The sequence below is a fragment of the Pseudomonas sp. H3_E07 genome (assembly GCF_054668895.1).
The window spans coordinates 4,423,836-4,481,015 of sequence record NZ_CP162795.1 but is presented as its reverse complement, the minus strand read 5'-3'; the positions used below and the strand labels follow the sequence as shown (position 1 = coordinate 4,481,015).

At 60.0% G+C, this 57,180-nt stretch carries 52 protein-coding genes and 1 riboswitch (1 of these 53 cut by a window edge); of the genes, 19 read left to right on the top strand and 33 right to left on the bottom strand.

The annotated features are described in order from the left end of the window. Nucleotides 1–155: 155 nt before the first annotated feature. The 3 genes from AB4O08_RS20590 (at nt 156) to AB4O08_RS20580 (ending at nt 2,576) form a co-directional block, all read left to right on the top strand. Nucleotides 156–380, top strand: coding sequence for a hypothetical protein (locus tag AB4O08_RS20590; RefSeq protein WP_010208698.1), 225 nt, complete (start codon nt 156–158; stop codon nt 378–380). Between the two features lie 277 nt (nt 381–657). Then, on the top strand, nt 658–1,140 hold the full coding sequence (locus AB4O08_RS20585) for a hypothetical protein (RefSeq protein WP_021490856.1): 483 nt from the start codon (nt 658–660) through the stop codon (nt 1,138–1,140). A gap of 146 nt (nt 1,141–1,286) precedes the next feature. Further along, nucleotides 1,287–2,576, top strand: coding sequence for an OmpP1/FadL family transporter (locus AB4O08_RS20580; RefSeq protein ID WP_010208696.1), 1,290 nt, complete (start codon nt 1,287–1,289; stop codon nt 2,574–2,576). Nucleotides 2,577–2,641: 65 nt separating this feature from the next. On the opposite strand, the gene AB4O08_RS20575 is transcribed toward AB4O08_RS20580, so the two are convergent. The 16 genes from AB4O08_RS20575 to hda form a co-directional block, all read right to left on the bottom strand. Continuing rightward, nucleotides 2,642–3,193 (bottom strand): glutathione peroxidase, encoded by a 552-nt coding sequence (locus AB4O08_RS20575; RefSeq protein ID WP_010208695.1) that lies wholly within the window; start codon nt 3,191–3,193, stop codon nt 2,642–2,644. Between the two features lie 165 nt (nt 3,194–3,358). Beyond that, nucleotides 3,359–4,558 carry an MFS transporter gene (locus AB4O08_RS20570; RefSeq protein ID WP_162098522.1) on the bottom strand — a complete coding sequence of 400 codons (1,200 nt, stop codon included), beginning with the start codon at nt 4,556–4,558 and terminating at the stop codon, nt 3,359–3,361. Between the two features lie 64 nt (nt 4,559–4,622). After that, nucleotides 4,623–5,027, bottom strand: coding sequence for a MarR family winged helix-turn-helix transcriptional regulator (locus tag AB4O08_RS20565; protein WP_010208689.1), 405 nt, complete (start codon nt 5,025–5,027; stop codon nt 4,623–4,625). 42 nt (nt 5,028–5,069) lie between these two features. Beyond that, nucleotides 5,070–5,798 (bottom strand): adenosylcobinamide-GDP ribazoletransferase, encoded by a 729-nt coding sequence (locus AB4O08_RS20560; protein WP_042571873.1) that lies wholly within the window; start codon nt 5,796–5,798, stop codon nt 5,070–5,072. 2 nt (nt 5,799–5,800) lie between these two features. Beyond that, the gene (gene cobC, locus AB4O08_RS20555) at nt 5,801–6,376 is read right to left on the bottom strand and encodes an alpha-ribazole phosphatase family protein (protein ID WP_010208686.1); all 576 of its coding nucleotides are present in this window, start codon (nt 6,374–6,376) and stop codon (nt 5,801–5,803) included. Beyond that, a complete protein-coding gene (gene cobT / locus AB4O08_RS20550; protein ID WP_460114314.1) occupies nt 6,373–7,428 on the bottom strand; it encodes a nicotinate-nucleotide--dimethylbenzimidazole phosphoribosyltransferase in 1,056 nt (351 codons plus the stop codon). Before cobT ends, cobC begins: the two co-directional genes overlap by 4 nt. Continuing rightward, nucleotides 7,425–7,946 (bottom strand): bifunctional adenosylcobinamide kinase/adenosylcobinamide-phosphate guanylyltransferase, encoded by a 522-nt coding sequence (cobU, locus tag AB4O08_RS20545; protein ID WP_010208684.1) that lies wholly within the window; start codon nt 7,944–7,946, stop codon nt 7,425–7,427. The genes cobT and cobU overlap by 4 nt, the downstream gene beginning before the upstream one ends. 91 nt (nt 7,947–8,037) lie before the next feature. Then, nucleotides 8,038–9,489 carry a cobyric acid synthase gene (locus tag AB4O08_RS20540; protein WP_045791772.1) on the bottom strand — a complete coding sequence of 484 codons (1,452 nt, stop codon included), beginning with the start codon at nt 9,487–9,489 and terminating at the stop codon, nt 8,038–8,040. Then, a complete protein-coding gene (gene cobD / locus AB4O08_RS20535; protein ID WP_010208682.1) occupies nt 9,486–10,475 on the bottom strand; it encodes a threonine-phosphate decarboxylase CobD in 990 nt (329 codons plus the stop codon). The genes AB4O08_RS20540 and cobD overlap by 4 nt, the downstream gene beginning before the upstream one ends. Continuing rightward, the gene (gene cbiB, locus AB4O08_RS20530) at nt 10,468–11,376 is read right to left on the bottom strand and encodes an adenosylcobinamide-phosphate synthase CbiB (RefSeq protein ID WP_021490863.1); all 909 of its coding nucleotides are present in this window, start codon (nt 11,374–11,376) and stop codon (nt 10,468–10,470) included. Before cbiB ends, cobD begins: the two co-directional genes overlap by 8 nt. Further along, a complete protein-coding gene (bluB, locus tag AB4O08_RS20525) occupies nt 11,373–12,023 on the bottom strand; it encodes a 5,6-dimethylbenzimidazole synthase (RefSeq protein ID WP_183702719.1) in 651 nt (216 codons plus the stop codon). Before bluB ends, cbiB begins: the two co-directional genes overlap by 4 nt. Beyond that, nucleotides 12,020–13,351: a cobyrinate a,c-diamide synthase gene (locus AB4O08_RS20520; RefSeq protein ID WP_198581089.1), complete on the bottom strand. Its 1,332-nt coding sequence runs from the start codon at nt 13,349–13,351 to the stop codon at nt 12,020–12,022. Before AB4O08_RS20520 ends, bluB begins: the two co-directional genes overlap by 4 nt. Further along, on the bottom strand, nt 13,348–13,959 hold the full coding sequence (gene cobO, locus AB4O08_RS20515; protein ID WP_010208674.1) for a cob(I)yrinic acid a,c-diamide adenosyltransferase: 612 nt from the start codon (nt 13,957–13,959) through the stop codon (nt 13,348–13,350). Before cobO ends, AB4O08_RS20520 begins: the two co-directional genes overlap by 4 nt. Before the next feature lie 79 nt (nt 13,960–14,038). Then, nucleotides 14,039–14,289: riboswitch (cobalamin riboswitch) on the bottom strand. 97 nt (nt 14,290–14,386) lie between these two features. After that, nucleotides 14,387–14,926, bottom strand: coding sequence for a C40 family peptidase (locus AB4O08_RS20510; protein ID WP_010208673.1), 540 nt, complete (start codon nt 14,924–14,926; stop codon nt 14,387–14,389). A 144-nt stretch (nt 14,927–15,070) separates the two neighbouring features. Continuing rightward, entirely contained in the window at nt 15,071–15,700 is a 630-nt protein-coding gene (locus tag AB4O08_RS20505; RefSeq protein ID WP_460114313.1) for a C40 family peptidase, read from the bottom strand. Nucleotides 15,701–15,913: 213 nt separating this feature from the next. Further along, nucleotides 15,914–16,618 (bottom strand): DnaA regulatory inactivator Hda, encoded by a 705-nt coding sequence (hda, locus tag AB4O08_RS20500; protein WP_010208669.1) that lies wholly within the window; start codon nt 16,616–16,618, stop codon nt 15,914–15,916. A 147-nt stretch (nt 16,619–16,765) separates the two neighbouring features. Between hda and AB4O08_RS20495 the strand changes: the two genes are divergently transcribed. From AB4O08_RS20495 to AB4O08_RS20480, 4 genes are read left to right on the top strand one after another with little or no spacing between them, the layout of a single operon-like run. Beyond that, nucleotides 16,766–18,001, top strand: a complete 1,236-nt coding sequence (locus tag AB4O08_RS20495; RefSeq protein WP_010208668.1) for a DegT/DnrJ/EryC1/StrS family aminotransferase — start codon at nt 16,766–16,768, stop codon at nt 17,999–18,001. Continuing rightward, nucleotides 17,998–19,143: an ATP-grasp domain-containing protein gene (locus AB4O08_RS20490; protein ID WP_010208667.1), complete on the top strand. Its 1,146-nt coding sequence runs from the start codon at nt 17,998–18,000 to the stop codon at nt 19,141–19,143. The genes AB4O08_RS20495 and AB4O08_RS20490 overlap by 4 nt, the downstream gene beginning before the upstream one ends. Next, on the top strand, nt 19,140–19,931 hold the full coding sequence (locus AB4O08_RS20485) for a class I SAM-dependent methyltransferase (RefSeq protein ID WP_010208665.1): 792 nt from the start codon (nt 19,140–19,142) through the stop codon (nt 19,929–19,931). Before AB4O08_RS20490 ends, AB4O08_RS20485 begins: the two co-directional genes overlap by 4 nt. A 2-nt stretch (nt 19,932–19,933) precedes the next feature. Then, nucleotides 19,934–24,271, top strand: a complete 4,338-nt coding sequence (locus AB4O08_RS20480) for a glycosyltransferase (RefSeq protein WP_074900381.1) — start codon at nt 19,934–19,936, stop codon at nt 24,269–24,271. Between the two features lie 105 nt (nt 24,272–24,376). On the opposite strand, the gene AB4O08_RS20475 is transcribed toward AB4O08_RS20480, so the two are convergent. Next, the gene (locus AB4O08_RS20475) at nt 24,377–25,450 is read right to left on the bottom strand and encodes an AI-2E family transporter (RefSeq protein WP_010208663.1); all 1,074 of its coding nucleotides are present in this window, start codon (nt 25,448–25,450) and stop codon (nt 24,377–24,379) included. Between the two features lie 31 nt (nt 25,451–25,481). Continuing rightward, the gene (locus AB4O08_RS20470; RefSeq protein WP_010208662.1) at nt 25,482–26,522 is read right to left on the bottom strand and encodes a DUF2066 domain-containing protein; all 1,041 of its coding nucleotides are present in this window, start codon (nt 26,520–26,522) and stop codon (nt 25,482–25,484) included. Nucleotides 26,523–26,877: 355 nt separating this feature from the next. Between AB4O08_RS20470 and purM the strand changes: the two genes are divergently transcribed. The 4 genes from purM to AB4O08_RS20450 all read left to right on the top strand — a co-directional run bounded on the left by purM (nt 26,878) and on the right by AB4O08_RS20450 (nt 29,874). Continuing rightward, nucleotides 26,878–27,936, top strand: a complete 1,059-nt coding sequence (gene purM / locus AB4O08_RS20465; protein ID WP_010208661.1) for a phosphoribosylformylglycinamidine cyclo-ligase — start codon at nt 26,878–26,880, stop codon at nt 27,934–27,936. Further along, nucleotides 27,936–28,586, top strand: a complete 651-nt coding sequence (gene purN, locus AB4O08_RS20460) for a phosphoribosylglycinamide formyltransferase (RefSeq protein WP_042571878.1) — start codon at nt 27,936–27,938, stop codon at nt 28,584–28,586. Before purM ends, purN begins: the two co-directional genes overlap by 1 nt. 8 nt (nt 28,587–28,594) lie before the next feature. Continuing rightward, entirely contained in the window at nt 28,595–29,308 is a 714-nt protein-coding gene (locus tag AB4O08_RS20455) for a DUF3108 domain-containing protein (protein WP_010208658.1), read from the top strand. 377 nt (nt 29,309–29,685) lie between these two features. Continuing rightward, nucleotides 29,686–29,874: a hypothetical protein gene (locus AB4O08_RS20450; protein WP_010208657.1), complete on the top strand. Its 189-nt coding sequence runs from the start codon at nt 29,686–29,688 to the stop codon at nt 29,872–29,874. 141 nt (nt 29,875–30,015) lie between these two features. Here AB4O08_RS20450 and AB4O08_RS20445 read toward each other — a convergent pair whose 3' ends face one another. The 8 genes from AB4O08_RS20445 to AB4O08_RS20410 form a co-directional block, all read right to left on the bottom strand. Further along, nucleotides 30,016–30,561 carry a DUF2058 domain-containing protein gene (locus AB4O08_RS20445; RefSeq protein WP_021490865.1) on the bottom strand — a complete coding sequence of 182 codons (546 nt, stop codon included), beginning with the start codon at nt 30,559–30,561 and terminating at the stop codon, nt 30,016–30,018. A gap of 25 nt (nt 30,562–30,586) precedes the next feature. Further along, nucleotides 30,587–31,420: a nucleoside triphosphate pyrophosphohydrolase gene (mazG, locus tag AB4O08_RS20440; RefSeq protein ID WP_010208655.1), complete on the bottom strand. Its 834-nt coding sequence runs from the start codon at nt 31,418–31,420 to the stop codon at nt 30,587–30,589. Nucleotides 31,421–31,572: 152 nt separating this feature from the next. After that, nucleotides 31,573–33,816, bottom strand: coding sequence for a GTP diphosphokinase (relA, locus tag AB4O08_RS20435; protein ID WP_021490867.1), 2,244 nt, complete (start codon nt 33,814–33,816; stop codon nt 31,573–31,575). A 119-nt stretch (nt 33,817–33,935) separates the two neighbouring features. Continuing rightward, nucleotides 33,936–35,288: a 23S rRNA (uracil(1939)-C(5))-methyltransferase RlmD gene (gene rlmD / locus AB4O08_RS20430; protein WP_047540381.1), complete on the bottom strand. Its 1,353-nt coding sequence runs from the start codon at nt 35,286–35,288 to the stop codon at nt 33,936–33,938. After that, nucleotides 35,288–36,190: a cysteine synthase CysM gene (cysM, locus tag AB4O08_RS20425; RefSeq protein ID WP_021490869.1), complete on the bottom strand. Its 903-nt coding sequence runs from the start codon at nt 36,188–36,190 to the stop codon at nt 35,288–35,290. Before cysM ends, rlmD begins: the two co-directional genes overlap by 1 nt. 107 nt (nt 36,191–36,297) lie before the next feature. Continuing rightward, on the bottom strand, nt 36,298–42,192 hold the full coding sequence (locus AB4O08_RS20420; protein ID WP_198831689.1) for an NEL-type E3 ubiquitin ligase domain-containing protein: 5,895 nt from the start codon (nt 42,190–42,192) through the stop codon (nt 36,298–36,300). A 73-nt stretch (nt 42,193–42,265) separates the two neighbouring features. After that, nucleotides 42,266–42,856, bottom strand: coding sequence for a tRNA-uridine aminocarboxypropyltransferase (locus AB4O08_RS20415; RefSeq protein ID WP_021490871.1), 591 nt, complete (start codon nt 42,854–42,856; stop codon nt 42,266–42,268). 7 nt (nt 42,857–42,863) lie between these two features. Then, nucleotides 42,864–43,757 (bottom strand): LysR family transcriptional regulator, encoded by an 894-nt coding sequence (locus AB4O08_RS20410; protein ID WP_021490872.1) that lies wholly within the window; start codon nt 43,755–43,757, stop codon nt 42,864–42,866. Nucleotides 43,758–43,906: 149 nt separating this feature from the next. Here AB4O08_RS20410 and speB point away from each other — a divergent pair, with 149 nt between their 5' ends. From speB to AB4O08_RS20390, 4 genes are read left to right on the top strand one after another with little or no spacing between them, the layout of a single operon-like run. Next, entirely contained in the window at nt 43,907–44,857 is a 951-nt protein-coding gene (gene speB / locus AB4O08_RS20405) for an agmatinase (RefSeq protein WP_021490873.1), read from the top strand. Continuing rightward, nucleotides 44,857–45,279 carry a YybH family protein gene (locus AB4O08_RS20400; protein ID WP_460114312.1) on the top strand — a complete coding sequence of 141 codons (423 nt, stop codon included), beginning with the start codon at nt 44,857–44,859 and terminating at the stop codon, nt 45,277–45,279. Before speB ends, AB4O08_RS20400 begins: the two co-directional genes overlap by 1 nt. A 21-nt stretch (nt 45,280–45,300) precedes the next feature. Then, nucleotides 45,301–46,812 (top strand): purine-cytosine permease family protein, encoded by a 1,512-nt coding sequence (locus AB4O08_RS20395; RefSeq protein ID WP_021490874.1) that lies wholly within the window; start codon nt 45,301–45,303, stop codon nt 46,810–46,812. 34 nt (nt 46,813–46,846) lie between these two features. Continuing rightward, on the top strand, nt 46,847–48,229 hold the full coding sequence (locus AB4O08_RS20390) for a sodium:solute symporter family protein (protein ID WP_252959281.1): 1,383 nt from the start codon (nt 46,847–46,849) through the stop codon (nt 48,227–48,229). Between the two features lie 278 nt (nt 48,230–48,507). Here AB4O08_RS20390 and AB4O08_RS20385 read toward each other — a convergent pair whose 3' ends face one another. Beyond that, the gene (locus AB4O08_RS20385) at nt 48,508–48,630 is read right to left on the bottom strand and encodes a PA1414 family protein (protein ID WP_003193089.1); all 123 of its coding nucleotides are present in this window, start codon (nt 48,628–48,630) and stop codon (nt 48,508–48,510) included. Nucleotides 48,631–48,772: 142 nt separating this feature from the next. After that, nucleotides 48,773–49,666, bottom strand: coding sequence for a putrescine utilization regulator PtrR (gene ptrR / locus AB4O08_RS20380; RefSeq protein ID WP_042571883.1), 894 nt, complete (start codon nt 49,664–49,666; stop codon nt 48,773–48,775). 103 nt (nt 49,667–49,769) lie between these two features. Here ptrR and AB4O08_RS20375 point away from each other — a divergent pair, with 103 nt between their 5' ends. Beyond that, nucleotides 49,770–50,978 (top strand): MFS transporter, encoded by a 1,209-nt coding sequence (locus AB4O08_RS20375; RefSeq protein WP_460114311.1) that lies wholly within the window; start codon nt 49,770–49,772, stop codon nt 50,976–50,978. On the opposite strand, the gene AB4O08_RS20370 is transcribed toward AB4O08_RS20375, so the two are convergent. The 3 genes from AB4O08_RS20370 to AB4O08_RS20360 form a co-directional block, all read right to left on the bottom strand. After that, on the bottom strand, nt 50,890–52,332 hold the full coding sequence (locus AB4O08_RS20370; RefSeq protein WP_460114310.1) for an NCS1 family nucleobase:cation symporter-1: 1,443 nt from the start codon (nt 52,330–52,332) through the stop codon (nt 50,890–50,892). The genes AB4O08_RS20375 and AB4O08_RS20370 overlap by 89 nt on opposite strands. A gap of 198 nt (nt 52,333–52,530) precedes the next feature. Then, nucleotides 52,531–52,929: a DUF2177 family protein gene (locus AB4O08_RS20365; protein ID WP_021490878.1), complete on the bottom strand. Its 399-nt coding sequence runs from the start codon at nt 52,927–52,929 to the stop codon at nt 52,531–52,533. Nucleotides 52,930–53,054: 125 nt separating this feature from the next. Then, on the bottom strand, nt 53,055–53,891 hold the full coding sequence (locus tag AB4O08_RS20360; protein ID WP_460114872.1) for a CvfB family protein: 837 nt from the start codon (nt 53,889–53,891) through the stop codon (nt 53,055–53,057). 322 nt (nt 53,892–54,213) lie between these two features. Between AB4O08_RS20360 and AB4O08_RS20355 the strand changes: the two genes are divergently transcribed. From AB4O08_RS20355 to AB4O08_RS20345, 3 genes are all read left to right on the top strand, one after another. Next, the gene (locus tag AB4O08_RS20355) at nt 54,214–54,393 is read left to right on the top strand and encodes a hypothetical protein (protein WP_003193095.1); all 180 of its coding nucleotides are present in this window, start codon (nt 54,214–54,216) and stop codon (nt 54,391–54,393) included. A gap of 207 nt (nt 54,394–54,600) precedes the next feature. Beyond that, complete coding sequence (locus AB4O08_RS20350; RefSeq protein WP_010208632.1) at nt 54,601–55,323, top strand: TorF family putative porin; 723 nt, start codon at nt 54,601–54,603, stop codon at nt 55,321–55,323. A 65-nt stretch (nt 55,324–55,388) separates the two neighbouring features. Further along, on the top strand, nt 55,389–56,255 hold the full coding sequence (locus AB4O08_RS20345) for a DUF6279 family lipoprotein (protein WP_198831693.1): 867 nt from the start codon (nt 55,389–55,391) through the stop codon (nt 56,253–56,255). Here the strand turns inward: AB4O08_RS20345 and copD are convergent. Together copD and copC are read right to left on the bottom strand one after the other, a co-directional pair. Next, on the bottom strand, nt 56,252–57,106 hold the full coding sequence (copD, locus tag AB4O08_RS20340) for a copper homeostasis membrane protein CopD (protein WP_198831694.1): 855 nt from the start codon (nt 57,104–57,106) through the stop codon (nt 56,252–56,254). The genes AB4O08_RS20345 and copD overlap by 4 nt on opposite strands. Continuing rightward, on the bottom strand, nt 57,103–57,180 hold the 3' portion of the coding sequence (copC, locus tag AB4O08_RS20335; RefSeq protein ID WP_010208629.1) for a copper homeostasis periplasmic binding protein CopC. The gene runs 309 nt beyond the window's last position; the window shows 78 of its 387 coding nt (coding positions 310–387); the start codon falls outside the window, past its right edge; it ends in the stop codon at nt 57,103–57,105. Before copC ends, copD begins: the two co-directional genes overlap by 4 nt.

Genomic DNA, 57,180 nt, shown 5'->3' with positions numbered 1-57,180 from the left:
ACCTGCCAGCCCAAGCGCGCCTAAATTATTAGCGCTTCAAACTGGCTGCTTTGTTCCAGTCGGGTTCTTCGTTTGATCAATGGTGATCAACGTTACTGGAACGTTTTAACGTTGCACGGTTCTTAATCCGTGTCATTTGTAGGAACACCAATAATATGAACGCTCAAATCCATACTCAGGATGCCATTCGCACCCTCACCAACGCTTTTGCTCCAATGAACTGCCTGATCATGGCCGCTCGCAAAGGCTGCTTCAGCTTCACCCTGGTCAACGAACACGGCATCGCTCGTCACAGCGAACGCCTGTACCCCGATCAATACTCCAGCGCAGAACCGCTGCAGGCCGTGATCGAGCGTACCCGTCAGGCATTGATTGCCTGATCGACCCGCGTCGCTGAAACACAAAAACCCTGTTTAAAAAACAGGGTTTTTTATTGCCCGGAATTTACCTATTGGGCCGTTGCACTCAGTTCAAATAGATATAACCGTTATAACTAAATGAATAAGATGTTTTAAAAACAGTCCTTTACATCACAAATATGACACTACACTTCAACTCAAGCGGCATGATCCGCTTCCGACGAGCCTGAGATCCGATCCACTGCTGCCAAGCCCCCCTCTCAGGCCTCGTCGACCACTTTCACGGATTGAGGCTTGTATGGGTATCGCTGCCAGCGAATTGTCTCGATATGTGATCCGGCCGACCTTGATGTACCTCGGCCGCCATCACCCGACGGCGGAGTCTCTCCTGCTGGGCATTGCCGCCAGCCAGTCGGAACTCGGTTCCGCCTTGCACGACCGGCGCGGCCACGGCCTGTACAGCATCACCGAACCACGCCATCGTGCCCTGTGGGACAACTATCTGGCGCTAGACCCCGAGCGCGCCAGCCTGGTACGCGGACTCGCGAGCCAGCATGCGTTCCTCAGCGCACCGCAACTGGAGCTCACCGTAAACTTGCGTTATGCCACCGCCATCGCCTGGCTGTTGGTGGAACAACACACTCCTACACTGCCTCCACCCGGTGATGTCTTGGCCATGGCACGTATCTGGAAAGAAATTTTTCACCCACAAGGACGGCTGCGCGATTTCACTCAAGCCTGGCACACCTGTGTTTCACCCATGAATCACGTGGTTTGCTGACCGGGCAATTTGCAAGATTCGTCAAAAACCCTGGATTTTGGTCGGATTGTCCTACAAAACCGCTCTATCTCCTGCATTACAGCCTATAGCGCGATCTTAATTTTATTGTTACTTTCCGCAGCGGTGATCACCACGGAGTTCTAATAATGAAAAAAGTAATGCTCAAGACCACACTTAGCCTCGCCGTTGCCATGGCCTCTTCTCATATTTTCGCAAGTGGCTTTGCCCTTAACGAACAAGACGTCGCCGGGATGGGTACGGGTTTCGCAGGCCGCTCTTCTTCTGCCGAAAACGCCAGCACCGTTTATGGTAACCCTGCCGGTATGGCTCGCCTTGAAGGCCAGCAAGTCACTGGCGGTGTTGCGGCGATTGATGCCTCAAGCAACATCAAGGATGTCAGCGGCCGCTCCAGCGGCACGAACAAAGGCGATATGGTGCCTTTCACTGCCGTTCCTTTCGGTTTCTACACCAATAAACTCAACGATCAATGGGCTGTCGGTTTCGGCGTCTATGCTCCGTTTGGCCTTGTGACCGATTACGAAAGTGGCTTCCAAGGCAAAGCCTTTGGCAGCAAAAGCGAAGTGACCGTCATCACTTTCCAGCCGACGGTCAGCTACGCCTTCAACGATCGGGTTTCCATTGGTTTTGGTCCGACCATCAACCGTATCGCTGGTACGCTTGAGTCCGATATCAACCTGCCAGTCGCGGGTACCGGCTCCAACAACATCAAGATCAAGGGTGATGACACCGCCGTCGGCTTCAATGCCGGCCTGCTGGTTCAAGCTACTGACACAACGCGAGTGGGCCTGACCTACCACTCGAAAGTGAAGTACAAGCTCGAAGGCCATACCGAAGTGACCAAAGGCACCAACGTTCCAGCTTCGCTGTTGAACAATGGCCGCTACGACGCGTCGCTGAAGATCGACACACCTGAATCCTGGGACCTGTCGGTTACTCAAGATATGAGCGACGCGTGGAAACTCTACGCAGGCGCTACCTGGACCCGCTGGAGCCGCCTGAAAGACATCACCGTCAACAACGAAGGTGTATCGGCCGCAGCCGGTAGCGGTGTGTTGGCTCCGCAAATTGTCGGCACCATCAAAGAAGACCAGAATTGGCACGACACTTGGGCCTATGCCGTGGGTACCTCGTATCGTGTCACCAAACAAGTGGTGCTGCGTACCGGCCTGACCTTCGACCAGTCGCCGACCAACAACACCGACCGTTCGCCGCGTATCCCAACCGGTGACCGGACTATCTTCAGTCTCGGCCTTGGTTACGATGTAATGCCGAATATGACCGTGGACCTGGCTTACTCCTACCTCAAGGAAGAACCAGTCAAGGTCGCTCGTGCCAACGCATTGGGCCAGTCCTACAATGCTAAGTACGAAAACAGCGCCAACGGTTTTGGCCTGGGCGTAACGTACAAGTTCTGATCTGACGCCGTATAAAAAAGCCCCGCCCTCCTGCAAAGGAAGCGGGGCTTTTTAATGGGCGATTGTCAGGGTTTGGAGGCCAACGCCTCTTCCACCGCCTTGATCAAATCCGGGCTGTCCGGTTTGGTGAGGCTGGAAAAATTGGCAATCACCTTGCCCTGCCTATCCACCACATACTTGTAGAAATTCCACTTCGGCGGCGCGTCGGTCTGCTGCGCCAATACCTTGAACAGGTGCACCGCATCCGGCCCCTTGACCTTTTGTGGCTCGGTCATGGTGAAGGTCACGCCGTAATTCACGTAGCAGACCTTGGCGGTTTCTTCGCCGGTCTTGGCTTCCTGCTTGAAGTCATCCGACGGCACGCCGATCACTTCCAGCCCTTCGCCCTTGTAGCGTTGATACAAAGCTTCGAGGCCTTTGAATTGTGGGGCGAACCCACAAAAGCTGGCGGTGTTGACGATGACCAGCGGCTTGCCCGCAAAGCGCTGGCACAGGTCGATGGACTCTTTGGCGCGCAGCTTGGGCAATTGGCCTTCCAACAGCGGCGGGCAACTGGCGGCCAGGGCAGCACTGCCAATGGCCATCAGGACGGGTACAGCGAGCCAACGCATCTGCATGTTATGTGTCCTTTGAAGAGACCTGACTAAAAGCAGCCAGACCGGAAACTTAACAGATCGACATGCCCAGTTGCATCAACGCCAGCCCGCCACGCTGCCAGCCCCACCAGGCCAACACCACCAGGACCAGCCCCGCAACCAGTATCACACCGTGTGCCAGTCTGCTCATGCCGCCTCCATCTGTGCCTGCAATCGCGCCACCGGGCGCTCACGTACCGGCCAATTCAGGGCTGCGGCGAGCAGGCTCAGCAGGATCGCCACCTGCCAGATCAAATCGTAGTTGCCGGTTCGATCATAGACCACCCCGCCCAACCAGCCGCCCAGAAACGAACCGAGTTGGTGGAACAAAAACACTATCCCGCCAAGCATGGAGAGGTTTCGCACACCAAACAATGTCGCGACGGTGCCGTTGGTCAGCGGTACGGTGGACAGCCACAGGAAGCCCATCGCCATGCCAAACAGGTAAGCCGTGACTTCAGTGACCGGCGCCCACAGGAACAGCACGATCACCACCGCGCGCAGCAGGTACAACCCCGTCAGCAAACGCGGTTTGGACATGCGCCCGCCGAGCCAGCCGGCGGTGTAGGTACCGAAGATGTTGAACAGGCCGATCAACGCCAGCACCGTGGTACCGACGGTGGCCGGCAAATGCTGGTCCACCAGATAAGCCGGCAAATGCACGCCGATAAACACCACCTGGAAACCGCAGACGAAAAAGCCGAAGGCCAACAACCAGAAGCCGGAATGGGAGCAGGCTTCCTTCAAGGCTTCGCGCAAGGTTTGTTGGCCCGCCAGCACCGGCAATGGCCTGTCTTTGAGCATCGCCACCAGCGGCAGAATCAGCGCCACCATCAGGCCCAGCGCCAGCAATGCAGCAGACCAGCCCAACCAACTGATCAAACCCAAGGTGCCCGGCACCATGGCGAACTGACCGAACGAACCGGCAGCACTCGCAATCCCCATGGCCATGCTGCGTTTTTCCGGCGCCACGGCCCGACCAACCACACCAAGAATCACCGAGAACGAGGTGCCGGACAGACCGATACCAATCAGCAAGCCGGCGCTGAGGGACAACGACCACGCCGAATCGGACATGCCCATCAACACCAGGCCCGCCGCGTACAGGATGCCACCAACAAACACCGCTCTAGTGGCGCCAAAACGGTCAGCCAAAGCGCCGGTGAACGGCTGTGCCAGGCCCCAGATCAGGTTCTGCAAGGCGATGGCAAAGGCGAAAGTTTCACGGCCCCAGCCAAATTCGCTGCTCATCGGTGCCAGGAACAGGCCAAAACCGTGCCGCACACCCAACGACAACGCCAGAATCAGCGCACTCCCTACAAGAATCCAACCACTGGTGCGCCACATTGAGGTCATTTCTTATTCTCCGCTCGCGGGTATATACCCGCTTGTATTCGAACAAATCCCGCGCTCAGGCGAGTTCGTCCAGCAAGGCCAACAAGGTTTCGCGTTTTTCCGCGCCGAGCTGATCGATCAATTTTTGCTGCGCCGCTTCCCAGGCGGGTAATGCGGCGGCAAGTCGTGCTTCACCGTCCTCGGTCAACATCACCAGGCGGTTGCGCAGGTCATCGCCTTCCACCAGTTTCACCAGGCCCTCACCTTCCAGCACCCGCAGGTTCCGCCCCAAGGTGCTGCGATCCAGGCCCATGGCTTCCGCTAGGCTGGAAATACTCGGCTGATCGAGGCGCTGCAGGTTACACAGCAAAGAATACTGGGCGACGTTGATCCCGAAGCCATCAAGGGCGCCGTCGTAATGCCTGCTGACGCCACGGGCGGCACGTCGCAGGTTGGTGCACAAACATTGGGAGGCAAGCATAGAAGGTGTATATACCCGCGATTTATGAAATGCAAGAAAGTGTTACAGCGCCAGGCCGACCAGAACCACGACTTCCAGCAGTTCCAGCAAAGCGCCTGCAGTATCGCCCGTGGTGCCGCCCAGCCGATTGACCATCAGTTGGCGCAGCCCTATGAAGCAGATCGCAGCAAGTAGTACAGCCAGCCCGCCACTGAAGCCGCCAATGAGGATGCAGGCTAAACCACTGAGGATCAGTACCTGTTGGCCGACGATCCTCGGTAAATGATCCGACAATGCCTGGCCCAATCCGCCGGCACGTACATAGCGCGTGGTAAGAAACAGCGCCAGCATCGATGCGCGGCCAATCAACGGCGCCAGGATCAGTGCTGCGCCGTTAGGTTGCTCGATCAGGGCCACCAACGCAGTGAATTTGAGCAGCAGCACCATCCCCAGGGTGACCACGGCAATCGGGCCGCTGCGGGGGTCCTTCATGATCGTCAGCGTGCGTTCGCGGTCGCCAAAACCGCCGAGCCAGGCGTCGGCGCTGTCCGCCAAACCGTCCAGGTGCAGGCCACCACTGAGCAATACCCAGGCCGTCAGCAACAATGCGGCATGCAGCAACAACGGCGCGCCCATCAATACCGAGTTCAGGCCCCACAACAACACACCGAACAACAGACCGACGACCGGATAAAACAGCAGTGAACGCCCCAATTCCTGAGGCTGCGGCATACCCGGCAAGCGAATCGGCAGGCTGCTGAGAAATTGCAGGGCGATCCAGAATGGCAGCATGTCTACCCCACTTCCGTCAGTGTGCCGCCAGCATTGACGTGCAGACTGAACAGCCCGCCATGGCCCACTTCGACGTTCAACAGTTGCTCCCTCGGCAAACCACGCGCTTGCGCCAGTAACAGACGCATCACACCGCCATGACTGATCAACAACACACGCTCACCGGCATAGGCCTGATGCAAGCGCGCGACAGCGCCCAGAACCCGGTCGGAAAAGGCGCTGACAGGTTCGCCCTCCGGTGGTGTAAAGCGGTAGGGATCAGCCCAGAACAACCCCAGCCCTTCGGCGTCGGTCTCCATCAAGGCTGCCGCACTCTGCCCCTCCCAGGCACCGAAGTGCAGCTCTTGCAGATCCTTTTCCAGGGCCACCGGCACATGGAGCTGAGCCCCCAGTTCCTCGGCAAACCGCGCGCACCGTTGCAGCGGTGAACTGACCAGACGGTCCCACGACCCCTGCGCCACCACGGCTGCGCGCATTTGCGCCCAACCCTTGGCGGTGAGTGCATCGTCCAGACTGCCGCGCAGGCCGCCGCCCAACTCGGTCTCGCCGTGACGCAGCAGGTCCAGGCGCAAGGTCATACCGGGCGGTCTGCCACGGCGGCTTCGGCGAAAGTCGCCATCTGACCGTGCAGCGCACATGCCAGGCGCAACAAGGGAGCCGCCAGTGCCGCGCCGCTGCCTTCGCCCAGGCGCAGGCCCAATTCCAGCAGCGGCTTCGCGTCGAGGCTTTGCAGCACATGGCGATGACCTGGTTCAGCACCGCGATGGCCGAACACCAGCCACTCATGGCATGCCGGGTTCAAGCGCGTCGCAACCAGCGCTGCGACAGTGCAGATAAAACCATCCACCAGCACCACGATGCCTTCCTGCGCACAGGCCAGGTACGCGCCCACCAGTGCGGCAATCTCAAAGCCGCCGAGATTGAACAGCGTTTGCAACGCATCACCACGCTGGCCGGCATGTAACGCCAGGGCGCGTTCGATCACGGCCACCTTGTGGCTGACCCCCTGAGCATTCAACCCAGTGCCAGGCCCCGTGAGGTCACTGACCTGACAGTCCAGCAAGGCACACGCCAGCGCACTGGCGGCGGTGGTGTTGCCGATGCCCATCTCGCCACCGATAAACAGTTGTGCCCCGCTTGCCAATGCTCGCCGCGCACTGTCGCGGCCGGCTTGCAGGGCGAGCCCCCCTTGGGCCTCGGTCATTGCCGGGCCATTGACGAAGTTGGCGGTGCCCGCACCGATGTTCAGGTGGCGCACACCTGGCAGGTCCAGGGACGGCGTGACCGTGCCAAGGTCGACCACTTCCAACTGTGCCTCCAACTGTCGCGCCAAGACGCTGATGGCCGCGCCACCGCTGACAAAGTTGTGCAGCATCTGCCCAGTGACTTCCTGAGGAAACGCCGACACGCTCTCCGCTACCACGCCATGGTCACCCGCGAAGATGGCGATCCACACGTGGTCCACCAACGGTTTGACCTGGCCCTGCAAGCCGGCCAATTGCACCGCCAGGGCCTCCAACTGCCCGAGGGAGCCCGACGGTTTGGTCAATTGCTGCTGGCGCGCCAGGGCGTGTTCGTATGCGTGCGCGTCAATCGCCTTACAGGGGTTGAGCCACCAGGTGTCAGTCATAACGCAGTACCTTTCAACGTCAGGGGCAGGCCGGCAACTGTCAGGACAACACGCTGACAGCGCTCGGCCAAGGCTTGATGCAGCCAACCGGCTTCATCCACATAGCGGCGAGTCAATTCGCCCAGCGGCACGACACCCAGACCGGTCTCGTTGCTGACAAAAATGATTTCACCCGGCAGCACGGCCAGGGTTTCCAGCAACTGATCGCGCTCAGCCACCAGGCGATTCGAGTCTTCCAGCATCAGCAGATTGGTCAGCCACAGAGTCAGGCAATCCACCAGCAGACACTGCGCGGGCGCGGCATTTTCGCGCAGCACGCGCGCCAATTCGACAGGTTCTTCGATCAGCCCCCAGTGATCGGGACGACGCTGGCGATGCAGGGCGACGCGTTCATTCATCTCGCCATCCAGCGGTTGGCTGGTGGCGATGTAAGTGACGGGCAAGCCGCTGTCGCTGGCGAGCTTTTCGGCAAGACGGCTTTTGCCGGAACGGGCGCCACCGAGGATCAGTTGCAGCATGGGACAGCACCTTGGGTTGGCTGAAAAGGCTCGGCCTTAAGGCCACTATCGCGGGCAAGCCAGCGCCCACATCGGGACCGCGTACTCACCGTCAGACCCCGCACAGCTTGCGCAATAAATCGGTGTCCAAGTGATTCTCCACCAGGTCCGCCAGGCGCTCGATATCGCGCTCGCGCAACGCGTGGTAATCCACTGCCTGCACATCCTGCAGACCGGCCCAGCGCAGCAAGGCGCTGCAGGCCGCCGGGCTTTCGAACAAGCCATGCAGGTAGGTGCCGAGAATTTGCCCGTCGGCACTTTGCGCGCCATCCGTGCGACCGTCATCCAGCAACACGGCAGCGTTCGACAAAGCGTCGCCAGACGTCACGCCCGCATGAATCTCATAGCCGCAGACTTCGGCATCCTCCAGCAACAGCCGCCCGCGCACGTTGCGCAACTGCTTCTCTTCTTCAAGCGTAGTGCTGAACGCCAGCAGCCCAAGCCCATCGCTGGAGCCGGCAGGCCCTTCCAGGCCCAGCGGGTCATGCACCTGCTCGCCGAGCATCTGCAGGCCGCCGCAAATGCCGAGCACCTTGCCGCCATAGCGCAAGTGCCGCGCCACGGCGGTGTCCCAGCCGTTGGTGCGCAAATAGGACAGGTCGCTGCGTACGCTTTTCGAGCCGGGGAGGATGATCAAGTCGGCGGCGGGGATTGGCTGGCCTGGCCCGATGAATTGCAGATCCACTTGAGGATGCAGGCGCAGCGGGTCGAAATCCGTGTGGTTGCTGATGCGCGGCAACACCGGCACTACCACCTTGAGTACCTGGGCCACCTTGTCGGTCTGGCGCCTGTCGATGCCGTCTTCGGCTTCCAGGTGCAGGTCCATCACGTAAGGCAACACGCCCACCACCGGTTTGCCGGTGCGCGCTTCCAGCCAATCCAGACCGGGTTGCAACAGCGCGATGTCACCGCGAAAACGGTTAATGATAAAGCCCTTGACCCGTGCCTGCTCCGTGGGCGATAGCAATTCCAAGGTCCCGACCAAATGGGCAAACACCCCGCCGCGATTGATGTCGGCGATCAGCAAAACCGGGCAATCCACCGCTTCGGCGAAGCCCATGTTGGCGATGTCATTGGCGCGCAGGTTGATCTCCGCCGGGGAGCCCGCGCCTTCCACCATTACCACGGGGTAAGCCTGGCTCAACCGGGCGTGGGAAGCCAGCACCGCTTGCATCGCGATGGATTTGTAGTCGTGGTAGGCCACAGCGTTCATGGTGGTGACGGCGCGACCGTGGATGATCACTTGGGAGCCGGTGTCACTGTTAGGCTTGAGCAACACCGGGTTCATGTCGGTGTGCGGCGCCAGGTTGGCGGCCTGGGCCTGCACAGCCTGGGCGCGGCCGATTTCGCCGCCTTCTGCGGTCACGGCGCTGTTGAGCGCCATGTTCTGCGGCTTGAACGGCACCACCGCCACGCCCTGACGGACCAGCCAGCGGCACAGCGCCGTCACCAAGGTGCTTTTGCCGGCGTCGGAGGTGGTGCCTTGCACCATCAGCGTGCTCATGTAGCGTCCTTAAAGGCGACCAAGGCTTCGTCCAGCCGTAGCCAGTCAGCCTCGGTGTCGGGCAGGCCGAAACGCAGACTGCTGTCGTGGACAAACAGCCGTAGCAGGATGCCGCGCTGGGCCATGAATTCGTGCATGCGTTCGGCGTGAGGCGTGATCAGCCATTGAAACAACGCGCAGCCACCCTGGGGGGGAAAGCCGTGGCGCTCCAGCAAGGCGAACAAACGCTGGCCTGCCTCGATGCAACGCACGCGTTGGAACGCCTGACCGGTGGTGTCGCGCAGACATATCTGACCCAACACCCGCGTCGGTCCGCTGACGGCCCAGGGGCCGACCTGTTCAGCCAGCAACTTGAGCAGCTTGCGCTCGGCCAATACAAAGCCCAGCCGCACCCCGGCCAGACCGAAGAATTTGCCGAACGAGCGCAACACGATCAGGCCGACCTGATGGGCGTGGCCCGCCAGGCTGAATTGAGGGGTGACATCCATGAACGCTTCGTCTACCACCAGCCAGCCGCCCCGCTGGGCCAGCCGCGAATGCCAGTCCAGCAAGCGTTGTGGGGCCAGGTTCAGGCCGGTGGGGTTGTTGGGGTTGACCACCACCAGTACGTCGAGCCCCTCCAAGAAGAAGTCGACTTCCTGCTCTTGCACTTCGCGCACCACGTAGCCGGCGCGGCGCCAGGCTTCGGCGTGTTCGGCATAGCACGGTGACAACACGCCGACTTTGCCAGCGCGGCGCAGGCGTGGCAGCAACTGGATGGCCGCCTGGGAGCCGGGCACCGGCAACAGGTGTGCAGCGCCATAGTATTCGCTGGCGGCCTGCTCCAGGCCGTCGTCGGTTTCCGGCAGGCGCGCCCAGGCCCGCAGCGGGATCTCGGGAATCGGCCAGGGCCAGGGCGCGAGGCCGCTGGACAGGTCGAGCCAATCGGCCTCAGCTATCCCGTACTGAATCGACGCCCTGCGCAACCGGCCACCGTGCTCAAGCATAGAATTGCGCCCCCGCGCATAGAATCAGCAGCCACAACCATACGCCGCGCTGCACCAGTTGCCAGCCCCGGTCGATGGAATCGGCATCTGCCGCCGGGCCTTCGCCCAGTTGCGGACGCTGGTGCACTTCACCGTGATAGATGGCGGCGCCGCCCAACTCCACGCCCAGGGCGCCGGCACCGGCAGCCATCACCGGGCCAGCGTTCGGGCTGTCCCAGGTCGGGCCTTGGGTGCGCCAGCATTTGAGCGCCAGACGAGTCTTACCCAGTACCGCGTAGGTCAACGCCACCAGGCGTGCAGGAATGTAGTTCAGCACGTCGTCAATCTTTGCCGCCGCCCAGCCGAAGCGTTCAAAACGTTCGTTGCGATAGCCCCACATGGCATCAAGGGTGTTGCTCAGGCGATAAAGCACCACGCCCGGCACCCCCGCGAGCACAAACCAGAACAGCGCGGCGAAGACCGCATCGCTGCCGTTCTCCAGCACCGACTCAGTGGCCGCGCGGGCGACTTCGGTGCTGTCCAGTTCACTGGTCTGACGGCTTACGAGGTAGCTCACGCGCTGGCGCGCTTCGTCCAGGTCATCGCTGCGCAAGGCCTGGGCCACCGGGATCACATGCTCGCCAAGGCTGCGCATGCCAAGCGCGCAGTACAACGCCAGGATCTCCAATACCCAGCCGATGTACGGCGCCCAGGATAAAGCCGTAGCCAGCAGAGTCAGCGGCACCACGGCGATAACCCACGCGGTCACGCCATGACTGCGCCAGCCGCGACCACCGGTATTGAAACGTTGCTCGATACGCCCGGCGAAATTGCCGAACGCCACCAGCGGATGCCAGCGTCTGGGTTCGCCCAGCAGCGCATCCAGCGCGACTGCAGCGACACACAGCAAGGCCACACTCATTGATTCACTCCCCACCCATTCTCATACAACATGTCACTCAGCGGCCGAGGCTCGGTCCAGCCTTCGAGTTGCAACATCGGGGCCGGGTAGAACTCGGCCACCGGCCCCAGGCACAGCACGGCCAAAGGTTTCGCGCCGGGTGGCAAACCCAGCAGATCAGCCAGGGCCTGGGGCTCGAACAGCGAGACCCAGCCCATGCCCAGCCCTTCGACACGGGCCGCCAGCCAAAGATTCTGAATAGCACAGGACAGTGACGCCATGTCCATTTCAGGCAACGTGCGCCGCCCAAAAATGTGCCGCTCACGGTCATCCATCAACGCCGCCACCAGCACTTCGGCGCAGTCGTGAATGCCTTCGACCTTGAGCTTCATGAACTCATCGGAGCGTTCACCCAGGGCTTCGGCGGTGCGTATGCGTTCTTCTTCCACCAGTTGTTGAATCTGCCCACGCAACGGACGGTCGCTGATGCGGATAAAACGCCAGGGCTGCATCAGGCCGACACTGGGTGCCTGGTGCGCGGCCTGGAGCAGACGATGGAGCAATTCCGGGGCGACAGTGCCGCCGCTGAAGTGGCGCATGTCGCGACGTTCAGCGATGGCGCGGTAGACCGCCTGGCGGTCGGCCTCGGGGAAGGCGTTGTCGGTCATGGCCTCATCGCCGGCAAGCCGGCGCCTACAGGATCGGGCGCGAACAATGCGGCCACCGCCTGGGGATTCGAGGGGAAGTAAAAGTGTACGTAGGAAGCCGTCATCCGCCCCTGCCGATAAACCGCCTCGGCACCGCGTCCGCCATTGGGGCTAAGGCCACGGGCAATCGGCTGCCATTCGGTGGTGGTCAGGGAGTGGTGATAGGTATGGCCGCGCAGCGTGCCTTCGGGCAATTCGACATTTTGCAGCGCCAAGGCCGCGAGTTTCTTCTGCATCACCGCATCGCCTTGCAGCAGGCCCACCAGTTCGGCGCGAACACCCTCGACATCGGTCAGCGAGTCCAGCAGGTAGAGCATGCCGCCGCATTCGGCGAGCAGCGGTTTGCCGGCGGCATGATGAGCGCGGATGGCGTCAAGCATCGAGGTGTTTTCCGCCAGCGCCTGGTGGTGCAATTCCGGATAACCACCGGGCAGATAGAGGCTGTCGACATCAGGCAATTCGCGATCATGGATCGGCGAGAAAAACTCCAGTTCAGCGCCCATTGCCCGCAGCAGGTCGAGGCTGGCGCCATAGGTAAACGCGAAGGCTTCGTCGCGGGCCACGGCGATGCGCACACCGTTGAGCAATGGCGGGGTTTCGATCACTTCCGGTGCGGCAAAGGTCACTGGCGGCGGCAAAGCCACTTCGCAACTGCTGCCCAGCGCTTGGGCGGCTGCATCGAGACGCACATCGAGGTCGTTCAGTTCGCTCGCCTGTACCAGGCCTAAGTGACGGCTAGGCAGTTCGATACCGGTCTCGCGGGATAACGCGCCGTACCAGCGCAGGCCTTCGGTGAGGCTGCCTTCGAGCAATTGTGCGTGACGCAAGGTGCCAACGCGATTGGCCAGCACTCCGGCAAACGGCAGATCCGGCTGATAACGTGCCAGGCCCAGGGCCAACGCGCCGAAGGTCTGGGCCATCGCCGTACCGTCAATCACGCCCAAGACAGGCACGCCGAAGTGTCGCGCCAGGTCGGCGCTGGACGGTGTGCCGTCGAACAGGCCCATCACGCCTTCGATCAGGATCAGGTCCGCCTCCCCCGCCGCTTCCCATAGCAAGCGACGACTTTCCTGCTCGCCCACCATCCACATGTCCAATTGATACACCGGCGCACCGCTGGCGCGTTCGTGGATCATCGGATCGAGGAAGTCCGGGCCGCATTTGAACACGCGTACCCTGCGCCCCAGGTTGCGGTGCAATCGGGCAAGCGCGGCGGTGACGGTGGTTTTGCCCTGGCCGGACGCCGGTGCGGCAATCAAGACGGCCGGGCAATGACGGGGCTGATTCAAAGTTCGACGCCCTTCTGTGCCTTGATACCGGCTTGGAATGCGTGTTTGAGCATGCCCATTTCGGTGACGGTGTCGCCCATTTCGATCAGTTCAGGCTTGGCACCGCGGCCGGTGACCACCACGTGTTGCATCGGCGGGCGGGCTTGCAGGTCGCTGAGCACCTGGTCCAGGTCGAGATAGCCGTGCTTGAGAGCGATGTTCAGTTCGTCGAGTACGACAAGACCGATAGACGGGTCCTGCAGCAACTCGCGGGAAACCGCCCAGGCGGCTTCTGCGGCGGCGATGTCACGCTGGCGGTCCTGGGTTTCCCAGGTGAAGCCTTCGCCCATGACATGAAAGCGCACTTGCTCGGGGAAACGGCGGAAGAACAATTCCTCACCGGTACTGTTGCGCCCCTTGATGAACTGCACCACACCGCACTGCATGCCGTGCCCCATGGCTCGGGCCAGCATGCCGAACGCGGAGCTGCTCTTGCCTTTGCCGTTGCCGGTCAGCACTAGCAACAGGCCGCACTCGTTCGGGGAGTTGGCGATGCGTTCATCGATCACGGCTTTTTTGCGCAGCATGCGCGCCAGGTGGCGTTCGTCGCGGTCGGGGGAATCGGTCATGGCAGCTCTCCGTTGGGGCTGGACAAAAACGGCGGGCAGGAAAAAGAAAAAACAGACAGCCAAGCATCGCCCACCGTGATGCTGTTGGATGTTGCAGGCCGGTCTCCGGGCTCATGAGTGGCGCGCGTCTTATAGAAGCGCAGACCGACGCTGCGCCTTCCCATATCGCGAGCGATACAGTGGCAAAAGGCAGCGTCTTGACTCATTTACCGTTGCGGGGGCAGCGCCGGGATCGCGGCGTCACTGTGTACAAGTGCGCTCACTCACCGGCTTCCCTGTTTCACTCCGTCGACCCATGGGTCACAGAGCACCTGGAACAAGCGGCGAAGGGTAGTAGTTTGAGGGGCGAGCTGCAAGCTTCAAGCTGATCGCCGCAAGCAGGCATCGCACCGCTTGCAGCTTCACGCGTGAAACCTGCCGCTGCTTTCTAAGGATTACGCGCCAGATTGCCTGGCAACACGCGCTTGGCGCTCAGGTAGGCATTCTGCCAATACGCCTTGGACAAGGTGTCCAACTTCACCGTACCACCGGTTTGCGGTGCATGCACAAAACGGCCTTCACCGACGTAGATCCCGGCGTGGCTGACCTGTGAACCGCCGCCCGTGGCAAAGAACAACAGGTCGCCCGTCTGCAGATTCTGCTCGCTGACATCTTGCGCACGCATCACGATCAATTCGCGAGTGGTACGCGGCAGGGAGATGCCGGCAGCGTCGCGGAAGACAAAACCGATCAGGCCACTGCAATCAAACCCGGAGTCCGGTGTGTTGCCGCCCCACCGATAAGGCGTGCCGACCAGGCCCAGGGCACGGAAGAGGACGTCTTCGGCCGCAGGCGAGAAATTCTGGCTGGAATAGTTGAACACCGGCTTGGGCTTCACCGCTACGGGAGCGGGCGGCGGTGGACGACTTGCGCAGGCGCTGAGCAGCGCGGCGCAAAGAATGAGGATCAGGCGGGCCGAGGTCGACATGGGCAGAACAATCCTGGTCTGGATGCGGCTTTCGCTGCCGAACGCTGAAAACCAGAACGCGCAAGCAAAGCTCGCGCGAACGGATTACAACAATGTCCAGGGATTCTAGCGCTTACACGTCAAACTTCAAGTATCACTTTAAGTTTACTTGCTAGCGGTAACTGTCGTCGGGGCCATGGCGAGTGCGCGCTTGGCTTCGATGAAGGTTTTGCTCCAGTAGCTGTCGCCCAGGTTGTCGACTCGAACACCGCCACTGCGACGGCTGCTGGAGTGGATAAACTGGTTGTCGCCCAAGTAGATACCGGCATGACTCACACGACCACGCCCTGCCGTACTGAAGAAAAGCAGATCACCGGGCTTGAGGTTGTTGCGCGCGACCAACGGTGCATCCACGTTGATCATTTCACGGGTGGAGCGTGGCAGGTTCATGCCCGCTTCTTCACGAAACAGATAGCCGATGAAACCGCTGCAGTCGAAACCGGCTTCAGAAGTGCCGCCGAAACGGTAACGGGTACCGATCAGGGACATGCCGCGTTCGAGGATGCTGTCGGCCAGAACGGGAAGCTGGTAAGGCTTGCTACCGGAGAAGTTGGTCAGCTCTTTTTCAGTTGCCAGCTCTTCTTCATAAACAGAAGCAGACTGTGCAGCAACGAATTTTGCCTGATTTTGAACATGTGGTTTTTGCTGTTCTGCCACCTGTTGAGGGTGGGAGGCGCAACCAAACAACAGGGTAACGAGTGCGAGGGGCACGAGGGGTGCGAAGCGATTTAGCATGGGCACGACCGTGGCTGATATGTAAAGAAGACGAGACTATGCCCTCTATCACATCGATTTGCAAATTCAATCGTGATCTATGTGACTTCTTGTTTGGACCATGACATCTAAGCCCTTAACACCCCGTACCTGCCTTTTGCGTAGCCACATCGGCTCAAGCGCAGGTTTTCTGGCGCCTGGAATTTGCCGAACGCGGCAAAAACAAAGGGCTGTCTACCAGCCGAGGGTTTCTTTCAAGAAGGGAATGGTCAGCTTGCGCTGGGCCTGCAAGGAGGCCTGATCGAGCTGTTCGAGCAAATCGAACAATGCGCTCATGCTGCGTGTACCGCGAGTGAGAATAAAATGCCCCACTTCATCGGTGAGGTGCAGGCCACGACGGGAAGCACGCAGTTGCAAGGCACGCAATTTGTCTTCGTCGGAGAGCGGGCGCATCTGGAAGATCAGCGCCAAGGTCATCCGCGACTTGAGGTCGGCCAGCTTGATCGGCAATTCCCGTGGCGAGGTAGACGCGGCAATCAGCAGGCGCCGACCACTGTCACGCAAACGGTTGAACAAGTGAAAGAGCGCCTCTTCCCATTCCGCCTTGCCGGCGATCGCTTGCAGATCGTCCAGGCACACCAGCTCGTACTGCTCAAGATGGTCGAAAATGCCGATACCGCGATCCATCAACTCAGCCAGGGGCAGGTAAACCGCCGGCTCGCCCATTTGCTCGAAACGCAGGCACGCGGCCTGCAACAGGTGGGTACGCCCTACGCCGTGCTTGCCCCACAAATAGATCAGGCTTTCGGTCCACCCGGCGTCGGCTTCGCAGAGCCGCTCGACATAGCCGAGTGCAGCGGCATTGGCGCCTGGGTAGTAGTTGATAAAGGTGGCGTCGTCACGCAGACGCACACCCAAGGGCAGCTGAATCGGTTTCATGCTGACTGAACGGCTCCAAACGAACCGTTAGTGGCCTCTGTGTAAAGTTTGCAAAGTTTATACCCGTGACGCCGGGCGCACAATGCAACAGACCCCAAGCAAAATCAAAGGTTTGCGTTAACTTGTTGGTTTTATGCAAATTGTTCGATGCCGCAGAACCGCGAACCCACCAAGCCGACCCTTTACCAAATTGGTATGTTTCCTGCTTCGCCTCGTCATATTGCCAAGAACGACATTTCATTGACGGTTGTGCGTACCATGAAAAACATCATCAAGCTGCTCGTTCCGGAAATGCCCAAAGTCGAGCAGATTCTTGCGTACTGGAAGCAAATCGATGAAAACCGCTGGTACACCAACTTCGGCCCGCTGGTCAATGAGCTAGAGGGCCGGCTATCGCGCTCTTTCAGTCGCGAGCCCGCGCAAGTCCATGTTGTGTCTATGGCGAATGGTACGTGTGCGCTGCAAATTGCATTGGAAGCCCTGAAGCTTCGCAAGAGCGGCCGCGTATTGGTACCCGGATTGACGTTCGTTGCCACGGCTACCGCAATCATCCGGGCCGGACTCACGCCGCTTATCAGCGACGTCGATCCTGACAATTGGTTGCTGACCCCCGCCATAGCACGCGCAGTGCTGGCCGAAGTGCCCTTCGATGCAGTGATGCCGGTGTCCACGTACGGTTGCGCTCAAGATGTCGCTGGCTGGGATCTTTTTAGTGCCGAAACCGGAATTCCGGTGGTCGTCGATGCCGCAGGCGCCTGGGGTAACCAGCAGATTGGACTGACGACCAAAGTCGCCTTCAGCCTGCACGCCACCAAATCCCTAGGGGGAGGTGAAGGTGGTTTCGTGGCTTCGCGCCACCACGCCTACGCCCAAAGCATGCGAGCATTAAGTAACTTCGGCATCGATGCACAGAGTGGAGGCCTGGTCTTCGAGGCCGGCGAGAACGGCAAGATGAGCGAATACCACGCCGCCGTCGCACTGGCCGCGATGGACAATTGGCCAACTGTCGCAGAAGCACGACGCAATTTGCATCAACGCTACGTAGAACGCCTAAATGAAAAAATCCCTGCACTGAAACTCCAGTCCAAGCCCGTCGATGGCGTGTACAGCCTGATGCCCGTAATGCTGCCCGCGGGGTTACGCGGTGTAGATATTCAGTTGCGCCTGCTGGGCAAAGACATCGAAACCCGGCGCTGGTACTGCCCTCCGCTGCATGGCCACCCCGCTTTCCAAGCCTATACGGCTGGCCCGCTGCCAGTGGTTGACCAATTAGCGGAGCGTTTGCTGGGATTGCCGTTTCATCTTTCACTCAGCGATCAATGCGTGGATAGAGTCATAGAATGCCTGGCCGAATTGCTCGCTGAACAACTGGCTGCGCGATGACGATGACACCCGCTGAAAAGCCTTTGGTGATCATATTCACCGGGGCCAACGAGCGCGCGGTCGGCGCTTTTTGTCGCTCCCTTCAGCGCGACCGCATCGACTTCGTCTTAATCACACGCAACACTCAAGATGCGCTATATCGCACACGCCTTCGCCGCTACCTGTTTGCACAACGCACTCAGGATGCCCTTGATGAAAATGAATTCAAGCGCCTACTGCTCGACATCAAGGCCAGCCACCCCACACGCCCGCTGACCATCGCCCCGAGCGCCGAGTCGATAAACCGTCTGCTGATGGGCATGCAAGACTGGTTATCCCTGGAAGGCATCCAGGGTATATCTGTCAGCCCGGCTATTTACCATCTGTTTTCCGATAAGGAAAAACTCTTGGCGGCGGCAAAAGTCGTCGGCCTGAAAATACCCGCGCAAATCGAGCAATTGTCTGAAGGCCAGTTGCCCTTTGTGCTCAAGCCCAGGGTCGAAAGCGGCCCCCATGGCCAGCGCCTTTACCCGCTGCTGGTGCGTAGTGCTGCCGAGTATGCTGAACATGCACGCCACTACGATGCCGCACGCTACCTCATTCAACGCTATATAGACGGACAAAGTTTTTACTATCTCTATTTCCGCAACGACGCGGGTGTCGTCGCGCTCTATCAACGCAACATCGCCCAGCAGGCGGCAGGCAAATCGATGGTTGCCGCCGAGCTGGTGCGCTGCCCCGATACAAATACCGACCAGCGCCTGCGGGCATTGCTTGAACAGCATCACTATTGCGGCTTCATCATGTTTGAGGTGATGGAAAGCGCCGGCCAACACTTCATCATCGAGGCAAACCCACGCCTTTGGGGGCCGATGCAACTGGCGCTTGAAAATGGCTTCCGCGCCAGCTGGTTGGTGCAAGATCGGCACCAGACGCCGCAAATGGCCGCGCAACAGCGTTTTCTAGGCGTCTGGCAACGGGACAAGTACCTCTGGCTCGGCGGCTTTGTCGGACAGCCACGCAGTGACATGCGCTTTTTCGCCGGCGCTCGCAGCTGGCTGCTCAAGGCCTGCTGTTGGCTGCCGCGCTATGACATCTGGTTCGCCACTGACAGCCTGAGGCTGTTCTTCTTCGAATTCCTTCGTTCAGGCAAACGCCAATGACCAAAGAACAACTACTGGCGCTGTATATGCACTCCGGGAAACACGCCTGTTACCAACCGCTGCCTGCTTTCGTGACAGAACGACTAGGCTTTGACGTACCGGTGAACCCGCGTTGGCGTGCCGACCACGGCCGCCTGGAATACCTGGAAGCGCACTTCGACTTCAGCGGCCAACGGCTGCTGGATGTCGGCGCCAATACCGGACTATTCAGCACCACCCTCGCTCATACTTACCCCAGCAGCCACTGCGTTGCCTGGGAGCTGGACGAGACCAGCGCCAACTTTATTCGCGCCTTGAGCGTCGAGTTCGATTTGAACAACGTCGAGGTCGTACAGCAAGCCCTCGACTACGCAGTCGCGCAGGCGATGCCGGGGCATTTCGATACGTTGTTGTTGTTCAACGTATTACATCATGCAGGAGTCGATTTCGATGCCGCGCTTGTGCCCGACAAACATGCCCTGCAAGGTTATATCCAGGGTTTTCTGAAGGCGCTTCGCCCGTCAGCCGACTGCCTCCTCTACCAGATGGGTTTCAATTGGGGTGGCGACACCGCGCAACCCGTGGCGGGTCGCAATGTACTGGCCGAAAAACTCGCTTACGTCGATGCAGCACTGAGAGGCACCGGCTGGGAGATCGAACACATCGGGTTGGTATTGGACCCGCACACACGGAAAATCGAGCTGTTCGATAGCCCCGGCGCCCTCGCTCAAGCTGAAACCTGTGATCGCCTCGGCCGTGAAGGCGGCCTCAGCGAGTTCTACCTTCGCCCCCTGTTCAAGTTGGTGTGAGCATGACCAATACCCTCCCGACCAGCCGCTTACCGCTGGTCAGCATTGCGATACCTGCCTATAACCCGCGGTTCTTCGAGGCCGCGCTGAGTAGCGCACTGAACCAGAGCTACGCGAATCTGGAGATAGTGATCACAGACGATTGTCGTGACGACGGCATCCGCCTGATCACCGAGCGTCTTGCTGCACAGACCGCAGTGCCGGTGCGCTACCTGCACAACGAACAGCAGTTGGGTGGCCAGCTCAACCTCAGTCGCTGCCTGGAAGAATCCCGGGGCGAATACATCAAGTTTCTCAATGACGACGATCTGTTGCTGCCCAATTGCGTCGAGCGCCTTGCCGCCGTGCTTGAGGCACGTAACGATATCTCGCTGGTCACTTCACGGCGCCGACTGATTGGAACCGAAGACGAGCCACTGCCTGACATCCTCCAGACGTGTGAAGTATTCGACAAAGACGCCTGCCTGCAGGGTGCAGACCTCATTTCGCTACTGTGCGACTGGCCTGTCAATTTCATTGGCGAACCTAGCACAGTGATGTTTCGTCGCGCCCAACTGATCGACAAAGCGCCACATATCTGCGCTTTGGGCGGCGTCGTTATTCGTGCCATTAACGACTTGGCCATGTTTGTGAACCTGCTGCAACACGGCCATCTCGCTTTCATACAGGAGCCCCTGTCACTCTTTCGCCGGCATGCCGAGCAACGCCAGAACCAGCCAGATATGCAGGATCTGTTCGATCAGGGCCTCGCCAATTTCACCCGCCAGATCCACGCACTGGGGCTCTACAACCCGCAGCCTTCATCGCAGGTGCGACGTGCCCCCTTGTCAGCCCCTGAGGCCTTTGAGCTGTTTCATGTACAGGGCGCCTACCTGGCTTGCGATTTCCAGCCACTCATTACCTCGCACAGTGCCGCCCCGCTTGTCGGCGAGTGCGAAGTACTTGTCGCCGAGCAGCCCGTTCTCGAAGACGGCGAGCCTCCCATTGGCGTGGTGATCCATGTGTATCTTCCAGGTGTGCTGCTAGACATTTTGCGCCGCCTGGTCCTGCTGCATGAACGCCTGCATCTATACGTAACGTGCGTAGCCGGCCTGGAAGACACCGTACACAGCCACCTCGCCGTCAGCGGTTTGAAATACTCGCTCTATCGGGTGCCCGATCACGGTAGGGATGCCCTGCCATTCCTCCACGTACTTGCGAACTTGCGTGCCGACAACATCACCACGCTGGTCAAGCTGCACACCAAACGCTCGGCCCATATGGGCACCGAGAGCTCCTGGGCACATGACCTTTTCGATGATTTGCTCAGCCCTGTGCGATTCCGGCAGTCGGTAGAATATCTTGCCGCCCCATCGCACCATCCACTGCTCGGCACAGAGCCTTACCGGGCGCAAGTCACTCAGGACCTTGAAGAAGAAGACCGTCAGCGCCTGCTGGCCCTGGCCGAACGCGCCGGGATTGATTCACAACGAATCGACGATGCGGATTTTTTTGCCGGCTCCATGTTCTTTGTACGCATTGAAGCGTTGGCCCCCTTGGAACGGATGAACCTCACCGGCAAAGATTTCGACACTGAACGCGGTCAGCTTACCGGCACGCTGGCACACGCTATCGAGCGCTTCTTCGGCGTGCTGGCGAATGCAGGCAAACACCAGCGCAATATCGACCAGTATCGGCGATGGCTGGATACCCGACAACTGTCTACCGCGGACTTCGAAGGCTTGCCAACACGGCTGGCTGGCTGGCCACAGCACACCGACGTATTGGTGGTGTTGACCGATACTACCGGTGATATTGCGCAGCTACGTGCCAGCCTGGAAAGCATCAACCGCCAACTCTACAAGGCGGCGGCCATCGTGGTGCTGTCAAACAGCGAGCCGGCCGGGATGACACCGGCCGATAACTTGGTCTGGCTACCGCTGGCGGAGTCCTGGCCCAGCCAGCTCAATGAGCTGCTTCAGGCCATCCAGGTCGACTGGTGCTACCTGCTACGGGGCGGCGACCGACTTGATCCCCACGCGTTGCTATTGCTGGCAGAGGGCATCGCCCTTAACCCGGGCATCAGCATGTGCTACACCGATGAAGATTCGCTGACCGCTACCGGTTACCAAGACCCGGTGTTCAAGCCTGACCTTAATCTGGACCTGCTGCGTAGTTATCCCTATGTTGGCCGAGCCTTGGCATTCAGTCGCGAGTCAGCGTTGAATCTCAATGGCTTCGATCCCGCCTTCGCCGAACTCGCGCCCCATGACCTGCTCTTTCGGCTGATAGAAACCCACGGGCTAGGCACCGTCGGACACCTCGCGGATGTGCTCGTGCACCAGCAGATCAACTTCGGCCAGTGGCTCGGCGAGCCTCAGGTCATTGCACACTCGGCAGCTATAGTCCAAGCGCACTTGCAACGTTTGGACGTGGCTCATGAAATGCGTACGGGGCCTTTGCCGATGGTCAATCGCGTAATTTACCAACACGCCGGGCAACCATTGGTGTCCATCGTGATCCCGACCAAGGACCAACTGCCGATGTTGATGCGCTGCATCGAAAGCGTGATGGAGAAAACCCGCTACACGAACTACGAACTGATCATCATCGACAACAATAGTGAAACGGCGCAGGCCCGTGAGTGGTTCACGGGCATGGAGCAGTTGAATAACGCCAAGGTACGCATACTGCGCTACCCGCATCCGTTCAACTATTCAGCCATCAATAACTACGCCGCCAGCCAAGCCCGTGGCGAATACCTGGTGCTCCTCAACAACGACACTGCGGTCATTGATGGCGACTGGCTCGGCGCCATGCTCCATCACGCCCAGCGGCCGGAAGTGGGGATAGTCGGCGCCAAGTTGTTGTTACTCGACGGGACTATTCAGCACGGGGGCGTGGTGCTCGGTTTGCACGGCGTAGCGGACCACCCCTTTGTCGGCGACCCCATACAGTCCAACGGCTACCTTCATCGCTTGCAAGTTGACCAGAACTACAGCGCGGTCACCGCTGCCTGCCTGATGATCCGTGCCGACCTGTACCACCAGGTGGGTGGAATGGACGAGACGAGCCTGGGGGTTTCATTCAACGACGTAGACCTCTGCCTGAAAGTGGGCCAAGCCGGGCAACTGATTGTCTGGACACCTTATGCATTGCTGATGCACGAAGCCAACGTCAGTCAGAACAAGGTCGACACGACCAGACTGGAAGCCAAACGCGAGCGCTTCAAACGCGAGCAATCGGTGATGTACCAGCGCTGGCTGCCGCAGCTCGCCAATGACCCGGCCTATAACCGCAACCTGACACTGGAAGGCCGCGGATTTGCCTATGAATGCCGTAGCGACGCGGGCTGGCATCCGTTCGCCAGCCATCAATTGCCTTACGCCCTTTGCTACCCCGGCGATTTTTTCGGCAGTGGGCACTACCGCGTGCGCCAACCTTTTGCTGCCCTGAAGGCAGCGGGGCTGATCGAGGGCGCGGTCAGCGACTGGCTACTACAACCTGTAGAAGTGGAGCGCCATGCGCCGGATACGATCATTTTCCAGCGGCAATTCACTACACCTCAGTTGGAGATTATCGAGAACACCAAAGCATTCTCCAAGGCGTTCAAGGTCTATGAACTGGATGACTATATTCTTGATGTCCCCACCGGCAACGCAAGTCGCCAGTTGTTTCCCAAAGACACCGCAAACCGTCTGAAACAAGCTATCGGCCTCTGCGACCGGCTGGTGGTGTCGACCCAGCCGCTCGCCGATGCGCTGGAACACTTCAATGCAGACATCCGCGTGATGGAAAACCGCCTGCCAGGCACATGGTGGAACGATCTGACCAGCCATCGCCAACAAGGCCGCAAGCCACGGGTCGGCTGGGCCGGTGGTTCAAGTCACGGCGGCGACCTGCGAGTTATCGCCGAAGTGGTTCGCGAGCTGGCGCAGGATGTGGAATGGGTATTCATGGGTATGTGCCCACCGGAACTACGCCCCTATGTCCACGAATTCCACCAAGGTGTGACAATCGAAAAGTACCCATCACGGCTGGCCGGTTTGAACCTGGATCTGGCCTTGGCGCCGCTGGAAGACAACTTTTTCAATGCCTGCAAAAGCAATTTGCGGTTACTGGAATATGGCGCCTGTGGTTTCCCGGTGATTTGCTCGGATATTCGTTGTTACAGCGGTGAGTTGCCGGTGACCCGGGTCAGAAACACGCCTAAAGACTGGATTGCCGCCATTCGCGAGCACCTTACCGAACGGGACGCCAGCGCTCGAGCCGGAGACGCGCTGCGTAGCGCGGTGCTCAAGAACTGGATACTCAAGGAAGAACACCTGGTGGCGTGGAGAAACGCCTGGCTGAAAACGTGAAAACTGCGGTCCGGCGACGTTCTTAACCACGACGGGGCTCAGAGCCACAGGCATAAAAAAATCGGAATCCTTAGCGGATTCCGATTTTTTCTTGTGATGACAAAGTTACAGATCCGGGTCTTCAACCCCTGTATACACATCCGAATCCTTGTACAAATCGTGCACATGGCGCACCAGCACCATGATCACTGCCGCCACCGGCAGCGCCAGCAAGATCCCCGTAAAGCCAAACAGCTCACCGCCCGCCAGGATCGCAAAGATCACTGCCACCGGGTGCAGGCCAATCCGATCGCCGACCAGCAGCGGCGTCAGGACCATGCCTTCCAGAGCCTGGCCGACCATGAACACGGCCACGATGCCCAACATTGGGTACAAGTCACCACCAAACTGGAACAGCCCGGCCACCAGTGCCGCGCCGATACCAATCACGAAGCCCATATAGGGCACGATCGCAGCCAGGCCGGCGATCAGGCCAATCAGCAGGCCCAATTCCAGGCCGATGGCCATCAAGCCAGCCGCATAGATGATCCCCAGGGCCAACATCACCAGCAATTGGCCACGCACGAAGGCGCCCAATACCTCGTGGCACTCTTCGGCGAGGGAGACGATGCGTTCCTCACGGTCACGCGGCAGCAGGCTGCGGATCTTGGCCATCATGAGGTCCCAGTCGCGCAGCAGGTAGAACGCGACCACCGGGATCAGTACCAGATTGGTCAGCCAACCGATCAGCGCCAGGCTGGACGCAGTGGCTTGGCTTAGTACAACGCCGACGATATCGGTGGTCTGCCCCATGTGCTCGCTGATCGCGGCCTTGACCTTGTCGAACTTCCAGAAGCCATCCGCCAATCCCAGCTTGGCCTGGGCCCATGGCATCGCCGTGTGCTGCAGCCAATCGAGCATCTGCGGCGCCAGCTCATAGAGTCGGAACAGCTGCTTGGCCAGCATCGGCACCAGTACCAGCACCAGCGCCGTGATGATCAGGGTAAACAGCGCGAACACCGCCACCACGCCCCAGGTACGCGACAGCCCGGCCTTCTCCAGACGATCCACCACCGGATCGAAGAGATAGGCCAGCAGCAACGCGACCAGGAACGGCGTCAGGATCGAATGCAGCAAGAATACAAAGACGCACAGCAGGACAATCCCGCCAAGCCACACCCAACGACGCGTATCCGCCATAAACCACTCCATCTATATAAAGAAGAAACTGCTACCAACGAAAACGCAATTGCGCCTGAGGCTCGGGTGCCATTGCCGGTTGCGCGCCATCCACTGCCGATTGCTGGACCGGCGCCTCACCCGCAGGAATCTCCTGCAACTTGGCCAGGCTCAACTGGGTGCGCAACTGATCGGCACTGCCGTTGACGCGGTACACGATGCGATTGCCATCCACTGACTGCGGCTGACCGCCAAAAGGCTCCAGCAGATGACCCAGTGCAGCATAACGCTCCAGGGTCATGCCCTGTACTTCCAGCAACTGTTCGGTGCTCACGCCGGGCTTGACCGCGAAGCGCGGCGCGAGCTTCTGGCTCACCGCCAGCATCACCGCATCGGCCACGGCGCCGGTGTCGGCCCCTTGAACCGTGCCCTGCTCGCTCTTGTCGCCCAGCCACAAGCGCCATTTGGCTTGCCATTGACTGCCTTCCTGGCGCGCATGCACGGCCAGCAAGGCATCGGCGCCGTAACGCTCGGAGGCGGTGCGCAGCGGCGTAGCGTCGGCACTTTCCAGGTTCGGCGCGGTAGCGACCACCTGCTCATCCAGGTCGCCCAGCGGCAGGCGCAACGGCAAGCCACGGTGTTGCGCAGCACGGCGCAACGCTTGGGCGACGGTCTGGCCATCGCCAACGAGGCTGCTGCCTTCGGTGGAGTCGTTCAGCCACCAGCCTAGAATCGACGGTCGATTGCTGCCCCAGATCGACAAGCCGGCTTCACGCAGGACGCGATCGGTGCTCACCGGGTCGAAATCCACTTGCAGGCTTTCCGGCGGGCCGGCGTCATAGCCGTACTGGCTGATGATTTGTTGCGGATCTTTACGAACGGCCGCCAGGCCCGGGCCGTCGGCGGCCTTGGCGTCGCCGGTCAGGCGGATCACCAGGGTCTGCACGGCGCGCTGGGTGGCCTGGTCGCGCTCCTGGGGCGACTGGCTGCTGACGGGTTCAAGTACTTGATAAAGGCCATTGAGGGTTTCGGCATGACTCGCCAGGCTGAGCAACGACAAGCAGCCTACAAAGAAGAATTTACACAGACGCATGGAAGATTCCCGAACGACAAATTTAGCGGCTGCAACAGACCGCGTGGATCCGGTTTGCCAAGGCTGTGACCATGGCGACCGGTAAAACATTCACAAGGCCTCGGCAGTTTTTGTACTGTCATAACGATAGCGGGTTAAAGGCTATACCTTAATACACGCCAAAGCAGAGCCGATTAGCATTTTTTTAACCGGCTTTTTTTGCCTATATGGCCCTGCCCGTCGGCCCGAGGATGGCCGCTGCCCCTCAAGCCTGATAAAATCGCGCGCCTTCGCAGACCGTCAACGGCTGGGCCTTTTACCAAAAGCGCCTGCCCGCTCGGTCGTTACCCCTGAATCCCCCCTAAAGGCCTGGATCATGAGCAAGCAACCCTCCCTGAGCTACAAGGACGCCGGTGTAGACATCGACGCCGGTGAAGCATTGGTCGAACGCATCAAGAGCGTCGCCAAGCGCACTGCGCGCCCCGAAGTCATGGGCGGCCTGGGCGGTTTTGGCGCCCTCTGCGAAATCCCGGCCGGCTACAAGCAGCCTGTACTGGTTTCCGGTACCGACGGCGTGGGCACCAAGCTGCGCCTGGCACTGAACCTGAACAAGCACGACACCATTGGCATCGACCTGGTTGCCATGTGCGTCAATGACCTGGTGGTGTGCGGCGCAGAGCCCTTGTTCTTCCTGGACTACTACGCCACCGGCAAACTGAACGTGGACACCGCTGCACAAGTGGTTACCGGCATCGGCGCCGGCTGCGAACTGTCGGGTTGCTCCCTGGTCGGCGGCGAAACCGCTGAAATGCCAGGCATGTACGAAGGCGAAGACTACGACCTGGCCGGCTTCTGCGTCGGCGTCGTGGAAAAAGCCGAAATCATCGACGGCTCCAAGGTTGCCGCCGGTGACGCCCTGCTGGCCCTGCCCTCTTCCGGTCCGCACTCCAACGGTTACTCGCTGATCCGCAAGATCATCGAAGTGTCCGGCGCCGAGATCGAGAACACTCAGCTCGACGGTAAGCCGCTCACCGACCTGCTGATGGCCCCGACCCGCATCTACGTCAAGCCATTGCTCAAGCTGATCAAGGACACTGGCGCGGTCAAAGCCATGGCCCACATCACCGGCGGCGGCCTGCTGGACAACATCCCGCGCGTCCTGCCAAAAGGCGCCCAGGCGATCGTCGACGTGGCCAGCTGGCAGCGTCCTGCGGTATTCGACTGGCTGCAAGAGAAAGGCAACGTCGACGAAACCGAAATGCACCGCGTACTGAACTGCGGCGTGGGCATGGTCATCTGCGTGGCTCAAGAGCACGTTGAAACCGCGCTGAATGTACTGCGTGAAGCCGGCGAGCAGCCTTGGGTCATCGGCCAGATCGCTACCGCCCCTGAAGGCGCGGCCCAGGTTGAACTGAAGAACCTCAAGGCTCACTGATGCCTCAGACCTGTGATGTCGTGGTGCTGCTTTCCGGCACCGGCAGTAACTTGCAGGCCTTGATCGACAGCACGCGCACCGGCGACAGCCCGGTGCGCATCGCTGCGGTGATCTCCAACCGCAGCGATGCCTACGGCCTGCAACGCGCCAGGGACGCGGGTATCGACACCCGCGCCTTGGATCACAAGGCTTTCGAAGGCCGCGAGGCCTTCGACAGCGCCTTGATCGAACTGATCGACGCCTTCAACCCCAAACTCGTGGTACTTGCCGGCTTCATGCGCATCCTCAGCGCTGATTTCGTGCGGCATTACGAAGGGCGCCTGCTCAATATCCACCCGTCCCTGCTGCCCAAATACAAGGGCATGCACACGCACCAGCGTGCGCTCGACGCCGGCGACAGCGAGCACGGCTGCAGCGTGCACTTTGTCACCGAGGAACTCGATGGCGGGCCTCTGGTCGTACAGGCAGTGGTTCCGGTAGAGTCTGACGACTCGGCGCAGACACTTGCGCAACGGGTTCATACCCAGGAACACAGGATTTACCCGCTGGCCGTTCGCTGGTTTGCCGAGGGACGGTTGATTCTTGGTGACCAGGGTGCATTATTGGACGGTCAGTTACTCGCGGCCAGCGGCCACTTGATTCGAACCTAGGAGATTTTATGCGTCGCGCCTTGCTCTTCGCTTTTGCTCTGTTTGCCTTGCCTGCCGTGCAAGCAGCAGATTTACATCCATTCTCCGCCAGCTATACCGCCGACTGGAAACAGTTGCCCATGAGTGGCTCGGCAGAACGCAGCCTGACCAAGAACAGCGACGGCACCTGGACCTTGAACTTCAAGGCTTCGATGATGATCGCCAGCCTGACCGAAACCAGTGTGATCCTGTTTGACAAGGACACCCTGCAACCGAAGAGCTACACCTTCGAGCGCGGCGGTCTGGGCAAGGCAAAGAAGATCAACCTGGACTTCGATCAAACCGCCAAGAAAGTCACCGGTTTTGAGAACAAAGACCCAGTCAACGTGCCCCTGCAAAGCAGCATGCTCGACAAGTCGACCTACCAGTTGGCCCTGCAGCGCGATGTGGCTGCCGGCAAGAAGAGCATGAGCTACAACGTGGTGGAAGGCACTGACGTCGACACCTACGACTTCCGCGTGATCGGCCCGGAAAAGGTCCAGACCAAGGTGGGATCCATCGACGCGATCAAGGTAGAGCGCGTGCGTGACCCGACTCAGAGCAAGCGCATCACCCAGATGTGGTTTGCCAAGGACCAGGGCGGCATTCTGGTTGCCCTGCGTCAGGTGGAAACCGACGGTAAGGAATACAACATCATGCTGCAGGACGGCACCGTTGACGGTAAGGCTGTCAAAGGTAGCTGATGCGCTGGTGAATCAAAAAAGAGCCTCGCGGAATGCGGGGCTTTTTTTCGTCTGCTCGTTTTGTTTTGAAGCTTCTCGCGCTATCGCAGGCAAGCCAGCTTCCACATTTGGAATGCTTTTCAAAAGGTGGGAGCTGGCTTGCCTGCGATAGCGGCGGCTCAATCAATAGAGGCTGAAGCCTTACGCCAACATGAAACTTTTGTCATAAAACTCAGCACCCTGCGACGCAATGTCACGGTTTTCGCGGCCTGCAGCACTGTTGCGTTTTCCGCAATGAATTGTTGCACGAAAAGTCGGTTTACTTAGCAAGCTAACAAATCATATAACAAAGGCCTGCGACGACTTGCCGCAGATCCACCAGAGATTGGAGCAAGCAGATGACTGTAAAAGTAACTGAACGCGACGACGAACATATGTCCCACGAAGCACTGGGCCATGGGATTCACATCTGGGATGTACACCAACAAGACCTGTTGGTCGGCATGTTTCACAACGAGAGCGACGCTCATAATTATAAAAACGAGCTCGAAGCCCTTGAGATGAGACGCCAGGCGCAAGGCTCCTGAGACTCTGAAATTGTGCAGAGGCCGGGCCCACGCAGCTGGGCCCCTGCAAAAACAAACCCCGCCTTTTGAGCGGGGTTTGTGTTTTTCGCACTGCTACGCAGCGCAGGGCAAGCGTACTCACCCTCCTTCAGGCCTACAGCTTTACCACATCAGATCATCCGGGATCTGGTAGGCCGCGTACGGATCATCCTCATCCGGCACCTGGCTTTCCGTCAGGATATTGAGCTGCACGATACGCTCTGGTGCGCGCTCCTGGATCTTCAGTGCTGCCTCGCGCGGGATCACCTCGTAGCTGCCGCCGTGGTGCACGATGGCCAGGGAGCCGTTGCTCAGCTTGTTGCGCATCAACGTGTTGACCGACAGGCGCTTGACCTTCTTGTCATCCACGAAGTTGTAGTAGTCCTCGGTGGTCAGCTTGGGCAGGCGCGAGGTCTCGATCAGTTGCTTGACCTGGGCGGTGCGGGCCTTGGCTTCGGCTTTTTCCTGCTGTTGGCGGTTCAGTTCCTGGTCGCGTTTGACCTTCTCGGCCTGCGCTTCGGCCGCCAGGCGGGCCTGGGTGTCATCCGCCTCGATCTGGCCTTTGTGGACCAGGCGCTGCTGCTTCTGTTTCTCTTTGCCGACCTGCTTGGCCTGCTTTTGGTTGACCAGACCTGCTTTGAGCAACTGGTCGCGAAGGGAAAGGCTCATGGTGCTTACTCACTTAGGCAACTGCTCAACCGCAGCTGGACACATTCTTTTCCTGACGTTTGGCTTCGCCCCACAGGGCGTCCATCGTTTCGAGGGTGCAATCTTCTATGGATTGGTGCGTATCGCGCAATGCCTGTTCGATAAATCGGAAGCGACGTTCGAACTTGGCATTGGCGCCACGCAGCGCGGTTTCCGGGTCGACCTTGAGATGACGGGCCAGGTTGACTGCCGCGAACAGCAGGTCGCCGACCTCATCGGCAATGGCCACCGAATCGTTGTCGGCCATGGCTTCGAGCACTTCATCCAGTTCTTCGCGCACGTTGTCCACCACCGGCAAGGCGCAGGGCCAATCGAAGCCGACCTGGCTGGCACGCTTCTGTAATTTGGCGGCGCGGGACAGGGACGGCAGCGCCGTGGGCACATCGTCCAGCAAGGAAAGCTGCTCCGGCGCGTCGGACTTTTCCGACCGTTCCTCGGCTTTGATCTGCTCCCAGCGCTCCTTCACCTGTTCTTCACTCAACTGCGGGATATCCAGCGGTGCATACAGATCACCGGTTGGAAACACATGGGGATGGCGACGGATCAGCTTGCGCGTAATGCTGTCGATCACCCCGGCAAATTCGAAGCGCCCTTCTTCCCGCGCCAGTTGGCTGTAATACACCACTTGGAACAACAGGTCGCCCAACTCGCCTTGCAGGTGATCGAAGTCACCGCGCTCGATGGCGTCGGCGACTTCGTAGGCTTCTTCCAACGTGTGCGGGACGATGGTGGCGTAGGTTTGCTTGATGTCCCACGGGCACCCGTACTTCGGGTCGCGCAGGCGGCTCATCAGGTGCAGCAGGTCATCCAGTGAATACATCATTCTACTTCCGATCAGGTATGAACACCGCCGATCAACGGTGGGAGGGGCTTGCCCCCGATTGCGGTGCGTCAACCAAGAATCTGGTACCTGACACTCCGCTTTCGGGGGCAAGCCCCCTCCCACCGTTCAGACTGTGTTCATCCAGATGTTCATGGGGTACGGTTGCGGCGTGTCTCGATGATGTTCGGCAACTGGGAGATCCGCCCCAGCAACCGTCCCAACGCGTCCAGCCCCGGAATCTCGATGGTCAGGGACATCAACGCAGTGTTGTCCTCTTTGTTCGAGCGGGTGTTGACCGCCAGCACGTTGATCCGCTCGTTGAGCAGCACTTGCGACACATCCCGCAGCAAACCGGAACGGTCATAGGCGCGAATGATGATATCCACCGGGTAGGTGAGCACCGGCACCGGGCCCCAGCTCACCTGGATGATCCGCTCCGGTTCACGCCCGCCCAATTGCAGCACCGAGGCGCAGTCCTGGCGGTGAATGCTCACGCCGCGGCCCTGGGTGATGTAACCGACAATGGCGTCGCCCGGCAGCGGCTGGCAGCAGCCGGCGATTTGCGTCATCAGGTTGCCCACGCCCTGGATCTGGATATCGCCGCGCTTGCCAGGCTTGTAGCCGGTGGCCTTGCGTGGAATCAGTTCCAACTGTTCGCTGCCACGTTCCGGCTCGACCAGTTGCTGGGCCAGGTTGACCAATTGCGCCAGGCGCAAATCGCCAGCGCCGAGGGCGGCGAACATGTCTTCGGCGATCTTCATGTTGGCTTTCTCGGCCAACTTGTCGAAGTCCACCTGAGGCAGGCCGAGACGCCCCAATTCGCGTTCAAGCAAGGTTTTGCCGGCGGCGACGTTCTGGTCGCGCGCCTGCAATTTGAACCAGTGGACGATCTTCGCCCGCGCCCGCGACGTGGTGATGTAGCCCAGGTTCGGGTTCAGCCAGTCGCGGCTCGGCGTACCGTGCTTGCTGGTAATGATTTCGACCTGTTCACCGGTCTGCAGGCTGTAGTTGAGCGGCACGATGCGCCCGTTGATCTTGGCACCCCGGCAGTTGTGACCGATCTCGGTGTGAACGCGGTAGGCGAAGTCCAGCGGCGTCGCGCCCTTCGGTAAGTCGATGGCATGGCCGTCAGGGGTGAAGATGTAGACCCGATCAGGCTCGATATCCACGCGCAGCTGTTCGGCCAGGCCACCAATGTCGCCCAGTTCTTCGTGCCATTCCAGCACTTGACGCAGCCAGGAGATTTTCTCCTCGTACTGGTTGGACCCGGCCTTGACGTCGGTGCCCTTGTAGCGCCAGTGCGCGCACACACCCAACTCCGCCTCTTCGTGCATGGCGTGGGTGCGGATCTGCACTTCCAGCACCTTGCCCTCGGGGCCGATCACCGCGGTGTGCAGCGAGCGATAGCCGTTTTCCTTGGGGTTGGCGATGTAGTCGTCAAACTCCTTGGGAATATGCCGCCACAAGGTGTGGACGATACCCAGCGCGGTGTAGCAGTCGCGCATTTCCGGCACCAGCACGCGCACGGCGCGCACATCGTAGATCTGGCTGAACGCCAGGCCCTTGCGCTGCATTTTGCGCCAGATGGAATAGATGTGCTTGGCACGGCCGCTGATGTCGGCTTCGACACCGGTGGCCTGCAGCTCGGAGCGCAACTGGTTCATCACGTCGGTGATGAAGCGCTCACGGTCGAGCCGCCGTTCGTGCAGCAGCGTGGCGATCTGCTTGTATTGATCGGGTTCAAGGTAGCGGAAGGACAAGTCCTCCAGCTCCCACTTGATATGGCCGATACCCAGACGATGCGCCAGCGGTGCATAGATGTCGAAGACTTCGCGGGCAACGCGGTTGCGCTTCTCGTCGTCGGCGGTTTTCACCGCACGGATTGCGCAGGTACGCTCAGCCAGCTTGATCAGGGCGACGCGGACGTCGTCGACCATCGCCACCAGCATCTTGCGCAGGTTCTCGACCTGGCCCTGAGTGCCCAGCACCATGGACTGACGCGGGCTGAGGCTGGCGCTGATCGCAGCCATGCGCAGCACGCCGTCGATCAGCTTGGCCACCACGGAGCCGAAACGCTGGCCCACGGTCGCCAACTGAATATGCCCTTCCCGCACGCCGCGATACAGCACGGCGGCGATCAGTGAATCCTGGTCCAGCTTGAGATCGGCGAGGATCTCGGCGATTTCCAACCCGGTGCGAAAGCTTGAAGTGCCTTCGGCCCAGAGGTTCTTGGAAGCATTGTCTTGCTGCTCAGACTCGCGAGCGAACTCGCAGGCTGCTTTCAAGGCTTCACGGTCCAGTGCCGGGTCGACACTGATGGCATGATCCAGCCATGCCTCGAGATTGATACTGCCGTCGGTGTTGATCGGCTGGTGTGCTCTCACCTGTACCATCTTGCTTACCTTCCCTACGACGCACCTTCGATGCGCCAGAATTCATCGCCGACCTTCTACTGCTCCCTGGCAGATCACAGGCCCTGGAGACGACAGGCCGGTCGGATTAAACGGGCATCCTAGCCCGCTTCAAATAACGCCATGGCCTCGACATGCGCGGTTTGCGGAAACATGTCGAGGATCCCGGCACGTTTTAGCCGGTAGCCTTGCTTGACCAACTCAACCGTGTCCCGCGCCAGCGTGGCCGGATTGCAGGACACATACACCAGACGCTTGGCTCCCAGGGTCGCGAGCTTGCGCACAACCTCCAGGGCACCATCACGGGGTGGGTCCAAGAGTACCGCAGAAAAGCCTTGTTTGGCCCATTCCGCGTCAGTCAAAGGCTGGGACAAATCAGCCTGAAAAAACTGCACATTATGCAAATCGTTGCTGACGGCGTTGACGGCCGCCCGCTCCACCATGGTCTGCACCCCCTCCACCGCCACCACTTCACGCACCTGGCGCGCCAGTGGCAGGGCGAAGTTGCCCAGGCCGCAAAACAGGTCCAGCACCCGTTCATCGGGTTGTGGCGCCAGCCATTCCAAGGCCTGGGCAACCATCGCTTCATTGACCCCGGCATTGACCTGGACAAAATCTCCGGGCCGGTAAGCCAGCTCCAGATCCCAGTGACTCAGGCGAAACCCGAGCACCGAATCGGCCTCAACCGGTTCCGGCTGGCCCTCGCCATGCAGCCACAATTGGGCTTCATGGAAGGCGCAGAATTCTTTCAGCACCTGCAGGTCCGCTTCCGACAGCTGCGCCATATGGCGCAGCAACACGGCGACGGACGTACCACTGAACAACTCCACATGCCCCAGCGCCTGAGGTTTGCTCAAGCGACGCAGCATGTTGGGCAGGCGCTGCATGATCGGCTGCAAGGCCTGTACCAGCACCGGGCATTCGTCGATGGCGACGATGTCCTGACTAGCCACCGCGCGGAAACCCACTTCCAGCTGTTTCGTCTTGGCGTCCCAGCGCACGGCCACGCGGGCGCGGCGACGGTAACCGAATTCCGGCCCGCTCAACGGCGCGGCCCACTCCTGCGGTTCGACACCCGCCACGCGGGACAGTTGCTCGGCAAGCATGCGCTGTTTCAGGGCAAGTTGTTCGCCGTGGGGCAAGTGCTGCACGCTGCAACCGCCGCAGCGCCCGAAATGCGCGCACGGTGCCGGACGGCGTAATTCGCTGGCACTGAACACCCGCTCGGTGCGCGCCTCGACGATCTTGCCATGGGTGCCCAGCACCCGTGCTTCGACTTCTTCGCCCGCCAGCGCGCCGTTCACGAACCAGGTGCGACCTTCAAAGAACACGATGCCTCGGCCGTCGTTGGCCAGGCGCTCGATGGTCAGGCGCTGTTTCTTGCCCACAGGGATCTGCGGAGCGCGGCTGCCGCCCGTCGGTTGGAAGCGCAGGCCTCTCTCGTGCTTGGCCATCAGTTAGGTTCGTCGAAGATGCCGGTCGACAGGTAACGGTCGCCTCGGTCACAGATGATCGCGACGATCACCGCGTTTTCCACCTCTTTGGACAAGCGCAACATACCCGCCACCGCGCCACCGGAAGACACGCCGCAGAAGATGCCTTCTTCACGGGCCAGGCGGCGGGTGGTGTCTTCGGCCTCGCGCTGCGCCATATCAATGATGCGGTCGACGCGGCTCGAGTTGTAGATCTTCGGCAGATACTCTTCGGGCCAACGACGGATACCTGGGATGGCCGAGCCTTCCATCGGTTGCAGGCCGACGATCTGGATGGCCGGGTTCTGCTCCTTGAGGTAGCGCGAGTTGCCCATGATGGTGCCGGTGGTGCCCATGGAGCTGACGAAATGAGTGATGGTGCCCTGGGTCTGGCGCCAAATTTCCGGGCCGGTGCTGGTGTAGTGCGCCTCGGGGTTGTCACCGTTGGCGAACTGGTCCAGCACCAGGCCGCGGCCTTCGGCAGCCATGCGTTCAGCCAGATCGCGCGCACCTTCCATGCCGTCTTCCTGGGTGACCAGGATCAGTTGGGCACCGTAGGCGGTCATCGCCGCTTTGCGTTCGGCGCTGCCGTTGTCGGGCATGATCAGGATCATCTTGTAACCCTTGATCGCGGCGGCCATGGCCAGGGCGATGCCGGTGTTACCCGAGGTGGCTTCGATCAAGGTGTCGCCGGGTTTGATCTGCCCGCGCAGCTCCGCACGGGTGATCATCGACAGCGCCGGGCGGTCCTTCACTGAACCGGCCGGGTTGTTCCCTTCGAGCTTGAGCAGCAGGGTGTTGCTGGTGTCTCCCGCCATGCGTTGCAAGCGGACCAGGGGCGTGTTGCCGACGCAATCGGCGATTGTAGGGTACTGCAAGGTCATGGCGTATTCGCAATCCAGACTGCGGGGGCGAACATCATACCGGGAAAGGCCGGCGGGCCATATCACGCAAAGTGTGGTGCCTATTCCTTAAAGGCATAAGTATTGGCTCAGGCAATTACAAATTCCGTCCACTCCTGAAGGGTCAACACGCGGACCAGATCGGCCTTGGCTTGGCGCATCTGTACAGCAAGGCTTTCGAGCGCGTGTTTGTAGGCTCCCTCGTTTATGTCGCCATTCGTGACTTTGTCGGTGGCCCGTTCCAGCTCACGCTGGTAGTGCGCCAGCGCAGCCTCAAATCGTTGCGGGTACTTGCGCTCCAGGAACTCGACCCAGTACTCCTCGTTTTCAAGCCGACTGGGCCAATTCAGATTCAACTCCTCATTTTTGATCCGTTGGAGTATTCGGATCACCGAAGGCGCATCCGGCACCGCAGTGGCGGCGTCGAACCGACCCGGCAATGCAAGAGGCAAGTCCAGACTCGACGCCAATGCGATTCGATAGGCCAGGAAACGCACGCAGGCTTCCTGCGCAGACTGCTGCGGAAACGCCCTCAACAGGTGGTGGTCGATGGCGCCCAGCCGGCGAAGGGCTCGGTAATAATTCACAAAATCCGGGCCTGCGGCATCCACGTTTCCGGCGAGCATCTGTACCGGCAACATAGCCAGTTCGATCTCATTGAGGCACAACAGCCACCCGTCGATCCCCCCGCTCATGTACCGCAAAGGTGTCTGGAAAAGGATTTGTTGCAGGCGCCCGTTGTGATTGGCCCCGTCAATCAACTGCCAGACGCGCCGCGTAATGTCCTGGCGCAAGGCGTGATGCTCCGGGGCAATCAACGGCGGATAGGAAGACACGTTCCACAGCAGGTTAAAGAAACCGTCCGCCATTTGCGCTCCGGCCAACAGCGCCCATTCAGCCCGCCGTTGTGGCACTTCATTCAGCGGCACCGGCAATAGCCAGCGTTCAACCGAGGGCAACGGAAATGCCCCGTCGTGCCACAGGCCAAAATCGATCGTTTGATAACCCGGCCGTCTCCGGTATTGGCTGAGCAGCCGCAAGGTCGCCTGGGAAAGCGCGTTACCGTGAAGGTTCATGGCGCGGTACACGGTTTCATTGAGGTGAAGATCAGAGTGGGTCAACACCTTGAAACGATTGTCTCGCAGATCCAACGTGCGAAGTCTTGGCAGCATCACCACCCACAGAGGCAAAAGATCGAGTTGAGTATTCCTGAGCTTGAGGACCTCCAGCGCAGTCAGCGCATACACGTTCAAGCGCTTCCCTCTGCCCAGGGGATTGTTGGACAGATTCAACTTGGTCAAGCGCGTCAGGCCCTGCAACCGTCTGATATCCGCTGATTCAGGCTGAATGCGATTGTTCGCCAGGCTGAGTTGTTTCAAGTGTTGAAGCGCAGACAAGCCCTGAGGCACATGGTCCAAGCGGTTGCCGTCGAGAAACAGCGTCCGCAGCGCCGGGAAGCGCCCGAGGAACTTCATCGGCAGCGCTTGTAACTGATTGTTCCGCAGGCTCAGTTGCATGACATGACCGAAATGCGCCGTCACCTGTGGCAAGTCTTCCAGGGCCAGGTCATCCAGATAGAGCTCAAACATCACCCCGCGCGGGGAGTCCTCTTTGCTCCAGCAACGTCGAATTCGCGCGGAGGCCTCGACTTGTGCCTTGAGTTGCTCGGGTTTCCCCAGCAAGCACCAGCGTTCAAGGCTGTCATTCAAGGCGTCGCGTTCTCGGAACAGGGTGTTGATCGCGTCCTCACGCTCCTGAACGGAGTCACTCAGATTCTCAAGGATCTCAAACGCCTGTTCATCGGTTTTCGTCGGAAATAACTGCCGCAACCGTGCGACTTGGTCACGGTCCACTGCCCCCAGCTCATTGCCGCCACTCAACGGATAACCAATCCGCCCATCCGCCACGCGACGCGGCGGGTTGTACCAAGGGCGACGCCCTATTTCGAGCAGGGTTTCGGCAAACTCCCAGTGACGCTCCAAGCGATAACCGATCTCCTGGGTCAACTCTTCAACGCCCCCCGCATGGGTATATCCAACGGCCTGGCGCTCAGGGGGAGGCAACGCGTCGAGTAAGACCGTGAGAAAATCGCCCGGGTTTCCGAGCGGTTGCAACGTGCCGTTCGATTGGGGAGCAAAGGCCTGATAGCGGCCATCAAGCGCCTCCAGCACCCGCTTTGGCCGCCCTTCAGCAGGGCCGACACGGTCAATGAGCCGCCCGCGCTCACGTACTTCAACCCGTGTTTGAACAGACCAGCCGTCCATCTCGGCGACGGTATGAAGGATCAGCTTTGAGCTGTCCGCACTTGCCGCACCTCCCAGGTGCACCCCCTCCATCGCCCTGGTCTTGCGCAGGTACTCTATCCACCAGCGGATGGCTTTGGTTTTGGTCAACGGGACACGGCCGGCCTCCAGGCTTCGACGCTCAACCGGGGTGAGATTGCGCACCAGGTCTTCGGCGATTTGCGCTGTCAAACTGGGAAAATCACGCTGCAGCACCTGTGCCAGGGGCTCCGAAGACAACGCGCTTTTATGAAGCAACGCCTTGAAAAAAAGCCGCGCCATACCTGGCTTGTCCTGCGCAACAAAGGTTTCGAGCCGCCTGACCTGATCAACGCGGCTCAAGCCCGCACTGCCCACCAACACATCGGCGCTTTCAGGCCCTATTTCACCCAGTAACTCGTCAAAAAAATCCCACCCCGTCTCCACGCCCGCCTTGACCCGTCGATGCAACGTGAATCGTTCGATGGTCTCCATCAAGATCGCAGGTGGGCGCTCGTTACGCAGGTGCACGCGACGCAGCATCGCCGGGGTCACGCCGCTGACCTGTTGAATCTGGTTGATGGCATCCGGCGACCATGCTCCAACGGCGGGCCCGAGGCGATAAAACGGTTTGTGGCCATCCCAGGTCAGCGGCGTTTCCCATTCATGGCGCCAGGCACCTGCGCCGTTATGCGTCAACACCGGGGCGTAAGCATCGTGCAATGTGGGGTGTGGAATGCGCCATGGCAGGGTCGGGCCAGCCTGGGAGACGTTGAAACACAAGCCGTCCATATACAGAAAGCAGTCCGCGCCCTGGCGAAAGAGACCGAGTGCGTCAGGGGTCAGGCCCATGGTATCCGCAGCACTGGAATACTGCGCGATGTCGCGCTGGTGAGGGTAAAACTGCCCCTCGACCGTACGATGGTCGAGCATGGCGCGGGCAATCCGGTGACGGAAATCGGTGACCGCCTGGGGGCCTTCAAGCCCGAGCCGGACGCGTTCGTTATGGGTTAACTGGTTCAGGATGGCCTGGTAAAAACCGTCGGGAGTACCGAGCCTCGCGCCCGCAAGGGAGGTGCGATGATCAAACGGCGCAAAGCGCCCCCGGCCATGGTCCAGCACCACCACAGTCCGGTCTTTGGCACCTTTCGACATATAGTGCACCGGCTGATCGGCGCGACTGATGACCAAGGCTTGGCCAGTGACGCTTTTTAATACTGCGCCGGCAAATTCGCCTGCCCAGCGCAGGGTCTGCGCGTCGTACCGGCGCCCATGGAAAATCCCGTCGATCATCGCCTCTCGGCGGGCTGCCCGCCGTGCACTGCGCAAGGCGGTATAGAGCGCCTCGGGTTGCAGTTTTGACGCCAACAGTTGGGTCTGCTGGTGGGAAGAAAGAGGCTGCTGATCCAGCACCTCCAACAAGCGGGGCAGACTGACTTCGGGGTGCAACGCCCGTAGGGTACTGATGACCGCGGGTTCGGGCTGATCAGACCCCACGCGCTCAGGCAACAGGTTCTTGATCGCCGTCGGCGCGCCAGAGGCCGTTGCGCGATCGGCCTGGGCAAAGCGTGTAAGTGCCTCGAACAGCTCAAGCCTCACGGTGCGGGCCCGCAGCGCCAACTGCTGGCGCAACGGCGGTTCTCCGGCCGAAAACACGGCAGGCAACAAGTCCACCACAGCCTGGAGAAAATTCGCAGTAAAACGACGCGGGGATGAGTAGGCGAATTGGAAGTTCTCCTGACGGGTCACCGTGACCACCCGAGAAGCGGGACGGCCCGCCTGCTGCGTGTAACGTCGCAACTCCAGGCCCTGCGGGTTCTCGACGCTCAAGGCAGTATCAACCGGCCATTGCGCCAATTGAGTGACCAACGGCCCCAGCACTTCGAACGCCTGAGTCGGCGGTGGATGACTGGGTGGCGACGGGCTTGACGCCCAATCGATCAGACGATCGACATTAAAGCGCTGCGAAGCCTCCACCAGGGAAGCCGACGGTCGCTCGCCCTCCCAGACCTTGTCGAGGAGTTGTCGAGGCGTATTGCTCGCCTCAAGCACTGCGTTCAACGACTTGACCGGCGCCTGCGAGGCGCCGAGCATTCTCTCCAACAGCGCGGTATCGACCCGCTCACCGGCAACGCTGCCTGGTGGGGACAACTGGCGGTACAGCGCTTGGTGGCGACGCATCACGCTGCGTGCCAGGCGAGTATGCAAGCGGCTGCTGATCAGCAAATCAGCCAGGTCGACCAAGGTTTGGAGCAACTCAACCGAGTCACCCTGCACTGCCATGGCTCCCCCCTCGATCAAGGACTGCGTGAGGACGGCAAACATCGCAACGGCCCTGAGCCGTCCCAGGCCTTTGAGTGGGCCCGGCGCCGGAATCAGCAACAGATCAAGCGTCTCGCCGAGCACCGTTTGAAAAACACGGCTGATCGTCACCATCCAGCCGGGTGTTTCGGCTGCCAGTTCCTGCAGGTTGGTGCGACAACGTGCGGTGTAAAAATCATGCAAGCAGACCATTGGGGTCTTTTCGACCGACTGTCGGACGTATCCGACGCGCTTCACAAGCGTGGTCTTCGGCAACCACTCAACGAGGTCATAAAGCACTTCGGCCTGCGGGGAAAGCTGCTCGGGGCGAGGCTGAGATGTCGCTATCTGCTTGAGCCGGACACTGTCACGCAAGGTCATCAACGGGTACAGCCACGACACGTCACCGTTGCCATAGGAGGCCTGAAAGGCCATGTAAAACTCCGTGCATGCTTCCCGGTGGCTGTCGTAGTGAAGCAGGGCCCCCGACGGTCGATGGGGGAAATAGCTGAAGGCACCTTTGCAGCCGCTCACTGAAAAGACGATATGAGGAATCTTCACACTGTCTCCAGGCGGTGACCCTACATACTGGCCCGTCAAGCCAATGTGTTGAGGGACCCAGCTGATGTTGTCGATACCGTGGGGGATAAACAGATGCATTTCTTCAATCTGGCCCCAACGCACTTCACCGACGAGCGCACGCTTCAACTGGTGGTATTTGGCTTTGTCCACGCGGCTGGTCGCGCGGTCCTTGAGGGCATTGATCAACGCGAACTCAAATTCGGCGCTTGCCTGCCTCATGATTGCATCGCCCAGGGAGGAGGACGCGCGCAATGCCTGGGCAAGAGACGTTCTGAGTGTCTCGCCAATATTGAGCTTGCGTACCAAGGCAATGAATGCTGCCGCACTGGCATTGATGGACGAGTCCATATAGCTGGCGTCCGCTATCCCCGTATTCCCAGGAAAACTCCAGCCGGTCACGCCGTCGTAATTCATGCATGCCGCTTCCCATAAGGTCAGGCTGGCAACCTTCACCTGATCACCCTGGGCCTCACGACGAACGCGGCGAGCAGGCGCCAGGTAGCGGGTGTAAATCCTTGCGGTTTTCGGGTCTACGTCTGAACCCGTCAGTGTTTTTAAAGCATCGCGCAGGGACGCCAGGGACTGCTGTTCAAAACGCTCGATAAGCCGGGGGACACCGTCTTCAACGGCTTTTCGGGCCTGAACCCAAGCCTTTTGCAGGCGTACATATTCACGTTTTTCTTCATCGTCGAGCCCGTCAAGAAACCCGTCGAATTTGCTTCGCACAGCGTCCAGGGCTTGCAGTGAAGACCATTCGTTCCTGGTCAGAAACGGTCCCGAAGCCGTTTGTTCGGCCATGAAGGCAGCCAATGAGGGTGTATGGGCAACAGGCTCAGCCATTTTTCTATCCTTGAAAAATGACCAGCCTACTCAGTTGCCGCGCGCGCGTTGGATAGCTATGTAATACGCAGGCTCATGTGTGGTTCTTCTGGTACACGGCCTGCCCCATGGCCGCAATTTGCCCATCGATCAACGCGTTGAAGGGTTGCAGTAACGGTTCGAACGAGGTGGGGGCTTCCAATACCTGTAACGCCTGCACAATCGCTTCCACTGTCGACAGCGCACCCGGTCCGGGCGCCTTGCGCAATCGATAGCGGGACGCGGCGCCTTCGGCCAATGCCACTCGGGGTAATGCCGCCAGCAAGGGGTTGAGGTGCAGCAGTTTGCGCGCCTTGCGCCACGTGCCATCGGGGACCACCAGTAGCAATGGCTGACTGCCGGGCGCGTAGGCCTGCAGTGGTTGGGCATCCTCAGCCGGAAACAACAGTCGCGCCTGATAACCGGGAGGGTTCAACAGGGTCGGTAGATCCTCAAATATCTCCCCCACCACCAATTGCGCATTGCTCAACCCCAACGCCGCCAACCGTGCAGTATTCAACGCATGGTTGACCTCGCTCGGGTGCTGCAACAGCAACACACGGGTGCGGCTGTCGAGGCTGGGGATCAGCGCGCACAGGCAGTGGGTGGCAGGCCTGAGGCAACGTGAACATTGGGGTCTGGACATGGTTTTATCAGGCCTGGTTGAGCTGAGTCTTGAGCAAGTCGCGAAAGGTCTGGATCAGCGGCTCACGGCTGCGGCCACGCCGCATGATCATCGAGAACGGTGCCTGATAGCCAAAGGTCGCCGGCAGCAATACGCGCAGGTCGCCCTTGTCGGCCCAGGCCTGGGCGTAGTGTTCCGGCAAGTAACCGATATAGGCACCGGACAGCACGAGGATCAGTTGTGCCTCCATACTTTCCACGGTGGCGGCGCTGTGTTTGAAGCCGTGGCGCGCCAGTTCAGCCTGGCTCCAGTAGCCGCGACCGACCATGCGTTGCTGGGTGATCACTTGTTCGGGGATGCGTCGCTCGTTGAACAGCGGGTGCCGGGTGCTGCAATACAGCCAGTGTTGTTCGCGGTACAGCGGCATGTAGATCAGCCCGCTCATCCGGTTGGAAAAGGCACCGATGGCCAGGTCCAGGCGATTGTCCTGCACACCGAGTTGCAGTTCGTAGGGGCTCATCACCGACAGATGCAGGTGTACCGCCGGGTGTTCCAGGCTGTAGGCGCCGATCACTTCGGCGAACGGCAAGGCCTTGTCGCTGACGGTGGAATCAAGCACGCCCAGTTTGAGGGTACCGCGCAGCTCGCCTTTGAGCGCGGCGGCGTATTGCTCGAAGCCTTCAAGCTCGCCCAATAAGCGCAGGGTTTCCTGATGGAACAACTCCCCCTTGCTGGTGAGGCTGAACCCGCCCCGCCCACGATGGCACAGCACCAAGCCCAACGCCGATTCCAGCTGGCTCATGTACGTGCTGATGGCCGAGGTGGACAGATTGAGTTCGTGCTGGGCATTGGCGAACCCCTGGTGCCGCACAACGCTGACGAAGATGCGCAGGAGTTTCAGGTCGGGCAAGGCGCTGGCCATGGTCGGCTCCAGGTGTGGATGCCTGCAGTCTACCTGCCTGCATTAGTTTAGAAAAACCTGAACTAAGTATTTGCCCCTGCCGATTCTTTCGTATCGACACATTTCGCAGAATCGGCCCCTAACAAACAAAACAACGATGAGGCACTCCTGTGGACAAGATTTTTCACCAACCACTGGGCGGCAACGAAATGCCGCGCTTCGCCGGCATCGCCACCATGATGCGTCTTCCCCACCTGCAAACGGCCAAGGGCCTGGACGCCGCCTTTATCGGCGTGCCACTGGACATCGGCACCTCGCTGCGCGCTGGCACCCGTTTCGGGCCGCGTGAAATCCGCGCCGAATCCGTGATGATCCGTCCGTACAACATGGCCACCGGTGCCGCACCGTTCGATTCGCTGTCGGTGGCCGACATTGGCGACGTGGCGATCAACACCTTCAACCTGCTCGACGCCGTGCGCATCATCGAAGAAGCCTACGATGAGATCCTCGAACATGACGTGATCCCGCTGACGCTGGGCGGCGACCACACCATCACGCTGCCGATCCTGCGGGCGATCCACAAGAAACATGGCAAGGTCGGGCTGGTGCACATCGACGCCCACGCCGACGTCAACGACCATATGTTCGGCGAGAAAATCGCCCACGGCACCACGTTCCGCCGCGCGGTAGAAGAAGGTTTGCTCGATTGCGATCGTGTGGTGCAGATCGGCCTTCGCGCCCAGGGCTACACCGCCGAAGACTTCAACTGGAGCCGCAAACAGGGCTTCCGCGTGGTCCAGGCCGAAGAATGCTGGCACCACTCCCTCGCGCCATTGATGGCCGAAGTCCGGGAAAAAGTCGGCGGCGGCCCGGTGTACCTGAGCTTTGACATCGACGGCATCGACCCGGCCTGGGCTCCGGGCACCGGCACCCCGGAAATCGGTGGGCTGACCACCATCCAGGCCATTGAAATCATCCGTGGCTGCCAGGGACTCGACCTGATTGGTTGCGATCTGGTAGAGGTTTCCCCGCCCTATGACACCACCGGCAACACTTCGCTGCTGGGCGCCAACCTGCTGTACGAGATGCTCTGCGTGCTGCCGGGTGTGGCGCATCGCTGATGAGCACCCACGAAGTGCTGCAAGCCGCTGCCGACCTGGTGGCGGCCTTCGCCCGCAATGACCGCACCGCCTACTTCGGCGCGTTCACGGCGGATGCCAGCTTCGTGTTCTACACCCTGCCCCAGCCGCTGCTCAGTCGCGATGCCTACCAGGCGTTGTGGGATCAATGGCGTCGGGACGAGGGATTCGAGGTGCTGTCCTGCGCCTCGAGCAACGCCGTTGTCAGCCTGGAGGGCGACGTGGCGATTTTCATGCATGACGTGGCCACTGAGCTGCGCATGAACGGGGAGCAATTTTTTAGCCAGGAACGCGAGACCATTGTCTTCAAACGGCAAGGATCCCGCACAGAACAAAAACAAGGCCTGTGGCTGGCCTGTCACGAACATTTGTCCGCTATGCCGGAAGGGCTGCCGCCCCCTTAGCCAATGTGATCGGAGCAGATCATGAATAATAAAAACAACCATAAAAGTATTCGCAAGATAGAAACCAATGGGGTCGAGCAGATCCCGGACCACGAACGTACCGCCGGCCCCAAGGATCTGTTCCGACTGATCTTCGGCGGCGCCAATACCTTTGCCACCGCCGTGCTGGGTTCCTTCCCCGTGCTGTTCGGCCTGTCATTCCAGGCCGGCGTCTGGGCGATTGTGCTGGGCGTACTGGTGGGTGCGCTGATCCTGGCGCCCATGGGCCTGTTCGGGCCGATCAATGGCACCAACAACGCCGTGTCTTCCGGTGCGCACTTTGGTGTTCACGGGCGGATTGTCGGTTCATTTCTCTCGCTGCTGACGGCGATCGCCTTCTTCTCACTGTCAGTGTGGAGTTCAGGTGATGCTCTGGTGGGCGGTGCGAAACGTCTGATCGGCTTGCCGGAAACTGACCTGACCTTGGGCCTGGCTTACGGCGTGTTTGCGATCCTGGTGCTGACCGTGTGCATCTACGGCTTTCGCTTCATGCTGTGGGTCAATCGCATTGCAGTGTGGGCGGCGAGCCTGCTGTTCCTGCTGGGGATCTTCGCGTTTGCCCCCGCGTTCGACAGCCACTTCGCCGGCACTGTCGCGCTGGGCCAGACCGGCTTCTGGGCCGCCTTCATCGGCGCGGCGCTGGTGGCCATGAGCAACCCGATTTCCTTCGGTGCGTTCCTCGGCGACTGGTCGCGCTACATCCCGCGTGAAACGCCAAAAATACGCATCATGCTGGCAGTGGTTCTGGCGCAAATCGCGACCTTGATCCCGTTCCTGTTCGGCCTGGCCACCGCGACCATCGTGGCAATCAAGGCACCGGACTACATCGCGGCCAACAACTATGTCGGCGGTTTGCTGGCGGTGGCGCCGAGCTGGTTCTTCCTGCCGGTGTGCCTGATCGCAGTGATCGGCGGCATGTCCACCGGGACTACGTCGCTGTATGGCACCGGGTTGGACATGTCCAGCGTGTTTCCGCGCCTGCTGTCGCGGGTCAAGGCCACGTTGCTGATCGGGGTGATGTCGATTGCCTTCATTTTTATCGGCCGTTTCGCCGCCAACCTGGTGCAAAGCGTGTCGACCTTCGCCGTACTGATCATCACCTGCACCACGCCGTGGATGGTGATGATGATCATCGGCCTGATCGTGCGTCGCGGCTTCTATTGCCCGGATGACCTGCAAGTGTTCACCCGGGGTGAAACCGGCGGGCGCTACTGGTTCAGCCACGGCTGGAACTGGCGCGGGCTGGGGGCGTGGATTCCGAGTGCGCTGGTGGGGCTGTGCTTCGTCAACCTGCCGGGGCAGTTTGTCGGGCCATTGGGCAACCTCGCCGAAGGCATCGATATAAGCCTGCCGGTGACGTTGGGACTGGCCTCGCTGATGTACCTGACCTTGCTTCGCGTGTTCCCGGAACCGGCGGCTGTCTACGGGCCGACCGACTCCCGCAGCAAGCGCACGGATGCGCGCGTTAAACCGGCGCTGCAACAGGCCGCCTGACCCTCATAAAAAAGATAATCGGAGAACCGCCGTCATGGCTTTGGATTTATTCGTCGTACTCATCTACGCCGCTGGCATGCTCGTGCTCGGCTACTACGGCATGCGCCGTGCCAAGACCCATGAAGACTACCTGGTGGCCGGTCGCAACCTGGGCCCGTCGCTGTACATGGGCACCATGGCCGCCACGGTATTGGGCGGTGCATCCACCGTCGGCACCGTGCGCCTGGGCTATGTACATGGCATCTCCGGTTTCTGGCTGTGTGCCGCGCTGGGCGCGGGCATCATTGCGCTGAACCTGTTTTTGGCCAAGCCGCTGTTGCAGTTGAAGATCTTCACCGTGACCCAGGTGCTGGAAAAACGCTACAACCCCATGGCCCGCCAGGCCAGCGCCGTGATCATGCTGGCCTACGCCCTGATGATTGGCGTGACCTCGATCCTGGCCATCGGCACCGTGCTGCAAGTGCTGTTCGGCCTGCCATTCTGGATCTCGGTACTGCTCGGCGGCGGCGTGGTGGTGGTGTACTCGACCATCGGCGGCATGTGGTCGCTGACCCTCACCGACATCGTGCAATTCGTGATCAAGACCGTCGGCCTGATGTTCATCCTGCTGCCAATCTGCCTGTACCGCGTCGGCGGCTGGGACGAACTGGTTGCCAAGCTGCCAGCGTCGAGCTTCAGCTTCACCGCCATCGGCTGGGACACGATCATCACCTACTTCATGATCTACTTCTTCGGCATCCTGATCGGACAGGACATCTGGCAACGGGTGTTCACCGCCCGTGACGAAAAAGTCGCCAAGTACGCAGGCACTTTCGCCGGCTTCTACTGCATCCTCTACGGCCTGGCCTGTGCACTGATCGGTATGGCGGCGCATGTACTGATCCCGGACTTGGACAACGTCAACAACGCCTTTGCCGCCATCGTCAAAATGTCGCTGCCGGACGGGATCCGTGGCCTGGTGATTGCCGCAGCACTGGCCGCGATGATGTCCACCGCCAGCGCCGGCCTGCTCGCCGCCTCCACCGTACTGACCGAAGACCTGCTGCCGCGCCTGCGGGGCGGCAAACAGTCGAGCCTGGGCGTCAACCGCCTGTTCACCCTGCTGACCGGTATTGCCGTGCTGGGTATCGCACTGGTGGTGAACGATGTGATCAGTGCCCTGACCTTGGCTTACAACCTGTTGGTGGGCGGCATGTTGATCCCGTTGATCGGGGCGATTTTCTGGAAACGCGCAACCACATCCGGCGCGATTACCTCCATGACGCTGGGCTTTGTCACTGCGCTGGTGTTCATGATCAAGGATGGGCTGGATGCAAACACGCCGATCTACTACAGCCTGGCGGTGGGGTTGGTAAGTTTTGTGGTGGTGAGTTTGCTGTCGCGCCGACCAGAGAGCGTGGCGGCTAGCGCAGTTTGAGATAAAACCGGGAGTTAAAGCGGTTTCTTCAGCGGGTGCGACGTCGGATGTCGTGCCCGTTTTTTTTATTCAGCATTCCGGCTGGACGCTTCAAACAAATCACCGCACGCCTTGCAGCCAAAATACTGCTCGGTTGTCGGGCACAGGATCTCCTCTGTTACTCCCGCCAAGTACACGCCTTGCCATGATCGTTCAGCGTGCCTTCAAGGTAACAAGACGCCCAGTCGTACTCGTCATGCAGCGTGCGCCCATCGCAATTGCGTGAGCGCTTACAGGACTTACCTGCGACGTGGACGACGTTGCTCGTCATCGGTGCGAATCGGCACGGGCTGCAGCGGAGGCTCGATCAAGCCCAGTGCAACACCCAGATCATGGAGCCAGTTTTGAATTTTCTCTTTCATGGTTGCCCCCTTTGAGGGTAATGCTGGTAGGCGCAAGTTCTTTCGCCTTTTCCTACACTGATAGTAGCCCTAAGTCCTACGTAATGCTTGAACGAAACCACAACGAACTATTACCGAATTCATCAAAATCCTGACGGATCGCTCAAGCAATGGCGCGCGTGTCTTGCAGGAGCGCAGTCTTGCCGGCTTGCTGCAGGTCGATCCATGCATTGAGGTTAGCGCCGAGCATACCCTTTCGCCACATCAGCCAGGTGGTCGCAGTGGCAAAAGGCCCTTTCAGCGGATGAACGGACACGCTGTCCTTGCCTGGCAGGCTCTCAAGCATTGATTCGGACATCAACGCCACTCCGGACCCGGCGATCACGCACGCCAGCATGCCTTGATACGACTCGATCTCAATCGCCCGGCCCATGGCCACGCGCTCATGGGAAAACCAGGTTTCCAGACGGGTGCGATAGGCGCAACTGCGACGAAACGTGAAGACAGATCGTCCCGCCACATCTTGGGGACCCTGTACCGGCGGATGGTCGGCCTCGCAGATCAGCACCAGGCGCTCTTCACACAGGGCAACACCGTCCAGGGAAGCGATCGTGATGGGGCCATCCACAAATGCCGCATCCAGGCGGCCGGTAATCAGGCCTTCGAGCAATTCACCGCTGGGCGCCGATTGCACCTGAAGGTTCACCATCGGATAAGCCTTGTGGTAGCGCGCCAGCAGCTTCGGCAAATGCACCGCCGCGGTGCTGTACATGCTGCCTAAAACAAAATCGCCGGCCGGTTGGCCACCTTGCACCGCGCCGTGGGCTTCGTCGTGCAGGGCCAGCAGTCGAGTGCTGTAGTCCAGCAACACCTTGCCGGCAGGAGAAAGCTGCAAGCGCTGACGCTCACGCACAAACAACTCTACGCCGAGCTGCTCCTCCATTTGCTTGAGCCGCGTCGACAGGTTCGATGGCACCCGATGCAAGCGGTCCGCCGCGCGCGTAATGGAGCCCTCTTCCGCCACCGCCTGAAAAATGCGCAATTGACTGAACTCCATACCTTTCTCCAAAACTGAACAAGTTACTCACTATTATTCATTTTTGCAGAAAGTCAATCCGCTTTAGCCTGAGGGTATTCCTTTACCCGCAGGAACACCGACCATGTCTCCTTTAGTCCGCTTACTCGCCAGCTTTGTCGCCCTGATGATGGCGATGGGCATTGGCCGCTTTGCCCTCACCCCACAAATGCCCCATCTGCTCAGTGAAGGGCAGATCGACCTGACCGGCGCCGGCCTGATCGCCGCCGCCAACTACCTGGGCTACTTCGTCGGCGCAGTGGATTCGATCTTTGCGCGCAGCCATCATCACGTGCGCGGACGTCTCTATGGCGGGTTGTGGTTGTGTGTACTGCTGACCCTGGCGTCGTATGGGGCCCACGGGTTCTGGCCGCATCTGTTGTTGCGCTTTGGCACCGGTGTCGCGAGTGCCTGGGCCCTGGTAATGATCACCAGCCTGAGCCAGCCGCTGGCGATTGCCGCCGGGCGTCCGCGCCTGGGCGCCTTGGTCTTCGCCGGGCCGGGACTGGGGATTTTGTTGACCGGCTTGCTGGCACTCGGCTCCAACCTGATGGGGCAAAACTCGGCCACGTTGTGGCTGGTGTATGGCGGGGTGGCGCTGGTGATGTTGCTGGCCATCCTGCCCTTCCTGCCCAAACCCTCTGCCACCGGCACGCCCGTTGCCGGCCACGTCGACGCAGGCCGCAATGCCAGCATCGCGCATTTGTGCTGGATCTATGTGTTGTATGGCCTTGGCTACATCATTCCAGCGACATTCCTGTCGCAGATGGCCAGCGCGCAGTTCAAGGGCGCCTGGCAAGCCGACCTGTTCTGGCCATGCTTTGGCCTGGCCGCCGCGATCGGCGTGGTGGTGGCGACCCTGCGCCGCAAGGATCCAGACACCACTCGCCGCTGGCTGATGACCACATTGTGGCTGCAAGCGGCCGGGGTATTCGCCTGTTTGCTCGGCAACGGCTGGGGCCTGGCGCTGGGGGTGTTGCTATGCGGCGGGCCGTTCCTGGCCTGTATGCAATTGGTGATGGCACGCCTGCGGGACGTCGCGCCCCACGGCTACCAGCGCAACACCGGGATGCTGACCGCCAGTTTCGCCATCGGCCAATTGAGTGGCCCGTTGCTGGCCTCGGTCAGCAGCCACCTGAGTGGTGGGCTGCAACCGGCACTGGTGGTCGCCGGTGCCGGTTTGCTGGTGGCGGGCTCGATATTGATCAGCCGGCAACCAGCGGCGCAGGCACACGCACCTGTTCACGCCGCGTCAACACCAGGAAAAACAGCCCACCCAGGAAGCAGCCGGTAAACCAGGCGAAGTTCGCCATGCCCTGCAGCGCTGGCGTGAATGTGATCGCGACGCCCACCAGCGTCGCGGGCACCAGCGCCTTGACTGCCGTCCAATTCACCCCGCTATCGAAGTAATAACGCCCGCTCGGGCTGTCGTCAAACAGCGCATCCACGTCAATCTTCTGTTTTTTGATCAGGTAGAAATCCACCAGCAGGATGCCGAACAGTGGTCCGATGAAGGCCGCGAGAATATCCAGGGTGTAATGGATCATCAGCGGGTTATTGAACAGGTTCCACGGCGTGATGAAAATCGACGCCACGGCGGCGATCATCCCGCCCGCGCGCCAACTGATCTTGCTCGGCGCGACGTTGGCGAAGTCAAACGCCGGGGACACGAAATTGGCGACGATATTGATACCGATGGTTGCGGTGACAAAGGCAAAGGCCCCCAGCAACACCGCCATGCTGTTATCAATCCGCGAAACCGTAGCGATCGGGTCATGCAGCATTTCGCCAAACACCGGCAAGGTGCCCGAGACGATCACCACGGTCACCAGCGAAAAAGCCAGGAAATTCACCGGCAGCCCCCAGAAGTTGCCGCGTCGCACGTCTTGCATACTGCGGCAGTAGCGGCTGAAGTCGCCGAAGTTCAGGGTCGGCCCGGAGAAGTACGACACCACCAACGCCGTCGCCACAATCACTTGGCCGAATGCCTGCCAGCCCGACAGGGATTTCTCTGCCAGCGTGAAACTGATGTTCGACCAGCCCGCCTTCCACACGATCCAACCCGCCAGGGCGAACATCACCGCGTAGACCACCGGCCCGGCCCAATCGATAAAACGGCGGATGGATTCCATACCGGCCCAGAATACCGCCGCTTGCAGCAACCACAGACTGAGGAAACCAAACCAGCCAAGGTAGGACAAGCCTGCGAAATGCGGCTCTGCATACACCGCCATCTGTGGGAAGAAACGCAGCACCACGATGATCAAGGCGCTCGACGCCAGGTACGTCTGAATCCCGTACCAGGCCACGGCGATCAAGCCGCGTATCACCGCAGGAATGTTCGCACCAAATACACCAAACGACAGGCGACAGATCACGGGATAAGGCACAGCGGCTTGCTGACTCGGCTTGGCCACCAAGTTGGCGATCAACTGCACGATGCAGATACCAGCGAGCAAGGCGATCAGCACCTGCCAACTGGCCAGGCCCAGGGCGAACAGGCTGGCCGCAAACACATAACCGCCGACGCTGTGCACGTCACTCATCCAGAAGGCGAAGATGTTGTACCAGTTCCACTTTTGCGGCAGCGGGCCCAGGTCCTGGTTGTATAGGCGCGGGCTGTAGCCTTTGGGCAATTGTTCGGTCATCGCTGGGCTCCTCGAAATACGGGCCTGCGCTTCCGTTGCAGGGTGCATACGGGAGGCGGCATGGTTTGTATACGAGACAGTCAGCAGAATGCGTGCCAATTGAACCCAATCCCTCTGGAACGGCGTCCCAAAGGGGCTGATACAGGCTTAGCGATGGGTAACGCGCTCAGCAACGGTGCACAGAAATCCTGTACACAATCAGCGCTGCACTCGATGTGCACACAGATAACCCGCCGTGCAGCAAGCTGCAGTCAGGAAGGTGCCCCACGCCATGTCCATCACCGCCAACTGCGCAGACCACCCTTGCAGCGTGGCCCAATTGCTCAGGTCATAGGTGCCGTAGGCGACCAGGCCCAGCAAGGCGCCCAGGCGTGCGGCGCGTTGCCAGCTTGCGCTGGGCAAGACCACAAACACGACACAACCGAGCACATAGAGGAGATAGAAGAGTGTTGCGGGCAACAGGCGAGGCTGATCCAGCATCAGCGGCCCCAGCAGGGACTTATAGGTGGGGCCCATGAGGACACCTAACCAGAGGCCGTCCAGGATCAGGAACGCGAGCAACGTGCCGAGGTAGGCGAACAGCGTCTTTTTCGACATGGGTGCAGCCCTTTGTAGGAGCGAGCTTGCTCGCGAAAATATTCCTGGCGCATCACGGTGTCGGATGTACCTTCGCGAGCAAGGACCAGGGGTCCCCCTCGCTCCTACAGAAGAACGAAACGGGGTCAGCTTAGTTCAATGCGATCCGCGTGAATCACGATCTGGCCCTGCTTGTACAACGCACCAATGGCCTTCTTGAAGTTGCCCTTGCTCACGCCGAACAAGTTGCTGATCACTGCCGGATCACTCTTGTCGCTGACCGGCAGGCTGCCGTTGTTTTCACGCAACTTGGCAAGGATCTTCGAGTTGAGACTGGAGGCCGCTTCCTGGCCGACCGGTTGCAGGCTCAGGCTGATGTTGCTATCGGCACGGATCTCTTTGATAAAGCCCTTTTCTTCTTTACCTGGGCGCAGGAACTTGAACACTTCGTTCTTGTGAATCAGGCCCCAGTGCTTGTTGTTGATGATCGCCTTGAAGCCCATATCAGTGGCTTCGGCCACCAGCAGGTCGACTTCCTGACCCACCTGATAGTTAGCCGGCGTCTTGTCCAAGTAACGGTCCAGCCGTGCGGTGGCGGTGATGCGCTTGGTGTGTTTGTCGAGGTAGACGTGCACCACGCAGTATTCACCGGCGCTCAACTGGCGTTTTTCTTCCGAATACGGCAGCAGCAGGTCCTTGGGCAAACCCCAGTCGAGGAACACGCCAATACTGTTGACTTCCACCACTTTCAAACTGGCGAACTCACCCACTTGAACTTTGGGTTTTTCAGTCGTGGCGATAAGTTTGTCATCGCTGTCCAGATAAATGAAAACGTTAAGCCAGTCTTCATCTTCACTGGGAATATCTTTGGGGATATACCGATTAGGCAAGAGGATTTCGCCATCTTGCGCACCGTCCAGGTACAAACCAAAGTTAGTATGTTTAACCACTTGCAAGCTGTTGTAGCGCCCGACCAAAGCCATTTTCAATACCCTCATTACGTGGGCGGCATTCTACCCGACTTGCGCCCGCCACGCGCGCGTGCCCGAAAAATCGCGGGCTGACGTGGCATTGCAGTGGCATCGCCCCGCTCGTCCGATCAATCAGCCAATTTTTCCCAGCCGGCCACGCACCGACAGATCCATGGTTTCGAGTTAAAACAGTAAGTTAGGGGTTTATTTCAAAGATGAACTTCGGCTATTTCCCACGGCCCCTGTTATTCCTGAGGGATATTTACCAAGCAATTGTCAAGTATTTCCTGTACGATGCCTGGCCAAGTTAATTTTCTACAGGTTAGTGGCCGCCATGCGCGTAAAAGCATCCAACAGCAAAGCAAAGCCAGCTCCCGCCGTTGAAACCAGCGAATCGATCAACAGCCAGATTGCTGCATTTCTCAAGTCCGGCGGCGAAATCCAGCAGATTGCCAAGGGCGTGAGCGGCCAGACTTTCGGCCCATCCAAGCAGATCAGCCTGGGTAAGAAGTAATACTGCGCAACACACCTGGTCCCTAAGCGTCTTGCCTTCAAGGCGCTAGGACTAGAGCCCGAAATGCTCTCTGCACTCTCTTCGTAACCGCACCAATCGACGAACGGGCCTCACCGCCACGCATTCGCCGGTATGCTTGCACACGTCTAGCACGGGCATCTGCCCGATTTTCTCCGTCACTGCTCCTCGCTTTTCATGGAGTGAAGCATGTTCAAATCCTGCATATTCCTGGTCGGTGCCCTGGTCGCCAGCCCTCTCGCCGAAGCGCAGATCTTTCAGCGTGAACTGGGTGATTTCGACTTGAAACTGGGCACCACACCCAGCCGCAGCATGGCCCAAGGACTCGTCAAGCCGACGTCTCCCGGCAGCGATTCGTTCCATGGTGGGCTGGACCTGAGCCACGACAGCGGCTTGTACTTCGGGCAGTTCTCCCCAAACATGGGCCTGTCCTCGTCCAGCAACCTCGAAGTCGATTCCTACATGGGCTTCAAGCACCCCTTCGACCAAACCCTGGGCTACGAAGTGGGCCTGATCCACTACAGCTACCCCAAGCTCAGCCCCCTCGACAGCCAGGAGTTCTACGGCGGCCTGAATCTATTGGGCAACCGCTTCGGTGCGTCCTTCAGTAACGATCCGGACCGCCAGGACAGCACCCTGTTTGCCGACCTCGGCGGCACCCAACCGTTTGGCATCGGCGTCAGCATGAAATACACCACTCATCAATTGGGTACCCCGGTTTCGGTCGAAGGGGGCTCCATTCATACCTTCAGCGACTGGTCGGTGCAATTCTCCCGACAGTGGATGGGCGTGGACTTGAACCTGATCTACAGCGATTCCAGCCTCAGCGGCGGAGATTGCTCGGCCTATTCCGGACACAATTCGCAATGCGATGGCCTGTTGACGCTGAAGGCCGCGCGGTCGTTTTATTGATGGGCTGAACTGTCGCACCCGGCGCGGGTTCACATGTGATAACCCACTCTGCGAAGGACCCGCCCATGCTGCGTCGGCTCAAATTACTGGTGGTATTACTGACCCTGAGCCTGGTGCTCGCCGGTTGCAATCGCGTGGGCCTCGCCTATCGTAACCTGGACGTGATCATTCCCTGGACCCTCAATGACTACCTGGACATGAACGCCGGGCAGAAGAGCTGGTTCAACGACACACTCAAGGAACACCTGGCCTGGCACTGCACCACGCAATTGCCGGGCTATCTGGACTGGCTGGATCGCCTGCAACGGATGGCCGACGACAACCAGGTCACCGACGCCGCGCTACAAGCCCGTACCACCGAAGCCAAACTGGCCATCGACGAAGTCGCCCGTGAGATCACGCCGTCGGCCATCGAACTGCTCCAAGGCCTGGACGATCAGCAGGTCGGGGACATGAGCGCGGCCCTGGCCAAGGACTTGCGCAAGCGCCAGGACGAATACCTCAAGCCGCCCCTGGCCCAGCAGATCAAGGAGCGCGCCGAGCGCATGAACAAGCGCCTGGACGCCTGGATCGGCCCGCTCAGCGCCAGCCAGCAGAACCGTGTGACGGCCTGGTCCATCGCACTGGGCGAGCAGAACCAGGAATGGATCGGCAACCGCGCCCGCTGGCAGGCGCAATTTATCGATGCCGTGCAACAGCGCAAAAACGCCGATTTCCCGCAGAAAATGCAGCAGTTGCTGGTGGACCGCGAAAGCCTGTGGACCCCGCAATACCGCACCGCCTATGCAAAAACGGAAGCCGCGGCCCGCAGCCTGATTGTCGACGTGATGGCCGAAAGCACCGTGCAACAACGACAGAAGCTCACCCAGAAAATCGACAAGGTGCGCAGCGATTTCCAGGCGCTTAAGTGCCTGAAGAGCGTGCAGCCCTAGCGGGGAGCCAAGGTCCCCAGCCAGGCTACCAGCCCCAGGATCAAAACCGCCGCCCCAAACTCCAGGGTGATGCTGCGACGCAAGGCTTGACGTGCCGCTCGGTGGTCACCCGCCGCGAGGGAGCGCTGAAGCAGGGGCGTCAAGTGCGAGCGATTGAGCGCCGCCAGCCCCAACATCAAGCCGAAAGCCCCCAACTTCAAGCACAACAGGATTGCGTAGACACCGCCGGTGATGCCATCCAGGTTCGGCCCGACCACAAACAGATAATTCGCCACGCCCGTACCCATCAGTACCGCAACGAAGACCACACCAACACGCTCGAAGCCCATCAATGCGTGTGCCAACACCGGCACTGCCTGCTCAGACGCACTCGTTAGCATCAGGCCGAACGCCGCCAATGCCCCGACCCAGCCCGCCGCAGCGAGCAGATGCGCACTGTCGCTTAGCAAATGCCACCCCCCCAACGAGCCCTCATGCATCACGCCATGCCCAGCCCACGCCAGCGTCACCAACGCGACACCGCCGAACAAAGTGGCCAATCGGATACTGAGCACAACCAGTACCAGCGCCGCAATGCGCAACCACCAAGTCCAGCCCAGCTCGGTCTGCCAGAGCATCATCTGCAGGTGCATCCACAGTGTTGGCCAATCCTCGGCGCCACTCATGGCCTGGGTCATGGACAGCAGCGACGCCAACGACAGCAGCACCCCCAGCCCCACCAACCTCCGCAGCAACGGCTTCAGATTCAGCAACCTGCTGTCTGCATACAGGCCAAACAGCCCCAGGCCAAACACCAGCATCAAGTCCAGATACAGCGCGAAACGCAGTAACACCGCGACCAGTTCACTCATGGCTGGACGCTGAACACCACGTTGCCAAGGATCGGGTGCGTGTCGGACGATACGGCGCGCCAATCAACCCGATA

Bases quoted from the DNA above. Each gene is read 5' to 3' on its own strand.
- AB4O08_RS20365 (WP_021490878.1), bottom strand. From the start codon at position 52,929: ATGTCGAAAAAGACGCTGTTCGCCTACCTCGGCACGTTGCTCGCGTTC.
- AB4O08_RS20450 (WP_010208657.1), top strand. From the start codon at position 29,686: ATGACTGTAAAAGTAACTGAACGCGACGACGAACATATGTCCCACGAA.
- cobC (WP_010208686.1), bottom strand. From the start codon at position 6,376: ATGACCTTGCGCCTGGACCTGCTGCGTCACGGCGAGACCGAGTTGGGC.
- AB4O08_RS20510 (WP_010208673.1), bottom strand. From the start codon at position 14,926: ATGTCGACCTCGGCCCGCCTGATCCTCATTCTTTGCGCCGCGCTGCTC.
- AB4O08_RS20585 (WP_021490856.1), top strand. From the start codon at position 658: ATGGGTATCGCTGCCAGCGAATTGTCTCGATATGTGATCCGGCCGACC.
- purN (WP_042571878.1), top strand. From the start codon at position 27,936: ATGCCTCAGACCTGTGATGTCGTGGTGCTGCTTTCCGGCACCGGCAGT.
- AB4O08_RS20540 (WP_045791772.1), bottom strand. From the start codon at position 9,489: ATGAGCACGCTGATGGTGCAAGGCACCACCTCCGACGCCGGCAAAAGC.
- AB4O08_RS20470 (WP_010208662.1), bottom strand. From the start codon at position 26,522: ATGCGTCTGTGTAAATTCTTCTTTGTAGGCTGCTTGTCGTTGCTCAGC.
- AB4O08_RS20420 (WP_198831689.1), bottom strand. From the start codon at position 42,192: ATGGCTGAGCCTGTTGCCCATACACCCTCATTGGCTGCCTTCATGGCC.
- AB4O08_RS20475 (WP_010208663.1), bottom strand. From the start codon at position 25,450: ATGGCGGATACGCGTCGTTGGGTGTGGCTTGGCGGGATTGTCCTGCTG.
- copD (WP_198831694.1), bottom strand. From the start codon at position 57,106: ATGAGTGAACTGGTCGCGGTGTTACTGCGTTTCGCGCTGTATCTGGAC.
- mazG (WP_010208655.1), bottom strand. From the start codon at position 31,420: ATGTATTCACTGGATGACCTGCTGCACCTGATGAGCCGCCTGCGCGAC.
- hda (WP_010208669.1), bottom strand. From the start codon at position 16,618: ATGAAACCGATTCAGCTGCCCTTGGGTGTGCGTCTGCGTGACGACGCC.
- cbiB (WP_021490863.1), bottom strand. From the start codon at position 11,376: ATGAGTGTGGCCTTGCTGTGTGTCGCTGCAGTCGCGCTGGATGCGCTG.
- AB4O08_RS20395 (WP_021490874.1), top strand. From the start codon at position 45,301: ATGAATAATAAAAACAACCATAAAAGTATTCGCAAGATAGAAACCAAT.
- ptrR (WP_042571883.1), bottom strand. From the start codon at position 49,666: ATGGAGTTCAGTCAATTGCGCATTTTTCAGGCGGTGGCGGAAGAGGGC.
- AB4O08_RS20495 (WP_010208668.1), top strand. From the start codon at position 16,766: ATGCCGCAGAACCGCGAACCCACCAAGCCGACCCTTTACCAAATTGGT.
- AB4O08_RS20445 (WP_021490865.1), bottom strand. From the start codon at position 30,561: ATGAGCCTTTCCCTTCGCGACCAGTTGCTCAAAGCAGGTCTGGTCAAC.
- AB4O08_RS20580 (WP_010208696.1), top strand. From the start codon at position 1,287: ATGAAAAAAGTAATGCTCAAGACCACACTTAGCCTCGCCGTTGCCATG.
- AB4O08_RS20350 (WP_010208632.1), top strand. From the start codon at position 54,601: ATGTTCAAATCCTGCATATTCCTGGTCGGTGCCCTGGTCGCCAGCCCT.
- cobU (WP_010208684.1), bottom strand. From the start codon at position 7,946: ATGCTGCAACTGATCCTCGGTGGCGCCCGTTCCGGCAAAAGCCGTCTT.
- AB4O08_RS20400 (WP_460114312.1), top strand. From the start codon at position 44,857: ATGAGCACCCACGAAGTGCTGCAAGCCGCTGCCGACCTGGTGGCGGCC.
- AB4O08_RS20565 (WP_010208689.1), bottom strand. From the start codon at position 5,027: ATGCTTGCCTCCCAATGTTTGTGCACCAACCTGCGACGTGCCGCCCGT.
- AB4O08_RS20390 (WP_252959281.1), top strand. From the start codon at position 46,847: ATGGCTTTGGATTTATTCGTCGTACTCATCTACGCCGCTGGCATGCTC.
- bluB (WP_183702719.1), bottom strand. From the start codon at position 12,023: ATGACCGACAACGCCTTCCCCGAGGCCGACCGCCAGGCGGTCTACCGC.
- AB4O08_RS20370 (WP_460114310.1), bottom strand. From the start codon at position 52,332: ATGACCGAACAATTGCCCAAAGGCTACAGCCCGCGCCTATACAACCAG.
- cobT (WP_460114314.1), bottom strand. From the start codon at position 7,428: ATGACTGACACCTGGTGGCTCAACCCCTGTAAGGCGATTGACGCGCAC.
- AB4O08_RS20490 (WP_010208667.1), top strand. From the start codon at position 17,998: ATGACGATGACACCCGCTGAAAAGCCTTTGGTGATCATATTCACCGGG.
- AB4O08_RS20355 (WP_003193095.1), top strand. From the start codon at position 54,214: ATGCGCGTAAAAGCATCCAACAGCAAAGCAAAGCCAGCTCCCGCCGTT.
- AB4O08_RS20410 (WP_021490872.1), bottom strand. From the start codon at position 43,757: ATGGCCAGCGCCTTGCCCGACCTGAAACTCCTGCGCATCTTCGTCAGC.
- AB4O08_RS20575 (WP_010208695.1), bottom strand. From the start codon at position 3,193: ATGCAGATGCGTTGGCTCGCTGTACCCGTCCTGATGGCCATTGGCAGT.
- AB4O08_RS20480 (WP_074900381.1), top strand. From the start codon at position 19,934: ATGACCAATACCCTCCCGACCAGCCGCTTACCGCTGGTCAGCATTGCG.
- AB4O08_RS20375 (WP_460114311.1), top strand. From the start codon at position 49,770: ATGTCTCCTTTAGTCCGCTTACTCGCCAGCTTTGTCGCCCTGATGATG.
- cysM (WP_021490869.1), bottom strand. From the start codon at position 36,190: ATGACCTTGCAGTACCCTACAATCGCCGATTGCGTCGGCAACACGCCC.
- AB4O08_RS20345 (WP_198831693.1), top strand. From the start codon at position 55,389: ATGCTGCGTCGGCTCAAATTACTGGTGGTATTACTGACCCTGAGCCTG.
- purM (WP_010208661.1), top strand. From the start codon at position 26,878: ATGAGCAAGCAACCCTCCCTGAGCTACAAGGACGCCGGTGTAGACATC.
- AB4O08_RS20455 (WP_010208658.1), top strand. From the start codon at position 28,595: ATGCGTCGCGCCTTGCTCTTCGCTTTTGCTCTGTTTGCCTTGCCTGCC.
- AB4O08_RS20505 (WP_460114313.1), bottom strand. From the start codon at position 15,700: ATGCTAAATCGCTTCGCACCCCTCGTGCCCCTCGCACTCGTTACCCTG.
- AB4O08_RS20415 (WP_021490871.1), bottom strand. From the start codon at position 42,856: ATGTCCAGACCCCAATGTTCACGTTGCCTCAGGCCTGCCACCCACTGC.
- rlmD (WP_047540381.1), bottom strand. From the start codon at position 35,288: ATGGCCAAGCACGAGAGAGGCCTGCGCTTCCAACCGACGGGCGGCAGC.
- AB4O08_RS20485 (WP_010208665.1), top strand. From the start codon at position 19,140: ATGACCAAAGAACAACTACTGGCGCTGTATATGCACTCCGGGAAACAC.
- relA (WP_021490867.1), bottom strand. From the start codon at position 33,816: ATGGTACAGGTGAGAGCACACCAGCCGATCAACACCGACGGCAGTATC.
- cobO (WP_010208674.1), bottom strand. From the start codon at position 13,959: ATGACCGATTCCCCCGACCGCGACGAACGCCACCTGGCGCGCATGCTG.
- AB4O08_RS20385 (WP_003193089.1), bottom strand. From the start codon at position 48,630: ATGAAAGAGAAAATTCAAAACTGGCTCCATGATCTGGGTGTTGCACTG.
- AB4O08_RS20570 (WP_162098522.1), bottom strand. From the start codon at position 4,558: ATGTGGCGCACCAGTGGTTGGATTCTTGTAGGGAGTGCGCTGATTCTG.
- cobD (WP_010208682.1), bottom strand. From the start codon at position 10,475: ATGCTTGAGCACGGTGGCCGGTTGCGCAGGGCGTCGATTCAGTACGGG.
- AB4O08_RS20560 (WP_042571873.1), bottom strand. From the start codon at position 5,798: ATGCTGCCATTCTGGATCGCCCTGCAATTTCTCAGCAGCCTGCCGATT.
- AB4O08_RS20360 (WP_460114872.1), bottom strand. From the start codon at position 53,891: ATGGCTTTGGTCGGGCGCTACAACAGCTTGCAAGTGGTTAAACATACT.
- AB4O08_RS20590 (WP_010208698.1), top strand. From the start codon at position 156: ATGAACGCTCAAATCCATACTCAGGATGCCATTCGCACCCTCACCAAC.